Consider the following 55,979-nt stretch of genomic DNA (forward strand, 5'->3'; position numbering starts at 1 on the left):
GCTTTCCTTGAATCGACGCATTTCCCTGTGGGAGCGAGCTTGCTCGCGATGACGGCAGCACATTCAACATGTATGTGACTGATAGACCGCTATCGCGAGCAAGCTCGCTCCCACAGGGGGACTCTGTTGTTCTTCAGACCGTGGCAGCCTCCTTCTGGATCGTGGTGCTCCTGGTGTCCTGTTCAAGCATCATCTGCGCCGCCTTCTCGGCAATCATCAGCGTCGGCGAGCAGGTGTTGCCCGAGGTGATGCGCGGCATGATCGAGGCGTCAACGACGCGCAGGCCGTTGATGCCGTGAACCCGCAGTTGCGCATCCACCACCGCGTCGCGGTCCTGGCCCATGCGGCAGGTGCCCACCGGGTGGAAAATCGTCGTGCCTATACGGGCGGCGGCCTGGTGCAGTTCTTCCTCGGTTTGCAGGCTTGGTCCCGGCAGGTATTCCACCGGCTTGAAGGCGCTCAACGCCGGGGCGGCGACGATGCGTCGGGTCAGGCGGATGGCGTCGGCGGCGACCCGCAAGTCTTCGGGATGGCTCAGGTAGTTGGGCTGGATCAGCGGCGCCTCGTGTGGGTCGGCCGAGCGAATGTCCACCCGGCCACGGCTTTGCGGACGCAGGTCACAGACCGACGCAGTGAACGCCGGGAAACTGTGCAGTGGTTCGCCAAAGCGTTCCAGCGACAAGGGCTGCACGTGGTATTCGAGGTTGGCCGAGGTCTGTTCCGGCCCCGAGCGGGCGAACGCGCCGAGTTGGCTGGGGGCCATGGACAGCGGGCCGCTGCGATCATAGAGGTAGCGCAGCCCCATGCCCATCTTGCCCCATAAAGTGCCGGCGATCTGGTTCAGGGTACGGGCGTTTTCCAACTGGTAGATCAGCCGCAGTTGCAGGTGGTCCTGCAAGTTGCCGCCCACGCCGGGCAGCTCATGAACCACGCCAATGCCCAGGCGTTGCAACAGGTTGCGCGGACCGATTCCCGAGCGCTGCAAAATACCCGGCGAGCCGACGGCGCCGGCGCACAGCACGATTTCCTTGCGCGCCTTGAACGTCATGCCTTTGCCTTGCCAACGGGCGCTGACGGCGTGGGCCCGGTTGTCACGCAACAGCACGCGGTCGACTTCGACATCGGTCATTACCGTGAGGTTGGGGCGCTGGCGAACCGGTTTGAGGAAGGCCTTGGCCGCGTTCCAGCGCACCCCGGCTTTCTGGTTGACCTGGAAATAGCCGCAGCCTTCGTTGTCGCCGCCGTTGAAGTCGTCCACGCTGGGGATACCGCTCTGCTCGGCGGCGGTGCGAAACGCATCGAGAATCGGCCATGACAGGCGCTGGCGTTCGACCCGCCATTCCCCGGCGGCGCCATGGAGCTCGGAGTCTCCGGCAAAGTGGTTTTCGCTCTGTCTGAACAACGGCAGCACGTCTTTCCAGGCCCAGCCAGGGTTGCCCTCGGCGGCCCAGCTGTCGTAATCCGCGGCCTGGCCGCGCATGTAGATCATGCCGTTGATGGAGGAGCAGCCACCCAGCACCTTGCCCCGTGGGTAACTCAGTGCGCGCCCTTGCAAACCCGCTTGCGCCTCGGTCTTGAAGCACCAGTCGGTGCGCGGGTTGCCGATGCAGAACAGGTAGCCGACCGGGATGTGAATCCACGGATAGTTGTCGCGCCCGCCCGCTTCAAGCAACAACACCCGGTGCTGCGCGTTGGCGCTAAGCCGGTTGGCCAGCAGGCATCCGGCAGGGCCGGCGCCCACGATCACGTAATCGTATTCATCGACGACAGGTTGCATTCGCGACCTCATTTTTGTTCTTGTGGGATGCATCCTAGTTGTTAGGTTTCGTCAAAAGAATGTTAGTTTTTGCGCAACCGCTGTGCGTTTTTAAACAGTCCTGCCTTCAGGCGTGTTCAAGGATGGCCCATGTTCGACTGGAATGACCTGCGCTACTTTCTGGAACTGCAACGCAGCGGCCGTTTGCTCACCGCCGCACGACGCCTGAACACCACCCATGCCACCGTGGCCCGGCACATCGAAGCCATCGAGAAAAGCCTGGGTACTGCGTTGTTTGTCCAGCATGCCCAGGGTTATGAACTGACCCCTGCGGGCGAATCGTTGCTCAAGCACGCCGAAGCCATGGAAAACGTGGCGCTACTGGCTCAGGAGGACATCACCCAGTCCAGCGCGCCCTTGGGCAAGATCCGCGTGGGGGTGACGGAAGGGCTGGGCATCATGTTTTTAGCCAGCCGCATGGAGGGTCTGTTCCAGCGCTATCCGGGGCTGGAGGTGGAGTTGGTGGCGGTGCCGCGTTTTGTCAGCATCCTCAACCGCGAAGTGGAAATCAGCATTCACCTCGAACGCCCGGTGGCCGACCTGCTGGTGACCCGCAAGCTCACCGACTACAGTCTGGCGCTCTACGCCAGCCAGGCCTACCTGGACCGCTCGCCACCGTTGCGCAGTCGCGAAGACCTGGCCCGCCATGCCTGGATCGGGTATGTCGACGACCTGCTGTTCAGCCAGGAACTGATGTTTCTCAACAGCTTTTGCCGCAACCCTCGGGTGGTGTTCCACAGTACCAGCGTCATCGCCCAGCAACAGGCTGCACGCTCGGGATTGGGGATTGCCGTACTGCCTTGCTACATGGCCAGCAGCGACCCGGCCCTGGTCCCTTTACTGCCCGATGAAACCATCCGCCGCAGCTACTGGATCAGCACCCGCCGCGAACTGCACAAATCCGTGCGCCTGCGGGTGCTCTGGGATTATGTGGTGCAGTTGTGCGAGCGCGAGCAGGGGCTGCTGCTGCCCTGATCGCCAATGTCCCTGGCCATCGATCATCCAGCGCTGGCCGCGCAAGTCCCCTTTTATGGCCCCCAATGACCTCAAGCCAACGCGCGGGCGTGCCTTAGTGTGAGTCTGTCTGACCCAACACAATAAAGGCGTGCTCATTGCGCCACCAAGAGGGGCCCCATGTCGGTACCAACGTCTTCAGCCTGGACTCACGCCGCGGCGATTCTTTCGCTTGGCGTATTGCTCGCCGGTTGCGGCGAAGAGGCCAAAACGAGCCCGCCCAGGGCCTTAACGAGTGTGCCCGCCGACGGAGCGCTGGCACAAATCTACGACAGCAGTTGCAAGCTCTGCCACGCCAACCCCGGCGCCGGAGCGCCCCTGACCGGCGACGCCAACGCCTGGGCGCCGCGAGTGGCCCAGGGCAGCGACACCCTGCTTGATCACACGATCAACGGCTACAACGGCATGCCGCCGATGGGTCTGTGTATGCACTGTTCCGAAGAGCAGTTCCTGGCCCTGATCGGCTTCATGTCCGGCCAGCCATTGCAATGACCAACAGGGGAACGACGGCATGACGATGGACTATTCACGGCGCCAGTGGCTGCAACGGGCCGCCGCTGTCGCGGCCTTCACGGCGCTGGGCAGCCAGGGCGCCCTGGCCGAGTTGATGCGCGCCCCGCGACTGATTCCGTGGCGCAATTGGTCCGGTGCGCAAAGTTGCCTGCCGGCAGCGCGTCTGGCTCCCAAGAATCTGGATGAACTGGTGCAAATCGTGGCCCGCGCCGAAGGGCGGATTCGTCCGGTGGGTTCAGGCCATTCCTTCAGCGCCCTGGTGCCCACGGACGGGACTTTGCTGTCGCTGAGTTTTTTCAGCGGTCTGCTGGATCACGATGTCGCCAGCCTGCAGGCTGAGTTCGGTGGCGGCACGCCCATGTCGCGCATGGGGCCGGCACTCAAGGCCATCGGTCAGGCGCTACCGAACATGGCCGACGTGGATTACCAGACCCTGGCCGGGGCCATCGCCACCTCGACCCACGGCACCGGCAAGGCATTCGGTTCGTATTCGGCGCAGGTGGTCGGGCTGCAACTGGTGACGGCCGGCGGCGAGGTGCTTGATTGCGATGCCAACCGCCATCCCGAAGTGTTCAAGGCCGGGCGGGTGTCACTGGGTGCGCTGGGGCTGGTGACCCGTGTGCGTTTGCAGAACCGTCCTGCTTATCGGCTGCGCGAGCGCCAGTGGGTGGCGAAAACCGAAGAGTTGCTCGAGGACCTGGACACCAACACTCGGGACAACCAGCATTGGGAAATGCAGGTGGTCACCCATTCTGACTATGCGTTGTCGATTGCCTTGAACGAAACCAGCGATCCGGCCACTGCACCGGTGAGCCCCGAGGAGGAGGGTGGCAACGAATTCGTCACCCTGATCGAAAAGCTCGACAAGTATGGCAGCGACTTTCCGACGATCCGGCGCACGTTGCTCAACAGCCTGCGACTGGTGGCCGACTTCGAGGATCGGGTTGGCGATTCCCACGACATCTACGCCAATGCGCGCACCGTGCGCTTCAACGAGATGGAGTATTCAGTGCCGGCTGAACACGGTCCGGCGTGCCTGCGGGAAATCCTCAAGCTGATCCGCGAAAAAGACCTGCGCACCTGGTTTCCCATTGAGTACCGCTACGTGAAGGCCGATGACATCGCCCTGAGCATGTTCGAAGGCCGCGACAGTTGTTCGATCTCCGTGCACCAGCATTACCAAATGGACCATCACAATTTCTTCGCCGCCATCGAGCCGGTCTTCTGGAAATACCAGGGGCGCCCGCATTGGGGAAAACTGCATTCCTTGAACGCCAGGACGCTCCAGGCGCTCTACCCACGCTGGAATGAGTTTGCCCAGGTGCGCCAGGCCCTGGACCCTGGCGGAAAATTCCTCAACGGGCATCTTTCAACGATTCTGGGAGCGAGCTGATGGGTTTCAATCGTCGAGGGTTCCTGGCTGGGACGGTGGGCGCTGGACTGTTGCTGGCCGGCGTCGGTGCCTGGCTGCGACCGCGGGACCAGGGCGGGCCGTACAGCGATTATTTCCGCCAGTTGAACCGGGAACTCAAGGCCCACGGTCCCATGCGACCGGTGATGCTGATTGACCTGGACCGACTAGATCACAACATCGGCGTGGTAGTGGCCTCGGTCCGGCGCGCCGGCAAACAGCTGCGGTTAGTGGAGAAGTCCCTGCCATCGCCGGGGCTGTTGAACTACATTGGCCAGCGAGCCGAGACTCGACGGTTGATGTCGTTCCACCAACCGTTTCTCAACCACGATGCGTTGCAGTTTCCCACGGCTGATATTTTGCTGGGCAAACCTCTGCCGGTGCGTTCCGCCGCGTTGTTCTATGAGCTTCACAAAGGACCCTTCGATCCGTCACGCCAGTTGCAGTGGCTGCTGGACACGCCTGAACGGCTTGAGCAATACCGGGCCCTGGCCCAGGGGCTTGGTACTCGCTTGCGGATCAATATCGAACTGGATGTAGGCCTGCACCGGGGTGGGGTAGCCGACGATGCCACGCTGGAGGCGATGCTCAAGCTGATTCGGGCGAACCCGACGCACTTGGAATTCACCGGGTTCATGGGCTACGACCCGTTCGTGGGCATGGGCGTGCCCGAGCTGCTGGCAACCCCTCAGGAGCTGCTGGCGCGGGTCATGGCGATCTACACCGCACGGGTGGATTTCGTGCGTCTGCGCTACCCCGACCTCTGGCATCCTGGCCTGACCCTCAACACCGCCGGCAGCCCCAGCTATCGCTTGCACGAACGGGAGAAACTGAGCAGTGAAGTCTCGGTGGGCACGGCCATGCTCAAACCCAGCCACTACGACCTGCCATCGTTGAACGAGCACGTACCGGCCGCTTACATCGCCACGCCGGTCTTGAAGCGCACCGGCCCGGTCAACATCCCGGCACTGGACGACAAGTCGCGGATTTTTTCCTGGTGGGACGTGAACCAGCGCGGGACTTTTTTCATCTACGGCGGTAACTGGATGGCCGATCTCGAATCACCCTCAGGCTTGAAGCACAACGACCTCTACGGTCGCAGCTCCAATCAGGAAATGGTCAACGGTTCTGAAACAGTGGGGCTGGCGGTGGAGGACCAGGTGTTCCTGCGACCGACCCAGAGCGAGTCGGTGCTGTTGCAGTTCGGTGATCTGCTGGCCGTGCGTGGAGGGCGGATAGTCGAGATGTGGCCGGTCTATAGCTGACCACGGATCCTGTGGGAGCGAGCCTGCTCGCGATGACGGCGGTACATTCAGCATCAATGTAGACCGATCCACCGCTATCGCGAGCAGGCTCGTTCCCACAAGGGATTGCTGGTGAGCCTGCCGGAACCGAATAGAGCGTTCACAACGCAAACGGAATACTGATCTTGGCCCAGAGCATTTCGCCTTCGGGGCGGTTCTCTACGTTGAATTCCTTTGCCCAGCGGATCTCGGCGCTGGCGTATTTGAGAAAGGTCAGGTGCAGCGCCGGACCGATGGCGAACACCTGGCCGCGCACGCCGTCATCCACGTCCTGACCGGCGAACTGCACGGTGCGGTCGTATTGTTTGTCGTCGGTGGTCTGCTTGAGGTAGTAACCGTTGAGCCCCAGCATCACGTTGTCCGTCAGCCGGTAACTGACGGAATAGTCGAAGTGGAAAATCTGCCCTGAGCGGTAGTCGGTGTCCTTGTTCTCGCGATTGAAACTGTAAGTGCTTTTCATCGACACCTCGGTGTTTTCCGTGGGCAACCAGGTGAAGGAAAACAGCGGCTTGTAGGTGTAGAAATTGGTGCTGGTGTTGGCCAGGCGGTCGGTGCTGTATTCGCCGGTCGGCACGGTGATTTCCAGTGCGGCGGCCAGGGTCAGGTTTTTGCCCATGTCCCACAGCACAATGGGCGAAATGGTGGTATCGCCCATGCCTTCGCGAGTGTCCTGCAGGCCGAACACCGAGATTTCCTGTTTGATCCAGGGCTGGCCAACGTAGATACCCAGGCGTCCACCGGCCACCCGCAAAGGGCTCAGGTAATCGATCCGGGGGACCACCGCCGTGGATTCGATTTCGACATCCGGGACTTCGCCGCCCAACGAACTGATGTTGAATTTCCTGGCCTTGTAATGGTTGTAGTAGAGGTTGAACGCAAACATGTGGTCAGGAAGGTTGTCGACGTCCAGCGGCAATACGAAGAAACCGTCGGTGCCGGTGCCGATGTTATCGACTCCGGTTTCGGTGGCCAGGGCCGGCAGGGCACAGGCCAGGCCGAGGGTCAGTTGCAAGGCGAATGTCGTGCGGGTCGGGTTCATGCGGGGGCTCATTATTATTGTTGGAGATGCACCAAAGGTCCGAGCCATACAAATAAGCCGTTCGCCGCCGACAGGGCAGGGTATTGGCGGCCACACAGGGGACATGGGCGGCCAGATTTTTGTGCCCCTCTATACGCTGGGTCATGCTAACGTTTATGAAACAACCGGTTACAAAAACGCCACCTAACGTGCCCCGGAACCCGCCCATGCAGATGAAAGTCATCGACCCGACCTATGAACTGGCGCTGGTATCGCCGTTTCTTTTGCAAACCTTGGCCGATGTGGTGGCAGACCAGGGTTTCGATGCCGCCAGCCTGTGTCGTGGCCTTGGTTTCGGGCTCGACGATCTGCAGGATCCGGCCCAGCGGATTTCCTATCGCCAGGCCGTGGTCATGATCCAGCGGGCGCTCAAGCTGTTGCCTGATCGGGGCCTGGGCTTGTGGGTGGGCGATCGCAATGTATTGGGTACCCTGGGCCTGCTGGGCCACGTGTTGTCGCTGTGCGAAACCCTGCGCGATGCCTTTGCCCTGGGGATTCGGTATCAACACACCACCGGCGGCATCGCAGTATCGAGTGTTGAAGAGGCCAGTGACCGGATCATGGTGGAGGCGACTTGCCGCCTGCCTTTTGCCGAGGTCCAGGTTTTTGCGGTCGAAGAGTTTTTCGCCAGCCTGATGGTGTACGGCAGGGCGTTGGCAGGTCCTGACTTCAGGCCCCAGGCCGTGGAGTTCATGCACGCTGCGCCGTCTTATGCCCAGGAATACCATCGGGTCCTGGGGCCGGATGTGCGTTTCGGTTGTCGTCACAATCGCATGCTGATCGATGCCTGTTGGCTCGGCGTACGCCTGCCCAACCATCATCCGCTGGCCTTGCGTCAGGCCCTGGCCTTGCTGGAACAGGAGGCCACTGAGGTCCATCGCAAGATCGATCTGATCCAGGCGGTGGAGCGGGCGATTGCCCGGGACCTGACCCGTGGCAGCCACATCGAGAAAATCGCCAGCGACCTCAACATGAGCAGCCGCACCCTGCGCCGACGCTTGACCGAGCACAACCTGACCTTCGAAGCCTTGCTGGAACAGGTGCGTCGTGGCCGGACCCTGAACCTGCTGGCCAACCCCGACTGGTCCATCGAGCGCATCACCGAAGAGGTCGGCTACAGCGATGTGCGCAGTTTCCGCCGGGCGTTCCGGCGCTGGACCGGGATGAGCCCGAGCGCGTTTCGGACCGAGGGGTCGACACCGGCTTAGCCGGGACGGTCAATGGTCGGCTCCCTGTGGTTGACTGACTGGCGGTGCTTGTCAGAAAAAACCGACAAGAGTACAAATGTACTCCATGACGACTCTCACCCCCCGCCGTACCGCCATCCTGACCTTCATCCGCGAACGCATCGCCGAGCAGGGCCAGCCCCCCAGCCTCGCTGAAATCAGCGAGGCGTTCGGTTTCGCCTCCCGCAGCGTGGCGCGCAAGCATGTGCTGGCGTTGACCGAAGCCGGTTTCATCGAAGTCAATCCGCACCAGGCCCGGGGTATTCGCTTGCTGAACCAGCCGCCGCGTCCCGAGCTGCTGGACGTACCGGTGCTGGGGCGGGTGGCCGCCGGCCTGCCGATCGGTGCGGATGCCGAGGTCCACAGTCGCCTGATGCTCGACCCGGCGATGTTCACCAAGGCGCCGGATTACCTGCTACGGGTCCAGGGGGACTCGATGATCGAGGATGGCATTCTCGACGGCGACCTGGTGGGCGTGCAGCGTACGCCCCAGGCCTCCAACGGCCAGATCGTCGTGGCGCGCCTGGACGGTGAAGTCACCATCAAGCGCTTCGAGCGAATCGGTGAGCGGATACGTTTGCTGCCGCGCAACCCGGCCTACCAGCCGATCATTGTCGAAGCCGACCAGGACCTGGCCATCGAAGGCGTGTTCTGTGGCTTGCTGAGGCAAGGCTGATGGGCGCTGTCGTTGCGCTGGACACGCTGTTCAACGGTGGCCAGGTCTGGAAGGGCCGGTCCGCGCCCCCGGCTGCCAGCCCGCAGCCCACCGGTCATGCGGCCCTGGACGCGGCGTTGCCCAGCGGTGGCTGGCCGGAAGCGGCGCTGACGGAACTGCTGGTCGCCGCGCCGGGCGTGGGCGAGTTGCAACTGGTCTGGCCAACCTTGGCGCGACTGACGGCGGCGGGGGAGCGGATCGTGCTGGTGGCGCCGCCATTCGTGCCCTATCCGCAGGCCTGGCAGAACGCTGGGGTGGACCTGCGCCAGTTGTCAGTGATCCGGGCCGATGAGCGCGATGCCTTGTGGGCCGCCGAACAATGCCTGCGTTCGGGCAGTTGCGGCGCGGTGCTGTGCTGGCCCCGCCAGGCTGATGATCGCGCCCTGCGCCGCTTGCAAGTGGCGGCGGAAACCGGCCAGACCCTGGCGTTCGCCTGGCGCTCGATTCAGGAAGCCATAAACCCCTCGCCGGCGGCCCTGCGCATCGCCATCGATGGCAGGCCAGGGCAATTGCGGGTGCTCAAGTGCCGGGGCGGGCTGGCCCGTTCGACGCCCATTGCCTTCGCCACGCTCAGCACACCGACCGAGCATTGAGGTTGCGATGCGCTGGGTCTGCATACTCTTCCCGCAACTGGCGCTGGACGCCGCGCTGCGTCAGCGTCCCGATCCCGACGAGCCCTTGGCGCTGTTGACCGGTCCGGCCCAGCGCCGGGTCCTGCAAGCGGTCAATGACCCGGCACGGGCCCTGGGTTTGCGCCCCGGCCAGACCATGACGGCCGCCCAGGCCCTGAGCAAAGGCTTTGCCACGGCCGAATACGATGCGGCGCAGATCGAACACTGGCAACAGTTCCTGGCGGCCTGGGCCTACCGTTTCAGCTCCCAGGTCAGCGTGCATTACCCGCGCACGGTGGTGTTCGAGATCGAGTCGAGCCTGGGCCTGTTCGGCCCCTGGCCGGTGTTCGAGAAGCGCCTGCGGGCCGAGCTGACGCAACTGGGATTCCGGCATCGCATTGTCGCCGCCCCCAACCCGGTGGCGGCGCGGGTGTTGGCCAATGCCTACGACGCCCTGGTGGTGCCCGATATTGAAACCCTGCAAGCCTGCCTGGGGCAGATGCCGGTGGAGCGTATCGGCCTGGAACCCGACGTCGCCACGGCACTGTCACGCATGGGGCTGCGCCAGTTGAGCCAGGTCCAGGCCTTGCCCCGACACACCCTGGCGCGGCGTTTTGAGGCCCAGGTGCTCAAGCATCTTGACGCGCTGACGGGCAGCCGCACCCTGGCGCTGTCGTTTTACCTGCCGCCGGACCGTTTCGATGTGCGCATCGAGCTCAATTACGACGTGCAATCCCACCAGGCGTTGTTGTTTCCGTTGCGCCGGTTGACCGGTGATCTCTCGGCTTTCCTGTGCGGTCGCGACAGCGGCGTGCAACGCTTTGACCTGCACCTGGAACACGCCGGGTTGCCGGACACGCTGATCAAGGTCGGCTTGCTCAGCGCCGAGCGGGATCCTGCGATGCTTTTCGAACTGGCTCGTGGTCGGCTGGAACAGGTGCAGGTCGAGGCACCGGTACGTGGCTTTCGCTTGTGTGCTGAAGACCTGCCCAGTTTCGTGCCCCAACGCCTGGAGCTGTTCGACGAGCGCCCCCAGCAGTCCTTGCCTTGGGAGCAATTGCGCGAGCGGCTGCGGGCCCGGCTGGGGGACGACGCAGTGCAGGGCCTGGGGTTTCGCGATGACCATCGGCCTGAATGTGCCTGGCAGATGACCTCTCAACGCCAGGCCCTGGCATGTCCGGTGCGCGAGGGCGTCCGGCGTCCCGGCTGGCTGCTGGACGAACCCCAGGCCTTGCAGGAGAGCCAGGCGCGAATCCTCATGGGCCCGGAGCGCATCGAGTCCGGCTGGTGGGACGGCGCCGACGTGCGCCGGGATTACTATCTGATCGAAACCCGCGCTGGCCAACGGGGCTGGGCCTATCGACCGGTGGGCGAGGGTGGCCCGCTGTGGCTGCAGGGCTGGTTCGCATGAACATCGAATATGCCGAGCTGCATTGCCTGTCGAACTTCAGTTTCCAGCGCGGTGCCTCCAGCGCCCTGGAGCTGTGCCGTCGTGCGCAACAACAAGGTTACAAGGCCCTGGCAATCACCGATGAGTGCACCCTGGCCGGGATTGTCCGGGCCTGGCAGGCTGCCCGGGAGCTGGACCTGCACTTGATCGTCGGCAGTGAGATCCAGATCGAGAACGGTCCGAAACTGGTGCTGCTGGTGGAAAATCTGCAAGGCTATCAAGCCTTGTGCCGGCTGATCACCCGCGCCCGCCGCCGCAGCGAGAAAGGTCGCTATCGCATCGTGCGAGAAGACTTCGACGAGCCCTTGCTGGGGTTGCTGGCGTTGTGGGTGCCCGGTGACAACGATTCCGAAGAGCAGGGGCGCTGGTTGCGGAAGATATTCGCCGAGCGCTTGTGGCTGTCGGTCCAGTTGCATTGCGGGCAGGACGACCGGCGTCGGCTGGCGGACTTGCTGGCGCTGGCCGAGCGTTTGGACCTTCCGGCCGTGGCCACGGGAGACGTGCACATGCATGTGCGCGGCCGGCGCGCCCTGCAGGACACCATGACCGCCATTCGACACCACGTCACGGTGGCCGAGGCCGGCCAGCGCCTGCACCCCAACGGCGAGCGCCACCTGCGCAGTCTCCCGGCCCTGGCCGAAATCTACCCGCGCGCCTTGCTCGACGAAACGTTGAACATCGCCCGGCGCTGTACGTTCGACCTTGGCCAACTGCGTTATCAATACCCCCGTGAACTGGTGCCTGAGGGGCATGATCCAGCGTCCTGGCTGCGGGAATTGACCGAACGCGGTATGCGCGAGCGATGGGCCAAGGGTGTGGAAGACAAAGTACGGGTACAAATCGATAAAGAACTGACTCTGATCGCCGATCTGGGCTACGACAGCTATTTCCTCACCGTACAGGACATCGTCAGCTTCGCCCGCAGCCGCAATATTCTTTGTCAGGGGCGTGGCTCGGCGGCCAACTCGGCGGTGTGCTACGCCTTGGGGATCACCGAAATCGACCCGAGCCAGACCAGCATGCTGTTCGAGCGATTCCTGTCCCGGGAGCGCAACGAGCCGCCGGACATCGACGTCGATTTTGAACACGAGCGTCGCGAAGAAGTGCTGCAGTACGTGTTCCAGCGCTATGGCCGCCATCGTGCGGCATTGACGGCGGTGGTCAGCAGCTACCACGGTGCCGGCGCGGTGCGGGACGTCGCCAAGGCCTTGGGCTTGCCGCCGGATCAGGTCAACGCGCTGGCCGACTGTTGTGGGCGCTGGAGTGACGAGGCACCGCCAGTGGATCGCCTGCGCGAAGGTGGCTTCGACCCGGACAGCCCGGTGTTGCGCCGGGTCCTGAGCCTGACCCAACAACTGATCGGTTTTCCCCGGCATCTGTCCCAGCACCCTGGCGGCTTCGTGATCTCCGAACAGCCTCTGGACACTCTGGTGCCGGTGGAGAACGCCGCTATGGCCGAGCGCACCATCATCCAGTGGGACAAGGACGACCTGGACGCGGTCGGGTTGCTCAAGGTGGATATCCTGGCCTTGGGCATGCTCAGCGCAATTCGTCGCTGTTTTGATCTGATCGCGCAGTACCGCGGCCAGCACTACACCTTGGCGACGTTGCCCAAGGACGACGCGGCCACTTACGAGATGATCACCCGCGCCGACACCATTGGCGTGTTCCAGATCGAGTCGCGCGCACAGATGGCGATGTTGCCTCGGCTCAAACCCGAGTCCTTTTATGACCTGGTTATTGAAGTGGCCATCGTGCGACCGGGGCCGATCCAAGGCGGGATGGTGCACCCGTATCTGCGGCGTAAAAACAAGGAAGAAGCGGTGACTTACCCCTCCAAAGCGTTGGAAGAAGTGCTCAAGCGCACCTTGGGCGTGCCCCTGTTTCAGGAGCAGGTCATGCAGATCGCCATCGTTGCGGCGGATTACAGCCCCGGCGAAGCTGACCAGCTGCGTCGTTCCATGGCTGCCTGGAAACGTCACGGCGGCCTGGAACCGCATCGGGAACGCCTGGCGGCGGGGATGGCGAAAAACGGCTACACCGCCGAATTCGCCGCGCAGATCTTTGAACAGATCAAGGGGTTCGGCAATTACGGTTTTCCCGAGTCCCATGCCGCCAGCTTCGCCTTGCTGACCTACGCCAGCAGTTGGCTCAAATGCCATGAACCGGCGGCGTTCGCCTGTGCCCTGATCAACAGCTGGCCCATGGGGTTCTACAGCCCGGACCAGATTCTGCAGGATGCCCGCCGGCATCAGTTGCAGATCCGCCCGGTGGACGTGCGCGCCAGTGACTGGGATTGCAGCCTCGAACCCATGGAAGGCCGACAACCGGCGCTTCGCCTGGGTTTGCGCATGATCAAGGGCTTTCGCCAAGAGGATGCCCATCGTATCGAAGCGGCCCGCCGGCATCGGCCCTTCAGTGACGTGGCCGACCTTGGCGAGCGCGCGCAACTCGATGCCCGGGCCCAGGCGCAACTGGCCGACGCCGGTGCCTTGCGGGGCTTGGCCGGTGATCGTCATCGCGCTCGCTGGGAGGTGGCCGGGGTACAGAAACAACTGGGCTTGTTCGCCGGTTTGCCCAGCCAGGAAGAACCGCCCGTGGACCTGCCAAAACCTACGGTGGGGGAGAATCTGTTCGCCGATTACGCCAGCGTCGGTACGACACTGGGCCCCCATCCACTGGCTTTGCTGCGCCCCGAACTGCGCGCCCGGCGCTGTCGCAGCTCGCGGGAACTGCAGGATGTGGAGCATGGCCGCAACGTCAGCGTCGCCGGGCTGGTCACCGGCCGCCAACGGCCAGGCACGGCCAGCGGCGTGACTTTTGTCACCCTGGAGGATGAGTTTGGCAACCTCAACGTGGTGGTCTGGCGCGATCTGGCCGAGCGCCAACGCAAAGCGTTGGTGGGTTCGCAATTGCTCAGGGTCGACGGGCGTTGGGAAAGTGTCGGTGAGGTTCGTCACCTGATCGCCGGCCGCCTGAGCGACCTGACCGAGTTGCTGGCGGGTATCCAGGTGCATAGCCGCGATTTCCGCTGAACCCGGCTGCCACACAGCAAGCATGTCGCCAGCCCGGACAGGTTTGCATCATGACCTGCCCATGAAACCAAACGCCAGCGCAGCGCTCGAAGCTCTGAGCACAAGGGACTTGTGGTATGCCGATTCCCTGCTGGCATTTTCGAGGTTCAGAATCGACTCATGCAGTTCTTATCCCAGAATCATGGATGCCCCGGTTGGGGCGGTGAAATGGCCGGGCGTATCCGGTCGTTCGATTGGAGCCAGACCGAACTGGGCGCCATCGAGCACTGGTCCGCCAGTCTGCGTAGCGCAGTCCAGGTGCTGCTGGCGTCGCCTTTGCCGATGGTCATGTTGTGGGGCCGTCAGGGCTTCATGATCTACAACGATGCTTATGCCGAGTTCGCCGGCGGGCGCCATCCGTACCTGCTGGGCTGCGCGGTAGAGTTGGGCTGGCCGGAGGTGGCCGAATTCAATCGGCACGTACTGGATGTCTGCCTGGCTGGTGGCACCTTGTCCTATCGCAGCAAAGAGCTGGTACTGCTACGCAATGGCAAGCCCGAAGATGTCTGGATGGACCTTTATTACAGCCCGGTGCCCGACGATGATCAGTCTCCGGGCGGCGTTTTGGCGATCGTCGTGGAAACCACCGAGCTTGTGCTGACCGAGCGTGCCCGCCAGGAGGCCGAACGCAGCTACCGCGCCGTCAACGAGCGCATTCAGTTGGCCCTCTCGGCCGGGCCACTGCTGGGGTCGTTTGTCTGGGACATCCAGAACGACACACTTTCCGGCGATGAGCGTTTTTCCCGCACGTTCAATTACCCGCCAGACACGCCGCTGGATGCACTGCCTGTCGAGATTGCCCGCCAGAACATCCACCCCGATGACCTGGAGGAGGTGAACCGGCGGGTCGAACTGACCTTGCGCACCGGAACACCCTACAACGCTGAGTATCGGGTGCGTCGACTCGGCGGTGATTACCTGTGGGTGCTGGCCAGCGGCCGATGTGAATTCGATACGTTGGGCCGGCCGTTGCGTTTCCCCGGTGTGCTGATTGATATCAATGAACGCAAGGCGGCTGAAGCATCGCTGCTCAAGTTCACCCGTGATCTGGAGCAGCGTGTCGCCGAGGAAGTGCATGCGCGGTTGACGGCCGAAGAGCAGTTGCGCCAGTCGCAGAAACTCGAAGCCATTGGCGGACTCACCGGCGGTGTGGCTCATGACTTCAACAACTTGCTGCAGGTGATCGCCGGCAACCTGCACCTGTTGGCTCGCCACGAACCGCACAACGCCAATGTGCAGCGGCGGGTCAGTGCCTCCATCGAAGCGGTGGAGCGGGGCGCCAAACTGTCCTCGCAATTGCTGGCGTTTGCCCGCCGCCAACCGTTGTCACCGGCGGTCTACAACCCACGACGAATCTTCGACGGTCTGGGCGAATTGTTGCAGCGGGCCTTGGGCGAAACCATCCAGATCGAAGTGACCTTGCCCGCCGAGCCCTGGTGCATCCACGTCGATCGCAATCAGCTTGAAAACGCTTTGCTGAACCTGGCGATCAATGCCCGCGATGCCATGTGTGGTGAGGGCACCATCGGCCTGATCGGCGAAAACATCGTACTCGACGAATCGTCCTGCGCCGGTAAAGACATTCCGGCCGGTGACTATGTGCGCCTGTCGGTGATCGACCGCGGCGCGGGCATGCCTCCCGATGTCCTGGACCATGTGTTCGAGCCGTTTTTTACCACCAAGACTGACGGCCAGGGCACCGGGCTTGGGTTGAGCATGGTGTTCGGGTTCGTCAAGCAAAGTGGCGGGCATATCGAGATTACCAGTGACGTGGGAGAAGGCACGCGAGCGCAGATGTATTTCCCCCGCAGTCGGCAACCTGAAACAGGTGAAGAGGCCCCACACAGCCCGCTTCTGACCGGTGGGCAAGAGACGATTCTGGTGGTGGAGGATAACGAAGAGGTGCGCAGCGCGTCGGTGGAGCTGCTGGAACAGTCCGGTTATCGGACCCTCACGGCCGCCAACGCTGATGCGGCCATGGCGCTTTTGCTCGAAGGTGCCTCGGTGGATCTGATTTTTACCGATGTGGTCATGCCTGGCCTGATCAAGAGCTCTGACCTGGCGGCCTGGGCCAGGGTACAGACTCCGCCTATGCCCATACTGTTCACCTCGGGCCACACTCGGGACATCATTTCCCGCAACCACCAATTGAGCCCCGATACCCATCTGCTGAGCAAACCTTACGGCCCGGATGCCTTGATCACCATGGTGAGGACTGTGTTGGGCAGTTGATCGCGGCGCGCTAAACAAATGGAACCGAAGCCGCCATGCCACCTTCAAATGACCATGACCGGTCATCAATCCGGCCTGTCATGAATGAGGTGCCTATGAACCAAGATCCTGCAAACACCCAGCAACAAGGCCAGACGCAGGCCCCGTCACCGCGCAATGATCCGGCGATCGATCCTCAGGTTTCCCCTGAGCCCGCTGGCACCCAGCCAGTCAGCCCGGCTGGGGCAGGCAAGGCCCAAAGCGCCGACAGCGAAGTCGATCAAAAAAATCACCACCAGGACAACGACAACACCTTCAGCCCTGGCTTCAAGCCTGACCCGGACCGCCCGGAATCCGGTGAGAGCACTGACGCCGATATCGATACGGATGGCGGTTAGCCAATGAGCCCTGCTTCTTTTCTTGAAGCTGGGCTTTCGGATTTCACGACGCCGTTGGGTGGCTGGCGCATCTATTGAGTGGATGAGTGAGGCGACAGGTCCATCCGATACCCAGCCCCCGGCTTGCCTTCATGTAATGCCGACTGGATTTTTTCATACAATGCATTGGCCTCGGCAGTCGTGATTGACCGCGAGCAATCCCGCAATACGACGCGCAACAGAGCATTTTCCTGGCCGGGTAACAGCCCGAGTCGCTCGATGGCTTGTGGTGGTAATTCAGACGAAGTCCAACGACCTTTGACTTGCATCTCCTCAACCCAACCAGAGCAGTCGCCAGCCGCCTGGAGCATTTTCTCAGTCAGTACTTCCTCACTCAAACCCGGAGTCACGGCCACTGAAATGTCCCGAGTAATTGAAGGCAAACGCGAAACCGTACTCCAAGGACGTAAATCTTGCATCTGGGCCTGAACTCGCTCATTAGGGTCACGCAGCAGGCGAATATCCGGGATTCCCTTTCGTAGCATAGTCAACCGGTCCAGCCCCATCCCCAACGCCAGACCGCCATGACGCTGCGCATCGATTCCCAGCCGTTGCAATAACGAAGTGGCAATAAGCCCACACTCCAGCACTTCGACAGCAGAACCATCGTTTATCACATTCACCTCAATGCCACCTTCGGTGTAATGATGCGGACTGTCGCTGTAAACCCAAGGTTTATCGGGGACGGCGACCCCAAGGATATCGCCGACCAAGCGCAAAAGGTGTCCGCGCGCCGAGAGCTCGGGTTCACCCAGCACCCATATGTCCATCTGATGTGGCTCGGCGCAGTGCCAACGATCACGACTGTCGCGGCGGAACGTGATGCCCGGAGCGGCCAGCAAAATGACCTCTCCAGGCTTGCGTTCCTGAGCCGAACGTTGCAGCACAATTGGAATCTGGCTAGTGGTTTGTGTACGCAACAGTGAATGTTCGTCTATCCACCGGGTGTGTTCGCTGCCTAGAGTGATTTCTGCCGGGCCATAACCGAGCAGTCCGTAGTTCTCTTCGGCGGATACGATTCGTGGGCCGGTCTGTATTAGAGCCTGCGGCCACCCAGCACTGACCAGCCCTTCAATTATTTCGTTCATGATCAGGCGGACTGCATGTGCGGGCGAGTGCGCCTCAGTCAGATCTGTAATGGATAACGCCTGCTGAAGCGCGACGTCAGTCAGGTATTTCTTGGTAACACCCATTATTGGCCCCTTTGAATCAGTGTTTGCTACGGCTTGAACAGTCGGAGGAAAAACCTATCAACACTAGACCAAACAAACAACTTAATAAGGCGGATTTTGGTGTTTTCAGAACTCAGCTACAGATGCTTCCTACATAAATAATCTATTTTTATTGTCTGCTATTCTCAGTAGAAGTATTGGTTCTAAAAAGCGATCAAAAAAATCATTTAAAAATCAGCATGAATTTGAGCTAATACGACCACCCCCTTGAGCCGCAAGGGGGGAAATAAGGTAAAGGTGAAATCATGAAGAAGCAGAAAGTAATTCAGGAGAAACTTAATCGTATTACCTCAGGTCCAGAAAATTTTGGGTGGGCTCCATTGGCTTGGGCCTATATGGGTGATTGATATCGTTTGATTCAGAAGGGTGGCATGGATCAGCCACCCTTTTTCATAAGGAGCTACTTTATGTCGTCCATGACAAATATCCATACACTTTTTGGCGCTGAGGAATTCTAGGTTGTCGCCGATTCAGAGCAATTTCTTAACAAGTGTTCTAATCAAGGGCTAAAAACTGCGCATATCACCAAGGTCGAAGCTCTGCCTCGCAATAGCATAATTTTCTCCTTCAGCAACAGTGCCGCCAAACTCACATTAGAGATTGCGCAAGCCACACCCAGAAAGAGAAGTGTTTTTTGTGCTGCACAAGTTTTCGAGCCCTCCCTGAGTTGTGCAAGTTATAGTCTGAATTTATTGCTAAATAGCGATTTCAAGAAGGCGCTGAAAAAACAGCGCGCCGTATTAAATATGCTTAATTCTTATGTTGTTTTCAGTTACAGGCAACGGTTCTTGCGGGCGCGTTACTCTATTGCCCAAGGCAGAGCCTTATGCGCTGATTGCCGAGGATGTCTCTGGCGATTTCATACATTCCGTCGCCGAATTTTTCGAAGTTCATTATGCTCACATGAAGCCTCAAGAACCCTGCCCATTTTTTTTAGTGGGGAGCTAAATATTTCTGGAATTCTGACTGTCCTGAGAAAGCCTAATCCGATGTTGCCCGAAGATATGAAAATGAAACTTCAGCAGCTATCTGATACCCTTTCTGAGAACGGAGGATTGCTGACTGTCGTGGAGAATAAGGTAACGTCTCTACGAACTGGTAATGGTGAATATATAGAGGTCTTGAAAATGGCCGCAGGAACTCGAGGTCTCGAATTAACCGAATTCGCCATCGGTGTCAACGATGAAATAGCGCCTCTTATAGATTACAAGATGAACTCGCAATTGAATGAGGGTGTCGGCGGTGTTCACTTGGCTATCGGAGATGGCTCTAGTGGTTATCACATTGATTTTCTTAGCCCAGCGGCCAATGTCAGCCCCATAACTCAATAACCTTAATAACGGCGTATGGCAAAGAGAGCAACTCCTCACTGGGGCAGGACTAATGCTCTCTTTTTGGTGAAGTAAAATATCAAGGGGGCGCTTCTCGAAGTTGCTCAGAGGCATTTCGGTATGCTGAGAGGTCCTCACGTTTGAAACCAAGAATGCCCTGCCAGATTAAACCAGCAGGGCTTCTCGGTCAGGCCGATGATCTCGTTAAACCTTACGTTATGATCGGGCTTTTTTTACATTCTCTGCTATTTACTTGGATGAGCGGCCTGGAGTTTCTTGGCCATTTCCAGATGTTTTTCCAAGTCTGGAAGCATTTTTTGCGCGAACGCCTTCAGTTCGGTGTTGCCGGGCTTCTTGTCGTCAGTGACGGTCTCGGCTTCTTTCTTGAACAGGGCAATGGTTTCTTCGTGGGCCATCACCTGGTTGTTGGCGTAGGCCGCATCAAACGATTCCTCGCGCATATCGAGAATCTTGGCCTTGGCCTTTTTCACCAGCGTGGTTTCGTCCGGCACTTCGATATCGTGTTTTTTCGCCAGCGAGATCAACTCCTCGTTGGCTTTGGTGTGGTCGGAAATCATCATGTTGGCGAATTCCTTGACGTCCGCCGAACTGCTTTTTTCCAGGGCCAGTTTGCTGGTTTCGATTTCCGCGATACCACCGGCCGCCGCGTTGTCGACGAAGTCGCTGGAAGTCGCGGCCCAAGCCATTCCCATACTGGTGCTCAAGGCAACTGCCAGGCCGAGTTGACGCAGGTTGAATCCGTCCATAGGTAAGTCTCCACACAGGTTGTACAAGGGACTTGTGTCGTCCTGTTCAATGGAGAGCGGCGGGCGGACAAAGGTTTGATTGCAAAGCGGTGCGGTACGACGAACGGTCACCGCTGGTCGGATTGACGGTCGACAGAACCCCGTCGGCGAGGCCATTCTGATAGTCGACGAGCGCCGTAGAAGGCGTTAGCCATCGTTCTACCAAAGGAGGTGTTCCATGCCGGTGATCCACGATTTGTGCCAGGATCTCAACTGCACAAAAGACGACATCCAGCAAAAGCGCAGCGAGAATCCCAGGCTCGACTCGTTACTTCTCAAGTATTCCCAAATAGATGCCGAAGTGGTCGACGCCGAGAAACCGTCCTCCGCGGCACTGTCCGATGTTGCCCTGAAGACGCTCAAGGAGAAACGTTTGCAGGTCAAGGACGAGATCGCGCAGTACTTGCAGGGATAGTCCTAGGGCCGGGCTATCGGTGAGGAGCCCTCTGCTTGCAGGAGGGCTTTTTTCGGCAGACTCGTCAGGTCAGCGGGTCCCAGCGCTGGGACCAGTCGCTGCCGGTCGTGACGATCTGGCGCAGCACTTCGAACGCTTGCTGCAACGCCGCCGAATCCCGATCCCTGGAGTACACGAGGTAAGTCGGGTAGTTGAATTCCGGCGCCTTGGGCACCCGCTCCAGGATGCCGCTGTCCAGATAGCTCTGCACCACTCGGGTCCGGAAGTAGCCGCTGCCGCCGTTCTCCAGGATGTACTGCAGGGCCAGGGGGCCGAGGTTGAACGTCACGGCCGCCTTGGCCTTGTCCGGCAGCGCAGTGTCGTGCTGACGACGGAAGTCGGCACTCCAGTCGATGTACACGTAGGGCTCTGGACGGGTCGCCAGGCGCACCAGGATCAGTTTCTCTTCCAGCAACTGTTCCACTTGCAGCCTCGGCCAGTATTCGGGCTGATACACCACGGCGGCATCCAGCAGGCCCAGTTCCAGTTGTTGCAGCAGTTTTTCGCCATCGCGGATGTCCATGCGCAGGGCATGGCCGGGGATTTTATGGCGCAGTTCCTCGGCCCAGGCGAGCATCAAGGGGTTGCATAGGCTGACCTCGCCACCGAGGTGCAAAACGTTGCGAAAGCCTTCGGGCAAGGGCAGGTCCCGGCGGGCCGCTTCCCAGGTCTGCACCAGTTGATTGGCATACACCACGAACGTTTCACCGTCGGCAGTCAGGCGCGCGCCGGCACGGTTGCGCACAAACAGCACGCAGCCAAGCTGGCTTTCAAGCTTCTGGACTCGCGCCGTGATAGCCGTCTGGGTGACGTGCAGCTTGTCGGCCGCGGCGGCGAGGCTGCCGTGGCGGACGATTTCCAGAAAGGTGCGGGCGAGGTCGATGTCCATGGTCAGGCCGATACGGGGAAAGCGGGGATTGTACGACACCTGCGAACTACCGCAGGGTCCTTTGCTGAATGTACCGGCGCTATCGCGAGCAGGCTCGCTCCCACAATTGCTCCGGGTGATGAGGATTGAGCGTCGCTCCAGATCCCCTGTGGGAGCGAGCCTGCTCGCGATAGCGATGGACCGGCCAGTGGAAATGCTCAAGTAAAAACACAAATCCCGCCACAGAGGCGGGATTCGTTTGCAGCCAGGGCGCCCGTAGAAAGGGCAAGCAGACTCAGGCCGGGAACAATTCGGACAGCTTCATCGACAGCATCATGTCGCCTTCGACGCGCAGCTTGCCGCCCATGAACGCTTGCATGCCGTCGGTATCGCCGCTGACGATGCCCTTGAGGGTTTCGCTGTCCATGATCAGCGTGCAGTTGGCTTTTTCATTTTCGCCTTCTTGCAGCTCACAGGTGCCATCCTTGACGATCAGGGCGTAGTGCTTGTCTTCGTCAGTGATGTTGAAACCAAATATCAAGTCCAGGCCGGTAGCGGCGTCTGGGTTGAACTTGGCTTTCATGGCTTGTACGGCGTCGGCTACGGAGGTCATGGTTTCGATCCTTATTTGGGTTATACAGCAAGGGTCTACAGTGATCCGGACTCAGCGAAAGGTGATGAGGTCCGGGGCCTTCAGCAGTTGCAGGTGGGCATGACTGTTGAAGGAAGCCAGGGCCACCTCGCGGCCCCTGAATTTCAGGTGGTTGAGCGAGGTGTTGACGATTTGCCAGTTCAGTTCGAAGGCCTGCCGCGCAGGCATCTGGGTGATCAGGTGGAGCAGGGCGGTGATGGTCCCGCCGGAAGTGAACACGGCGATTTTCTGGGAATTGTCGGCCTGCTCCAGAATGCGCTGCAGGCCGGCCTGCACGCGTTCGACGAAACCCAACCAGCTTTCCAGTTCGGGCGGGTCGTACTGGCCGCTGAGCCAGCGCTCGATGATCAACGCGAAGATGCGCTGGAACTCGGCGCGGTTCTGTGCGGCATTGCGCAGAATGTACAGGGCTTCGGGTTCCTGGGGCAGCATATCCGGCAACAGGGCGCGGATCACCGCGTCGGCGTCGAACTCATTGAACGCCGAATCGATCTCCAGCCCGGGAACCGGCAGCCCGGCGGCGGACATCTGGCCCAGCGCACCTGTGGCGGTATCCAGCTGGCGACGCAGGTCGCCCGAGAGGCAGCGATCGAACACGACACCCAGTTCGGCCAGGTGGCTGCCCAGCACTTGGGCCTGGCGTACACCGTTTGGCGAAAGGACATCGTAGTCGTCCGCACCAAAGGAGGCCTGGCCATGTCGAATCAGATAGATACTGCCCACGTCCGCGTCATCCCGGTACGTTGAAGGTTTGGCGAGGTTATGAGGATGGCGGTGAGCTGTCAATGAAAAAACATACGCTTGTTTGAAATGCCCGTTACAGCCTTGTCCAGCTGCGCTCCCGTTAAGGTAACCACAGGTTTCACGGCTGGTCGCGGCGCAGGCGCATGGGTATGCTGAACGTGTTGAGTGCCCGCCCTTGAGCGGCGTTTTGAATTTATTAGGAGCCATCGTGGAGTTTTTCATCGAATACGCCAGTTTCCTGGCCAAGACCGTGACGCTGGTGATCGCCATCCTGGTGGTGCTGGCCAGTTTTGCTGCCCTGCGCAGCAAGGGCCGGCGCAAGTCTGCCGGCCAGTTGCAGGTGAGCAAACTCAACGACTTCTACAAGGGACTGCGTGAGCGCCTGGAGCAGACGCTGCTGGATAAAGACCAGCTCAAGGCCCTGCGCAAGACCGAAGGCAAGGCTGAAAAGGCCTCCAAGAAACACAAGGACAAGCCGGCGGCCAAGCCTCGGGTATTCGTGCTGGATTTTGACGGTGACATCAAAGCCTCGGCCACCGAGAGCCTTCGTCATGAAATCACCGCATTGCTGACCCTGGCGACCCCGAAGGATGAAGTGGTGTTGCGCCTGGAAAGCGGTGGCGGCATGGTCCACAGCTACGGTCTGGCCTCCTCGCAACTGGCCCGGATCCGTCAGGCCGGCGTGCCGCTGACGGTGTGCATCGACAAGGTCGCGGCCAGCGGCGGCTACATGATGGCGTGCATCGGCGAGAAGATCATCAGCGCGCCTTTTGCCATTCTTGGCTCCATCGGCGTCGTGGCCCAGTTGCCAAACGTCAACCGCCTCCTGAAGAAGCACGACATCGATTTTGAAGTGCTGACAGCCGGTGAATACAAGCGCACGTTGACGGTGTTTGGCGAAAACACCGAGAAGGGTCGGGAGAAGTTCCAGGAAGACCTGGACATCACCCATGAGTTGTTCAAGAACTTCGTGTCCAACTACCGTCCGCAACTGGCCATTGATGAAGTGGCGACTGGCGAAGTCTGGCTGGGCGTCGCAGCATTGGACAAGCGCTTGGTGGACGAGCTGAAAACCAGCGATGAATACCTGGCTGAACGGGCCAAGAGCGCCGAGCTGTACCACTTGCACTACGCCGAGCGCAAAAGTTTGCAGGAGCGTATTGGCATGGCGGCCAGCGGTTCGGTGGACCGGGTGCTGCTCAGTTGGTGGAGCCGCCTGACCCAGCAGCGGTTCTGGTAACGGCTAACCCTGTGGGAGCGAGCCTGCTCGCGATGACGGTGGTTCATCCAGCATCACCTGCTCAGGCGAGCCGCTATCGCGAGCAGGCTCGCTCCCACATTGGGTTCAGGGTGGGCTGAAGATCAGGTTCCGCACCAATCATCCATCCATAAAAAAGCCCTGAACCGGAACACCCGGGTCAGGGCTTTTTTTGTATCAGGTTTCAGCGACGACGAAACAACGGCAGTGGCTCGTCAGTGGCAGCCTGGTAGGTCACCGAGAAGTCCTTGAGGCTTTCGAGGGCTTCAAAGGGGTCCTTGTCGGCGCGCAAGGCAAAGGCGTCGAAACCGCAACGGCGCATGTAGAACAGTTGGTCGCGCAGCACATCGCCAATCGCCCGCAATTCGCCCTTGAAGCCATAACGCTCACGCAGCAGGCGAGCGTTGGAGTAGCTGCGACCGTCGGTGAAGGCCGGGAAGTTCAGGGCGATGACCTGGAACTGATTGGCGTCATCACCGATTTCCTCCGCCTCTTCGTCGGCGTCCAGCCACACACCCAGGCCGCCATCGCGGGCCTTGAGGGCGTGAGCATGATCGCGCCACAGGGCCAGGGGCACGATCAGGTCGTCGCAGTTGGAAATACCATCGAGGGTCGCGTCCTTGGGCAGCAGGTGCCAGGTTTCGTCGATAACCTCGTCGTTCTTAATTATTCGCTGCATAGACGCGTTCCTTGAAGAGGTCGATGCCGATACGTTGATAAGTGTCGATGAAACGCTCGTCTTCAGTACGTTGTTCGATGTAAACGTCGATCAGCTTCTCGATCACGTCAGGCATGTCGTCCTGGGCAAACGATGGGCCGAGGATCTTGCCCAGGCTGGCGTCGCGGCTACCGCTGCCGCCCAGGGAGACCTGGTAGAACTCCTCGCCTTTCTTGTCCACGCCCAGGATGCCGATGTGGCCGACGTGGTGGTGACCACAGGCGTTCATGCAACCGGAAATGTTCAGGTCCAGCTCGCCGATGTCGAACAGGTAGTCCAGGTCGTCGAAACGACGCTGGATCGACTCGGCGATAGGGATCGACTTGGCGTTGGCCAGGGAGCAGAAATCGCCGCCCGGGCAGCAGATTATGTCGGTCAGCAGGCCGATGTTCGGCGTGGCGAACCCTTGCTCGCGTAACTCGCCCCACAGGGTGAACAACTGGCTCTGTTCAACGTCCGCCAGGATGATGTTCTGTTCGTGGGAGGTGCGCAGTTGACCGAAGCTGTAGCGCTCAGCCAGGTCGGCCACGGCGTCCAGCTGCTTGTCGGTGATGTCGCCCGGCGCGACGCCGGTCGGCTTCAGGGACAGGGTCACCGCGACGTAGCCCGGTTTCTTGTGGGCCAGGGTGTTGCGAGTGCGCCAACGGGCGAAGCCCGGATGTTCTTTGTCGAGCGCGGCCAGCTCGGCGTCCTGGTTGCTCAGGGCCTTGTAGTCCGGGTCGACGAAATGCTTGGCTACGCGATGGACTTCGGCTTCGGTCAGGGTGGTCTGGCCGCCGCGCAGGTGAGCCATTTCGGCCTCGACCTTTTCGGCGAACACTTCTGGCGTAAGAGCCTTGACCAGGATCTTGATCCGCGCCTTGTACTTGTTGTCACGACGGCCGTAGCGGTTGTACACCCGCAGGATGGCGTCGAGGTAGCTCAGCAGGTCCTGCCATGGCAAGAACTCGTTGATGAACGCGCCGACCACCGGCGTACGGCCCAGGCCGCCGCCCACCAGCACACGGAAGCCCAGCTCGCCCGCGGCGTTGTAGACCGTCTCCAGGCCGATGTCGTGGACTTCAATGGCCGCACGGTCCGAGGTCGAGCCATTGATGGCGATCTTGAACTTGCGCGGCAGGTAGGCGAATTCCGGGTGGAAGGTGGTCCACTGGCGAACGATCTCGCACCAGGGGCGCGGGTCGATCAACTCATCGGCCGCGACACCGGCGAACTGGTCGGTGGTGACGTTGCGCAGGCAGTTGCCGCTGGTCTGGATCGCGTGCATCTGCACGGTGGCCAGTTCAGCCAGGATCTGGGGCACATCTTCCAGGGCGGGCCAGTTGTACTGGACGTTCTGGCGGGTACTGATGTGGGCATAGCCTTTGTCGTAGTCGCGGGCAATCTTGGCCAGCATGCGCACCTGACGCGAGGTCAGTTGGCCATAGGGCACCGCTACGCGCAGCATCGGGGCGAAGCGCTGGATATACAGGCCATTCTGCAAACGCAGAGGGCGGAATTCTTCTTCGCTCAGCTCGCCTGCCAGATAGCGTCGGGTCTGATCACGGAACTGCTTGACGCGGTCCTCGATGATCCGCTGATCGTACTCGTCATATACGTACATATAAGTCTCGTTCTCAGGCTTGGGCCGATCAGAAACAGCTGCGTGTTGGCTCGCTGGAATCGGATTCTGCCTCGGCAATTCTGCGCGCACGGCCGCGCACTCCTACAGGAGCCGGTGCAAGATACCTGTTTTGAGTTATGCGCAAAAGTGATGTTTGAGTATATGTAAAGAACCAAATCGACTAATGGGATTGATTATTGCCTAACCCACATTTGTCGTGCGGGCAATCATCGTCTTAACTGTGGTCGAGTCCCTATGCAATCACCTACAAAACCGACAAGAGGCGATGCAATGAGCAATCCGACCAAAGCAAGGAAAAGCGACAGTACTGTTGATGCCTGGGCCATTTTGTTCCTGATTATCCTGGTGGTGGGCACCGCGGTGTTCTGGGTCAGTCACCAATAGAGCGGTGGTGAAAAAACTGTGGGAGCGAGCCTGCTCGCGATAGCGGTGGTTCAGTCAGCCATGAGGTGACTGACAAACCGCTATCGCGAGCAGGCTCGCTCCCACAGGGGGGTTATGTGTGTCGTAGACAGATTTACAACCCCGCCAGATGCACCACCAGCTTGACGATGCCAAACAGTGTCAGGGCGAAGATCACCGTGAAGGCGATGCCCAATACCACGAAGTGACTCGGCTTGCCGTGGGTGAAGTCACGGGCGCGATTCTTGCCGCTCTGCACGCCGAAGGCGGCAGCCAGCACACTGTGCACCATCTGCCACAGGGTCGGCGGCTTGTTGTCGATCGGATCGTCCATAAATCCCTCGTCTGCCATGGGTTTGGAACAAGCATAGACAAAAGATCGCAACCTGCGGCAGCCCCTACAGCAATACACAAAACCCTGTAGGAGCCTGCGATCCTTTAAGGCTCTTAGTTGTCGTAACCCAAATTCGGCGCCAACCAGCGCTCAGTCACGCTCAAGTCCTGGCCTTTGCGCGCGGTATAGCTCTGGACCTGATCCTTGTCGATCTTGCCCACGGCGAAGTATTGCGCCTGGGGATGGGCGAAATACCAGCCGCTGACGGCTGCCGCCGGGAACATGGCGTAATGCTCGGTGAGGAATACGCCGCTGCGTCCAGCCTTCAGTTCGCTGGCCTCGGGGTCGAGCAGGCGGAACAAGGTGGCCTTTTCGGTGTGATCCGGGCAGGCCGGGTAACCGGGGGCAGGGCGGATGCCGGTGTATTGCTCCTTGATCAGGGCGTCGTTGTCCAGGCTTTCGTCCTTGGCGTAACCCCAATGTTCCTTGCGCACCTGCTGGTGCAGCCATTCGGCGCAGGCCTCGGCCAAGCGGTCGGCCAGGGCCTTGACCATGATCGAGTTGTAGTCGTCGCCGGCTTCCTGGTAGGCCTTGGCGACTTCTTCGGCGCCGATGCCGGCGGTGGTGATGAAACCGCCCACGTAGTCGGTCACACCGCTGTCCTTGGGCGCGACGAAGTCGGCCAGGGAGAAGTTCGGCTTGCCGTCGGTCTTGATGATCTGCTGGCGCAGGTGATGCAGGCGGGCCAGTGGCTTGCCATCCTCGCCATAGACTTCCAGATCGTCGTCATGCACCTGGTTGGCCGGCCAGAAGCCGAACACGGCGCGGGCGCTGATGAGTTTCTCGTCGATGAGCTTGCGCAGCATCGCCCGGGCATCGGCGTACAGGGCAGTAGCCGCTTCTCCGACCACTTCGTCGGTGAGGATGCGCGGGTACTTGCCGGCCAGGTCCCAGGAAATGAAGAACGGTGTCCAGTCGATGTATTCGGCCAGGACGTTGAGGTCAATGTTGTCCAGCACCTTGGCGCCGGTAAAGGTCGGCTTGACCGGCTGGTAGCTGCTCCAGTCGAACTGCGGTTTTTTCGCCACGGCGGCCGGGTAGCTCAGGCGTTCGGTACGGGCGCTGCGGTTGGCGGTGCGCTCGCGAACGTCGATGTACTCCAGGCGGGTTTTCTCGACGAATGCCGGCTTGAGTTCCTTGGACAGCAACTGGGTGGCCACGCCCACGGCGCGCGAGGCGTCGGTGACGTAGATCACCGCGTCGTTGCTGTACTTGGGTTCGATTTTCACTGCCGTGTGGGCCTTGGAGGTCGTGGCGCCACCGATCATCAGGGGCAGGTGGAAATCCTGGCGCTGCATCTCGCGGGCCACATGCACCATCTCGTCCAGGGACGGAGTGATCAGGCCGGACAGCCCGATGATGTCGCACTTCTGCTCCTTGGCCACCTGCAGGATCTTCTCTGCCGGCACCATCACGCCCAGGTCGACCACGTCATAGCCGTTGCAACCGAGCACCACGCCGACGATATTCTTGCCGATGTCGTGGACGTCGCCCTTGACCGTGGCCATGAGGATCTTGCCCTTGGCTTCTGGCTTGTCGCCTTTTTCCGCCTCGATGAATGGAATCAGGTGGGCCACGGCCTGCTTCATCACCCGGGCGGACTTCACCACTTGGGGCAGGAACATTTTGCCGGCGCCGAACAGGTCGCCGACGATATTCATGCCGGCCATCAACGGGCCTTCGATGACTTCGATCGGGCGGGCGAACGACAGCCGCGATTCCTCGGTGTCTTCGACGATGTGCGTGGTGATGCCCTTGACCAGCGCGTGTTCCAGGCGCTTGTTCACTTCCCAGCCACGCCACTCTTCGGTTTCCGCTTCCTTGACGCTGCCGTCGCCCTTGTACTTGTCGGCGATGGCGAGCAGGGCGTCGGTGCCTTCAGGCGTGCGGTTGAGGATCACGTCTTCCACCGCGTCGCGCAGTTCCACCGGGATCTGGTCGTAGATCTCCAGTTGGCCGGCGTTGACGATGCCCATGGTCAGGCCCGAGCGGATTGCATAGAGCAGGAACACCGAATGAATCGCCTCGCGCACCGGGTTGTTGCCCCGGAACGAGAAGGACACGTTGGATACGCCACCCGAGGTCAGCGCATAAGGCAATTCATCGCGGATGTAGGCGCAGGCGTTGATGAAATCCACGGCATAGTTGTTGTGCTCTTCGATACCGGTGGCGACGGCGAAGATGTTCGGGTCAAAGATGATGTCTTCCGGCGGGAAGCCGACTTCATTGACCAGGATGTCGTAGGAGCGCTTGCAGATTTCCTTCTTGCGCGCTTCGGTATCGGCCTGGCCGGCTTCGTCGAAGGCCATCACCACCACGGCGGCGCCGTAGCGTTTGCACAACTTGGCGTGATGGATGAACTGCTCGACGCCTTCCTTCATGCTGATGGAGTTGACGATGCCCTTGCCCTGGATGCACTTGAGGCCGGCCTCGATCACTTCCCATTTCGAGGAGTCGATCATGATCGGCACCCGGGAAATGTCCGGTTCGCCGGCAATCAGATTGAGGAAGGTCACCATGGCCTTCTTCGAATCGAGCATGCCCTCGTCCATGTTGATGTCGATCACCTGCGCGCCGGCCTCGACCTGCTGCAGGGCCACTTCCAGGGCTTCGGTGTAGTTGTCTTCGCGGATAAGGCGGGCGAACTTGGCCGAACCGGTGATGTTGGTCCGCTCGCCGACGTTGACGAACAAGGAGCTGCGGTCGATGGTGAACGGTTCCAGGCCCGACAGGCGGCAAGCCCGCGGGATCTCCGGAATCTGGCGCGGTGCGTAGCCGGCCACGGCCTTGGCGATGGCTTCGATGTGCGCCGGGGTGGTGCCACAGCAGCCGCCGACGATGTTCAGGAAGCCGCTTTGGGCAAACTCTTCGATGACTTTGGCGGTGTCCACCGGCAGTTCGTCGTATTCACCGAATTCATTGGGCAGACCGGCGTTCGGGTGCGCCGATACGTGGGTGCTGGCCTTGTTCGACAGTTCTTCGAGGTACGGGCGCAGTTCGCTGGCACCGAGGGCGCAGTTCAACCCAACGGAAATCGGCTTGGCGTGGGCGACGGAGTTCCAGAAGGCTTCCGTGGTCTGGCCGGACAGGGTGCGGCCGGACGCGTCGGTGATGGTGCCGGAGATCATGATCGGCAGTTCGACGCCTAATTCCTCATACACCCCTTGCACGGCGAAAATCGCTGCCTTGGCATTGAGCGTGTCGAAAATGGTTTCGATGAGGATCAGGTCGGCGCCGCCTTCGATCAGGCCCTTGGTGGCCTCGGTGTAATTCTCCACCAGTTCGTCGAAGGTCACGTTGCGGTAGCCGGGGTTGTTCACGTCTGGCGACAGCGAGCAGGTACGGCTGGTCGGGCCCAGCACGCCGGCTACGAAGCGCGGCTTGTCCGGTGTTTCCAGGGTCTTGGCGTCGGCGACCTTGCGGGCCAGGCGCGCGCCTTCCAGGTTCAGCTCGTAGGCCAGGCCCTGCATGCCGTAGTCGGCCTGGGACACCTGGGTGGCGTTGAAGGTGTTGGTTTCCAGAATGTCGGCACCGGCATCCAGGTAGGCCTTCTCGATGGCGCCGATCACATCCGGACGGCTCAGGACCAACAAATCATTGTTGCCCTTGACGTCGCTCGGCCAGTCGGCGAAACGCTTGCCACGATAGTCCTGTTCCTCAAGCTTGTAGCTCTGGATCATCGTACCCATGCCGCCGTCGAGGATCAGAATGCGTTCCTTGAGGGCCTGCTGGAGAAGATAAAGGCGAGCGCTGCGATCGGACATAGGACTACCTGGAAAAAGACCATTACGAAGGCGGGGATGATAGCAAAGCTGTACAGGATTTGATCATGGGTGGCTTTTGCATGAATCCTGCTCATGTTTGCATCGCGATGGCGGCCCGGTAGAATCGCCGGATTATCTCTTAGGACCCGAGACATGCCGTACCGCGTCTTATTCGGCAGTCTGTTGCTGCTGTTGTCTTTTCACTCAGTGGCAAAGGATCCCGCCCCGGCGATTTCCTACACTCGCGATATCCAGCCGATCTTCACGGAAAAATGCGTCGCCTGCCACGCCTGCTATGACTCTGCGTGCCAATTGAACCTGGGCAGTGGCGAAGGCGTGTCCCGGGGCGCGAGCAAGCTGCCGGTCTATGACGGTGAACGACGCCAGGCTGCCGAACCCACCCGTTTGTTCTATGACGCCTCCGGCCAGCGGGCCTGGCAGCGCAAAGGCTTCTATTCCGTGCTGGACGCTCAAGGCAGTCAGGCCGCGCTGATGGCGCAGATGCTCGAACTGGGCCACAACACACCGTTGCAGCCCAACGCCAAGCTGCCCCAGGACATCGTGCTTGGGCTTGAGCGTGACAACAGCTGCCCGATGCCGGGGCAATTCGACGAGTACGCCGCCGCGCATCCCAAGGAAGGCATGCCTCTGGCGGTCACTGGCCTGACCGACCAGCAATATCAGACCTTGCAGCGCTGGCTGGCCGCGGGTGCACCCATCGATCAGCAAGCGCTGGCGCCGAGCGCCGCCGAAGCCTTGCAGGTGGTGCAGTGGGAAAACCTGCTCAACGCCCCTGGCGCCCGGGAAAGCCTGGTGGGCCGGTGGTTGTTCGAGCACTGGTTTCTGGCGCACATCTATTTCAAGGATGGCGAGCCGGGGCATTTCTTCCAGTGGGTACGTTCGCGCACGCCTACCGGCCAGCCAATCGATCTGATCAACACCCGCCGCCCGAACGATGACCCTGGCACCCGTGTGTATTACCGGCTCTGGCCGGTACAAGGGGTGATCGTGCACAAGACCCACATTACCTACGGGTTGAGCGCGGCAAAAATGGCGCGGATCAAGAGCCTGTTCTACAGCGGCAGATGGCAGGTCACTGCGTTGCCAGGGTACGGCCCGGAGCGCCGGGCCAACCCGTTTTCCACCTTCGAGGCGATCCCGGCCCAGGCCCGCTATCAGTTCATGCTCGATAACGCCGAGTATTTCGTGCGCACATTTATCCGCGGCCCGGTTTGCCGGGGCCAGATCGCCACGGACGTGATTCGCGACAACTTCTGGGCGTTGTTCCAGGCCCCGGAACATGATCTGTACATCACCGACCCCAATTACCGCGGCCAGGCCACGCCGTTGCTGGCGATGCCGGGGCAGAATGACGACGTGGGCAGCGTCCTGAGCCTGTGGCTGGACTACCGGGACAAGCGCAACGAGTACGAAGCCTTGCGTCGCGACAACTACGCCGACCTGCCTGCGCCCAGTTGGTCGACGCTGTGGGCCGGCAACGACAATGCCTTGCTGAGCATTTTCCGGCATTTCGACAGTGCTTCGGTCACCAAGGGCCTGATTGGCGAGGTGCCGCAGACGATGTGGCTGTTCGACTTTCCATTGCTGGAGCGCACTTATTATCAGTTGGCGGTGAACTTCGACGTGTTCGGCAACGTGTCCCACCAGGCCCAGACGCGACTGTATTTCGACCTGATTCGCAACGGTGCGGAGCAGAACTTCCTGCGCCTGATGCCAGCCGATTCCCGCGAGGACTACCTCAACGATTGGTATCAGTCGGGCGGAAAATTCAAGATGTGGCTCGATTACGAGGCCATCGACGACGACAAACCCACCGCTCTCAAGCTTGACGAAGATGATCCCAAGCGCGATTTCGTCCAGCAATTGCTGGTTCGTTATGGTGATTTGAACGCGCGGCCCGATCCGATCAACCGGTGTAATGGCGCCTATTGCTCGCGTCCGAACATTGATCCGGCCTTACAGAACGCCGAACAGGCCCTCAGTCGCCTGTCTTCCCGACCGGCGGCGGGCCTGAGCGTCATCAACCAGTTGCCGGAAGCGACCATGTTGCGCGTCGAAACCGTCAGCGGTCGCCGTGAGGTCTACAGTCTGCTACGCAACCGCGCTCACAGTAACGTGGCATTTTTGCTCGGCGAGGCGCTGCGATACCAGCCGGGGCTGGACACCTTGACGGTCTTTCCGGGTGTGCTGAGCAGCTATCCGAACTTCATCTTCAACATCCCCGCCGAGCAAGTGCCGGCCTTTGTCGACGCCATGGAGGGCGCCCGGGACGGGCAGGCGTTCGAGCGGATTGTCGAGCGCTGGGGCATTCGGCGCAGTCACCCGCAGTTCTGGCAGTACTTCCATGACCTGAGCCACTACCTGCAGGAGACGCAGCCGCTGGAAAGTGGGGTGCTGGACATGAATCGCTACCAGAACCTCTGACCAGGATATCCGGGCGCTTTCCTGACAAAAATACTAGGACTTTGTCCGGCGCGATGATTGGCGTAAACTGCCGACAAGCCTGCGAGGAGTTTCCATGACCGCCATTACCATTACCGATGCCGCCCACGATTACCTGGCCGACCTGCTGTCCAAGCAGAACACCCCAGGTATCGGGATCCGCATCTTCATCACCCAGCCCGGCACCCAGTACGCTGAAACCTGCATTGCCTACTGCAAGCCGGGGGAAGAGAAACCTGAAGACACCGCGCTGGGGCTCAAGAGCTTCACCGCGTACATCGACTCGTTCAGCGAAGCGTTCCTGGACGACGCGGTGGTCGACTATGCCACCGACCGCATGGGCGGCCAGTTGACCATCAAGGCGCCGAACGCCAAGGTGCCGATGGTCAATGCCGACAGCCCGGTCAACGAGCGCATCAATTATTACCTGCAAACCGAAATCAACCCGGGGCTGGCCAGCCACGGCGGCCAGGTATCGCTGATCGACGTGGTGGAAGACGGCATCGCCGTGCTCCAGTTCGGCGGCGGTTGCCAGGGCTGCGGCCAGGCCGACGTGACCTTGAAGGAAGGCATCGAGCGCACCTTGCTCGAGCGTATCCCGGAGCTCAAGGGCGTGCGCGACGTGACCGACCACACGCAGAAAGAAAACGCCTACTACTGATAGGTGTTCGCTGCGGATAGAAAAAACGGCGCCCGTGAGCGCCGTTTTTTTATGGGTGGATCCGACATCCGCGCAAGCTGATCCACCGCTATCGCGAGCAGGCTCGCTCCCACATTGGGGCCGCGGTGACGTTCGATTTTTTTAATCGCCGCAAATCCCTGTGGGAGCAAGCTCGCTCTTAAAGTTGTATTTTCAGGGCCTGTAGAGATGCGCGTGCCCGGCGCGGTAGAGCGACGACTCACTGAACACATCATTACCCAGCACGCGTCCCACCAGAATCAGCGCCGTGCGTCGAAAGCCCTTGGCCTGGACCTTTTCGGCAATGTCAGCCAGCGTACCCACCACCCAATCCTGATCCGGCCATGTCGCCCGGTGAATCACTGCGATCGGACAATCCGCGCCGTAGTGGGGCAGCAGTTCGCTGACGATTTTTTCCAGATGATTGACGCCCAAATGAATCGCCATGCTCGCCCCGTGCTGCGCCAGGCTGCCCAGTTCTTCGCCGGCGGGCATCACGGTTTTGTCTGCGTAGCGGGTGAGGATCAGGCTTTGGGACACGTCCGGCAAGGTCAGTTCGGCGCCCAGCAGGGCGGCGCAGGCGGAGGTCGCGGTCACGCCGGGGATGATCTCGAACGGGATGTCCAGTTCCCGCAGGCACCGAATCTGCTCGCCAATGGCGCCATACAGGCTCGGGTCGCCGGAGTGCACCCTGGCCACGTCCTGGCCCTTGAAGTGAGCGGCCTTGATCAACTCGATAATCTGCTCCAGGTGCAGCTCGGCGCTGTTGACCACCTGTTCGGCGCTGTGGCCTTCCAGCACGGCTGTGGGCACCAGGGAGCCGGCGTAAATGATCAGCGCGCAGCTGCGGATCAGTCGCTGACCTTTGACAGTGATCAGTTCCGGGTCGCCAGGGCCGGCGCCAATGAAATAAACGGTCATGACCGGTTCCTAAAGGTGAGTAGGCGACCCTTTGAATGAAGATCGCTCATGATCCAGGGCGCGAATTATCGGGTTTTACGACGTCACCGCCAATGCCAGCGTGGCGCTTGGGGTCTTTTGGCGAGGAATCAACAGCGTCGCAGGTGTCGCGCCCAACCGGTCGGCCAGGGCCAGGGCAGCGCTTTCGGCGATGCCATAGCAACCGGTGCGTTCAAAAGCGATCTCGGAGCGGTGACTGAGCCGCTGCTGGTAGCTGGACAATTGCTCTGCGTTGAAACAGGTCAGCGGCAACTCCAGTTGCTCGGCCAGCTCCAGCAGGCCCGGCTCGTCACGCTTGAGGTCGATACTGGCCAAGGCGCGAACCTCAGAGAGCTCGATGCCGTGTGCCCGCAAAGTCTGATCAAGCAGTTCTCGCAGCGTGCTGGCCGGGCAGCCGCGTTGACAGCCCAGGCCGACCACCAGGATCGGCCCGGTGCTCATGCGTCGTGCTGAGCCTGGTCGCCGCGCCGGAACAACCATGCGCTGACCAGGCCCAAGGCCAGCCAGAACGCGACGTTGGTCACTTGCGAGGCGAGCTTGAACTGGCTTTCAAGTGCTTCGGGCGCCAGCATCGAGTGGACCTCAGGCTGCGGCGCACCGATGACATGGGGCACCAGCAAGGTCGTCACGCCCAACAGTTTGAGCAACCAATGCCTGCCGAAGACAATCAGGGCGATACCTACCGCAGTGGAGGCCGCCGTGCCGATCCACCACATCTGCCGTTGGGCCAGATCGGCCGCCGCCGTACCAGGCAGCTCCGGTGGCAGGCCGAGGGTGGGGGCCAGGACAAACGTGGCATAACCGGCCAAACCCCAAAGCAATCCCTGGGACGTGCGAGTCGGCGCCCGCAGCGTGTACAAGCCCGCCAACATCAGGGCGAAACCCACTGCGACTACCAGATTGCCGCCGGTGGTGGAGAGCAGTCGTTGCCAACCGTCTTCCGGCTCCCACGCTTGGGCATCATGGGAGTGAACGGCCCCAGCGGCGTGCTCATGGTGCTCGGTAGCCGGTGCGCTTTCGTAGGTTTCGGCCTGCAGAATCAGCGGCGATACCCAGAAACTCTGGAGGAGGGTCAGCAGCAGGGCGGCCAGCAACCCGCTGAAACCGGCGGTTTGCGCGATACGCTTGATCATGTCGTCAGGTCTCAATGGCACGGGAATGCGGCGCTGTGGCGGGTGTCGTGGGCCGCGTTGTGCACCGCTTCGATGTGGGAGAAACCGGCGAAATAGACCAGGCCTGCACCGAGGATCGAGGCGAAAATCGCCGCGCTCAGGCGCTGGCTCAGGGTCGTGGAGCTGCTGGCGGTACGGGCGGTGCTGCTGATGGTCGACATGGCGCTTCCCTATGGTCTCTTGTCATCGGGTGAAGCGAGCGCAATGAAACCCCGGGCGCAGGCCCGCCAAGGTTCGAACAGCGCCCGCCCACCGCGGGTTTGTTGATGCATGTGTCATGGGCCGGTCTCCGGGCTCGCGAGGGGCAGGGCTTGTGCCTGGCCGACAAGCGTCACCTTCCCATGCCGTGAGGCACAGTGGATCTGACGCTTCTCTCGCTTACCGTTGCGGGGGCAGCACCGGACTGACGTGGCCTTGAAGTAAAGCACACGATTCACCGGTTTCCCGTTTCACCCTGTGAAGGGCACCCGTAACTAGGCGCACAGGAGAGCATGGGCGGGGGCGGGGCGTCAATTGGCTGATACCCGTTGCGCCCATCGCGAGCAGGCTCGCTCCCACAGTTGAGCTTTGTTGAACATGAATTTTGTGATCGGCGAGATTTACTGTGGGAGCGAGCCTGCTCGCGATAGGGCCCGCAAGACACCACAGAACTCACCTGCGAACATTGACCCGCCCCCACACCCTGCGTAGCCTTGCGCCTTCGAGGTTCTTCGGCATTGGCCGAAGCTAAGAAGGGAACGCGGTCCAAGCCGCGGCTGCCCCCGCAACTGTGAACGGTGATGTTTCTGCAAGGCCACTGTGCATGCTCTTGACCAAGGGTGCACGGGAAGGCGCAGTAACTGCCAGTCGAATGACTGGCCCGCCGTCAGCCAGGAGACCTGCCTCGACACAGATTCTCACTACAACCGGGCGGGGTGATCCGGTGGCGAAATCTTCCGCGTGCGCCCATGCGTGCGGGTTGTCGTCCCGTTTGCCCGCCACCTTGCCAAAGGGCATCCGATGAAAACACTGGCCAAACTCCCTGTCACCATCGTCACCGGCTTCCTCGGCTCGGGTAAAACCACCTTGCTGCGGCACATGCTCGACAACGCCCAGGGCCGCCGCATCGCCGTGATCGTCAATGAGTTCGGCGAGCTGGGCATCGACGGCGAGATCCTCAAGCAGTGCTCGATCGGCTGCACCGAAGAAGAAGCCAACGGTCGCGTCTATGAACTGGCCAACGGTTGCCTGTGCTGCACCGTGCAGGAAGAGTTTTTCCCGGTGATGCGCGAGTTGGTGGCGCGGCGCGGTGACCTCGATCACATCCTTATCGAAACCTCGGGCCTGGCCCTGCCCAAACCGCTGGTCCAGGCTTTCCAGTGGCCGGAAATCCGCAGCGCCTGCACCGTCGATGCGGTCATCACCGTGGTCGACAGCCCGGCCGTGGCCGCCGGCACGTTCGCCGCGTTTCCGGACCAGGTCGATGCCCAGCGCAAACTTGACCCCAACCTGGACCACGAATCACCGCTGCACGAGCTGTTCGCCGATCAACTGGCGAGCGCCGACCTGGTGATCCTCAACAAAGCCGACCTGATCAGCCCTGAAGACCTGGCCAAGGTGCGCCTGGAAGTGGCCGAAGAACTGCCGCCGGCGGTCAAGGTCATCGAAGCCAGCAGCGGCCGCTTGCCTTTGGAAGTGTTGATCGGCCTGGGCGCCGGCTCCGAGGAGCACATCGATAGCCGCCACAGCCATCACGATCATCACCATGACGGCGACGATGATGATCATGATCATGACGCGTTCGACTCCATTTCCATCGAACTGCCCCAGGCCGACGAAAGCCTGCTGCTGGACGCGCTGACCCAGCTGGTGGTCCAGCACGGCGTGCTACGGGTCAAGGGGTTCGCGGCCATTCCTGGCAAGCCGATGCGCTTGCTGATCCAGGGCGTGGGCACGCGCTTCGACAAACATTTCGACCGGCAGTGGGGCGCCGATGAAGCGCGGGTGACCCGTCTGGTGTTGATCGGCCAGGCGCTGGATGCCGGGCTGCTCGAAGCGCAATTGCGCGCCGCCCTCAGCGTCTAAGCCATGCACCTGCTCAGGACCCAGCCCGGCGGTTTCGTGTCGGACGACAACATTGCCGATCTCGGACAAACCCCCGCCGAGCTGGTGATCCTGTGCAGCGGCGACTCCAGCCTGGCGCTGCTGGCCGAAGCGGCGCGGCAGTTGCCGGACGACTATCCGCAGTTTCGCCTCGCCAACCCGATGCAGGTGCAAAACCACGCCTCGGTGGATCTGTATTTCGACGACGTGTTGCGTCACGCCAAGGTCATCCTGCTTTCCCTGCATGGCGGTATCGGTTATTGGCGCTACGGCATTGAACGTCTTATGGAACTGGCCGGGCGCGGGGTGAAGCTGATCCTGGTGCCGGGGGACGATCGACCCGACCCGGAACTCAGCGACCTGAGCAACGTGCCCAATGAGGATCGGGACCGGCTCTGGCAGTTCCTGCGCCAAGGCGGTTTGGGCAATGCCCTGGACCTGTTCCATAACCTGGCCAGCCAATGGTTCGGTCGCGACTATCCTTGGGGCGAACCGCAAACCCTGCCGCGCACGGCGATCTACCATCCGGAACGAACCAACGCCAGCCTGAGTGATTGGCAAAGCGACTGGCGGGCCGGGCAGCCGGTGGCGGCGGTGCTGTTTTATCGCTCCCACCTGCAAGCAGCGAACACGGCGTTCATCGACGTGTTTTGCCAGCGTCTGCAAGCGGCGGGGCTCAATCCCTTGCCCATTGCCGTGGCGAGCCTCAAGGAGCCCGCTTGCCTGGCCTTGGTTGAAGACTGGCTGGATGAGGTGGCGGCGGGGGTGATCCTCAACACCACCGGTTTCGCCCAATCGAGCCCTGAAGCGCCGCACTTGCGACCATTTCGCCGCAACATCCCGGTGATTCAGGCGATCTGCGCCCAGGACAACGAGCCTGGCTGGCGCGCCAGTGAGCAGGGTCTGGGCCCGCGGGACCTGGCGATGCACATTGCCCTGCCGGAACTGGACGGGCGGATCATCAGTCGCCCCATCAGTTTCAAGGACCTGGCCTGGCGCAGCGAGCGCAGCCAGAGCGATGTGGTCTGCTACCGGGCCGTGCCCGAGCGCATGGATTTTGTCGCTGAGCTGGCGTGGCGCTGGACTACCCTGGCGTGCCTGCCCAACTCGCAAAAGCGTGTGGCGCTGATCCTCGCCAATTACCCGACCCGGGATGGGCGCATCGGTAACGGCGTCGGCCTGGACACCCCGGCGGCGGCAGTGAATATCCTGCGGGCCTTGCAGGCCGAGGGCTATCCGCTGCCGGCTGAACTGCCTGCGAGCGGCACCGCGCTGATCCAGCAGTTGCTCGGCGGGGTAAGCAACGACCTGGACAGTCTTGACCAACGGCCCTGTCACCAGAGCCTGGCGCTGGATGCTTACCGGGCCATGTTCGACGCATTGCCCGAGGCCAATCGCCAGGCGGTGCTGGAGCGCTGGGGCGCGCCCGAACAGGACCCGATGTTCCGCGATGGCCGGCTGATGATTGCTGGCGTGCGCCTGGGCCTGACGTTCGTCGGCATCCAGCCGGCTCGAGGCTATCAGGTCGATCCGAGCGCCGTGTACCACGACCCGGACCTGGTGCCGCCCCACGGCTACCTGGCGTTTTATTTCTGGCTGCGCAACACCTACGGGATCCACGCCCTGATTCATGTCGGCAAGCACGGCAATCTCGAATGGCTGCCGGGCAAGGGCGTCGGGCTGTCGGAAAACTGCTGGCCGGATGCGCTGCTGGGACCGTTGCCGAACATTTATCCGTTCATCGTCAATGACCCGGGCGAGGGCGCCCAGGCCAAGCGTCGCACCCAGGCCGTGATTATCGATCACTTGATGCCGCCGCTGACCCGGGCCGAAACCTATGGGCCGCTGCGTAACCTCGAGCTGTTGGCTGACGAATACTACGAAGCGCAACTGCTCGACCCACGCCGCGCCCGGGAACTGCAGCGAGACATTCTGAATCTGGTGCGCGAGACCCACATCGACCGCGAGTTGCAACTGGACGGCGACGCTGACGTGGCAATCTGGCTGCCGCGCCTGGACACTTACCTGTGCGATCTGAAGGAGTCGCAGATCCGCGACGGCCTGCACATTTTTGGCGAGTCGCCCACACAACGGTTGCGCATCGACACCTTGCTGGCGTTGCTGCGCATTCCCCGGGGGGATGGCAAGGGCGCGCAGTCGAGTTTGCTGCGGGCGCTGGCCAAGGCCTTTGCACTGGGTTTCGATCCGCTGGATTGTGCGCTGGCCGAACCCTGGACCGGCGCGTGTCCCGAAGCCTTGGATCGGCTCAGCGACGAACCTTGGCGGACCGCTGGCGATACTCGTGAACGTTTGGAATTGTTCGCCGGGCAATTGATCGAGCAGGCCCTGGAGGGCGTGGTCGCGCAACTTGAGGCGCCGGGTTGGGAAACGGTGAACAGCATTATTGAAAACCTGCGCGGCGTCGTGGCTCCGCGTCTGGACGCTTGCGGCCCGGCGGAAATGCGCGGTTTGCTCGATGCCTTGAGCGGGCGTTTCGTGCCGGCCGGCCCCAGCGGTGCGCCCAGTCGCGGCCGCCTGGATGTGCTGCCCACCGGGCGCAACTTCTTCTCGGTGGACGTGCGCAACCTGCCCACCACCACCGCGTGGCGCATCGGTTTTCAGTCGGCGTCCCTGATCCTTGAGCGGCACTTGCAGGACCACGGCGATCACCTGCGTCAATTGGGGCTTTCGGTGTGGGGCACCGCCACCATGCGCACTGGCGGTGACGACATTGCCCAGGCCATGGCGTTGATGGGCGTGCGTCCGGTGTGGGCCACGGGCAGCCAACGAGTCGACGATTTCGAGATCCTGCCATTGAGTCTGCTGGACCGGCCTCGGGTCGATGTCACGCTGCGGGTCTCCGGGTTCTTCCGGGACGCCTTTGCCAATCTGATCCGCCTGTTCGATGCAGCGGTGCAGGCCGTCGCCGCCCTCGACGAACCGGACGACATGAACCCCTTGGCGGCGAAGGTGCGCAGCGAGCGCCAGGCCCTGTTGGAATCGGGCCTTGAACCCGAGGTCGCGGCCCGTCAGGCCGGGTGGCGGATCTTCGGCGCCAAGCCTGGCGCCTACGGCGCGGGTGTGCAGGGCGCCATCGACGGCCGCCTGTGGCAGAGCCGCGAAGACCTGGCGCAGGTCTACCTGAATTGGGGTGGCTACGCCTACGGCGCCGGCGATGAAGGCACTGCCGCCCGGGAGCAGTTCTCCCGGCGCCTTAGCCAGGTGCAGGCGGTGTTGCAGAACCAGGACAACCGCGAACACGACCTGCTCGATTCCAACGATTACTACCAATTCCAGGGCGGCATGCTGGCGGCGGTGGAGACGCTTGGCGGCGCAACGGCGGCCAGTTACCACGGCGACCACAGCCAGCCGGACTTGCCCAAGATCCGCACGTTGAAAGAAGAGCTCAACCGCGTCATTCGTTCCCGGGCGGCCAATCCGAAGTGGATCGACGGGATCAAGCGCCACGGCTATAAAGGTGCGTTTGAACTGGCGGCGACGGTGGACAACCTGTTCGCCTTCGACGCCACCACGCAGTTGATCGACGATCACCAGTACGCCTTGCTGGCCGAGGCTTATCTGCTCGACCCCGATACCCGCGATTTCGTTCGCCAGCACAACCCCGATGCCTTGCGCGACATGACCGAGCGCATGCTCGAAGCGCAGCAGCGCGGAATGTGGCAGGAGCCCGGGGAGTATCGAGAGGCGCTGGAGAACTTGTTGTTGGACATAGAAGAAGACAGCTGAAATGAGGACGCCAGACGCGCCCTCGCCACAGGTCCATGTTTGGACCTTCGAACATGCATGAGACATTCAACATGACCGACACCCCTCATTTCCCGCTCTGCGCCGTGGTCGGGGCCGATGACCTGAAACTGGCCCTGTGCCTGGCTGCGATCGATCCGAAAATCGGCGGTGTGCTCATCGAAGGCCCACGGGGCATGGCGAAGTCTACGCTGGCCCGGGGGCTGGCGGACCTGTTGGCCAGCGGTCAGTTCGTCACCTTGCCTTTGGGCGCCACTGAAGAGCGGCTGGTGGGCACCCTGGATCTGGACGCGGCCCTGGGGGAGGGGCGCGCGCAGTTCTCTCCCGGCGTTTTGGCCAAGGCCGACGCCGGGGTGTTGTATGTCGATGAAGTGAACCTGCTGCCCGACCACCTGGTGGACCTGTTGCTGGACGTGGCTGCCAGCGGCACCAACCTGATCGAGCGTGACGGCATCTCACACCGGCATCCGGCACGTTTTGTATTGATCGGTACCATGAACCCGGAAGAGGGTGAATTGCGTCCGCAGTTGCTCGACCGTTTCGGCCTGAACGTGGCCCTGGACGGCCACACCGCACCGCTTGAGCGCGGGCAGATTATTCGTCGGCGGCTGGATTTCGACAGCGATCCGGCGGCGTTCTGCGCAGAGTGGGAACCGACCCAGCAGCAGTTGCGCGAACGCTGCCAACAGGCTCGCGACCGGTTGATGCAGATTCCTCTGGATGACCAGGCGCTGGCGCAGATCACCGAGCGTTGTTTTGCCGCTGGGGTCGATGGCTTGCGCGCGGACCTGGTCTGGCTGCGGGCCGCCCGCGCCCATGCTGCGTGGCGCGGGGCGGATGCCATTGCCGTTGAGGACATTGATGCGGTCGCCGAGTTTGCATTGCGTCATCGCAGGCGCGAGCCTTCGGCCCCTGCGCCGTCCCAGGCGCCGCCAGCCACCGCCGATCAAACCGCCAGGCCTGACGAAGGCCAGGGCCAGTGGGGTGACCTGCCGGCCCGGGCATTGCCCACCGGCACTCGGCGTGACGTGCCGAGCTGGCCAAAAAAGCCCTAGGCATTCGCCCCCGTTCGCCCGCGGGGGTGAATGCCAGACCCCGTGCGGGACGGTTGGACCAAGGGCGCCAGGGCCGCAGCAAAGCGGCGGCCAGCGGGGCGGTGAACTGGCCAGGCACGTTGCTCGCTGGCCGTCCACGCCTGCGTGAAGACCTGCGTTTTCAGCAACGCCATCGTTCGCCCCATGAACTGTGGCTGGTCATCATCGACGCCTCGGCCTCGACTCGTCGTCATCAAGCCTTGAGCGATGGCAAAGGCCTGCTGGCGCAACTGTTCGATGACGCCTACCGCCAACGCGCCCGGCTGGCCTTGCTGACGGCCAGCGGCAGCGCACCAGCCTGGCAGGTGCAAGGGCTCAAGGCCTCGGCCGGGCTACGGGACTGGCTCGACGGCCTGGGCGCCGGCGGCGGCACGCCGTTGCTGGCGGCGCTGACCGAGGCCGGACGCTGGTTGACGGCCCGGCGCAAGCGCTACCCGACCGAGCAACAGCGGGTGTTGCTGATGACCGACGGGCGAGTCAAACAGCAGCTGACACTGCCGCCCCTTGATTGCCCAAGCCTGTTGATCGACATCGAACGCGGACCGATTCGCCTGGGCCGGGCCCGGCAATTGGCGGGGCAGTTGGGGGCGCAGTATCGGCATATTGATGAAGGGCTACCGGGCTCGGATGTTCGCTGACTGACAGGGCCTCATCGCGAGCAGGCTCGCTCCCACATTTAACACTCGATCGATGAATCCCCTGTGGGAGCGAGCCTGCTCGCGATAGCATCGCCCCGGTGTCAGATCCGCACGCTCAATAAGCATCGCTGTTCTATGCTCAGCCAGACCTCACAGGAGTGAACCATGCGCGTACTCGTCACCAACGCCCAGGACGATTTTCGGGTCAAGGCCTACGCTGGCACCAACGGTGTATTGCTCGCCATGGACCTGGCCGAACCCCGGCGCAAGGGCTTGCTCGGCTTTGCCATCGAGAAGCAGCACGGCGCCAAGCCCTGGCTGTTCCTGTTCAACAGCCTGACCTTCCCCGACAAGGTGCACACGTTCCCGCAATTTCGCGCTACGCCGAGCGATAAAGCACCGTTGCAGAAATTTCGCTGGGCCGACTACGCCATCAACCCAGGCGTGGCAATTCACTACCGCGTGCACCTGGCCTATGGCAGCCCTGACGCGCCGCAACTGGGGGAATCACTTGAGGTGTCAGTGACCAGTGACGATGGTCAGCCAAGCAACCAGGGGGTCATCTTCAATCGTGCCGTGGCCGCGAGCCAGGCCTTCCAGCGCAAATTTCCCGAGCTGGATGCGCTGATCGACGCCAACAAAAACCTGTCCATCGATGCTTGGCCCGACGCGCCGCGCCGCTGGCTGGAAAACGGTTTGCTGGGGCGCTTGACCGGTTTTATCGACCGGGCCCTGAACGCCAGTTGGGCCCTGGACGTCGCCATCTATGAATATGAACTGCCGGTGATCGTCGAGGCTGTGAACGCCGCTTTCGCACGGGGGGCGCGGGTAGGGGTGCTGTACCACGCTGAGCCGGGAGACGACGGCACATTGCGCAACGAAGCCAGTCTGGTAGCGCTGCCGGCGGCCAACAAGCGCGGGCGCGTCACGCACAATATTTTCCACGACAAGTTCATCGTGCTGAGCAAGGTCGACGACACCGGTTCATTTCACCCCGAGGCCGTGCTGTGCGGCAGCACCAATTTCACTGCCAACGGCGTCTACCGCCAGGCCAACGTTATTCATGTGCTGGACGACGCGCGGGTCAGCGACAGCTATCGGCAGGTGTTCGAGCAGATCTGGGCCGCACCCGAGGACGTCGGGGCCACGCGGCAGTGGATCAACCGGAACAACCCCATGGTACCCGAGGAGCCATTGTTCACCGGGTTCTCGCCGCGTACGGGAGAGGGCGACCTGGATCGTTTCGTCGATATCATCAATGGCGCTCGCAAGGACCTGCTGTTCGTCACGGCCTTCGCCTTGCCCGACCGGATCCTCGATGCCTTGCTCGGTCAACCCAACGACGACGTGCTGCGTTACGGCCTGCAGAACACCACCAGCCGCATCACTGGCTTTCATGCCGACCGCACCGCCGAATTCGCCGCCACCGCGCTGCTCAATACCGGCCTGGAGGGCTGGCTCAGGGAAAACATGAAAGGCCAGAAAGGCAATCTGCTGGTGCACACCAAAGCCGTCGTCACCGACTTCACCAGCGACACGCCGACCATCATCAGCGGCAGCCACAACCTGAGCGCCGCGGCCAGCAGCGGCAACGACGAGAACTACCTGATCATTCAGGGCGACACCGACCTGGCCGACCGCTACGGGCTTGACCTGCTGCGCTTCTACGAGCATTACCGCTTTCGCTATTTCGCGAAAAAACTGGCGCTCAAGCAGGTCAAGCCACTGGCGGTGGATGACAGCTGGACGGACGATTATTACCGCGACGGGGATTTGCGGATGTTGTCCAGAGTGAGGTTTTGCGGACGCTGAACTGTGATAAGAGGTGTTTTAGAGTGCTATTTTTAGCGCCATTAAGAGTGCTCAAGGACTCACCTCATGACACATATTGTACTTTCTCAAGTTGTAGCCAGCATTTCCGAACTCAAGAAAAATCCGATGGGCACTGTTGCTGCCGGTGGAGGATTATCCGTAGCAATCCTCAACCGCAATGAGCCGGCATTTTATTGCGTCCCCGCTCGAGAATATGAAGCCATGATGGATCGGCTTGAAGATCTGGAGCTGGTTGCTCTTTGCCGCGAGCGTGAAAATGATCCAACGATAAAGGTTTCTCTTGATGACCTATGAGTTGGAATTTTCTGATAAAGCCTGGAAGGAATGGCAAAACTGGGTGCAACACTCAAAGAGCAATTCAAGAAAAAGCTCGAGGAGCGACTGGTGAATCCGCATGTCCAGGCAGACCGTCTGCATGGGCTGGGCAACGCCTATAAAATCAAGTTACGTAGCGCCGGCTATCGATTGGTTTACCGAGTGGTAGATGATTTGCTAGTTGTTACAGTGATTGCGGTTGGTAAGCGCGAGCGCGGTCAGGTTTATGACGAGGCGGCCAAGCGGTAGGCGCCCGGCTTTCCTCGCCGCAACCTTTGGAGTCCCCGTGCCCGAGAGACCAGGCACAAGGTTCGCAGTTGCTCGTGCAACCAGTGCAAGTCACGGCGAGGCGAACGACGCGGCCGTCTGGGTTTGGTTCGGCCGATGTGTTCGGCAAAGTTCTGGGTCAGCGAGGCCTGATCACCGACGCCCTTGAGCTTGCGGCGTAACTTCCCATCCTTATAAAACAGCACCGTGGGTGTCCCGGTAACGTCCGGGTGTCGGGGCGATTCGCTGGTACTCAATTTGTAGATCACCGCCCGATCCTTGAATGTCTCGGCAACGCTGCAAAACAGCGGCTCGGCCCAGCTACAGGCGTAGCAGTAGGGGTGGCCGAAATAGAAGACTACCGGGCGCCAGGTCTTGAGAGCCGTGCGGTAGTCCTTTGATGAGGCGATGTGGGTGATGAACGAACTCATGGCGGGTTTCCCTTCATCGATAGGGTGTTTGCAACCATAAGCAACACGGCCGGGCATCGCTACTGTCAGAGTTGACAGTTGAACGGCTCCCTTTTGGTGCGCAAAAGCCTCACTTGCTCCCTGTCTGGGGCCTTGCTACCCGAAGCTGTAGCCAACAGTAGCAGTCCCTGCGCAGATGCCCGCGTTCCTATTGAAACGTCTGGGCGTGCCATCCTTTTGATTTCATTGGTTTTCCATTTTCCTTATCCATACACCGCATGCCTGTGGCACACTTTCTGCTGTCTATTCCGTTGTTACATACTAAGTTCCGGTATAGCGGAATAAACTGACTCAGGAGTGCTTGCCATGCATCGCCGACCTTCCTTGTTCAAAGCGTGTGTTTTTATCTTCGCGGCCACGACGGCTGCCATGGGTGTCGCTCAGGCGGCGGACAGCAAGCTCGATAGCGTGCTGCAGCGCGGGAAATTGATCGTGGGCACGGGCAGCACCAATGCGCCGTGGCACTTCCAGGGAGCGGATGGCAAGTTGCAGGGTTTTGATATCGACATCGCACGAATGGTGGCCAAGGGTCTGTTCAATGACCCGGAGAAAGTCGAGTTTGTGGTGCAGTCGTCCGATGCACGCATTCCGAACCTGTTGACCGACAAGGTCGACATGAGCTGCCAGTTCATCACCGTCACCGCCAGTCGTGCCCAGCAAGTGGCGTTCACCCTGCCGTATTACCGCGAAGGCGTGGGCCTGCTGCTGCCGGCCAACAGCAAGTACAAGGAAATCGAAGACCTCAAGGCCGCCGGCGATGACGTCACCGTGGCTGTGCTGCAGAACGTCTACGCCGAGGAATTGGTGCACCAGGCGCTGCCCAAGGCCAAGGTCGACCAGTACGACAGTGTTGATCTGATGTATCAGGCGGTGAACTCCGGCCGTGCCGATGCCGCTGCCACCGACCAGTCTTCGGTCAAGTACCTGATGGTGCAGAACCCTGGTCGCTACCGCAGCCCGGCCTACGCCTGGAGCCCGCAAACTTATGCCTGCGCGGTCAAGCGCGGCGACCAGGACTGGCTGAACTTCGTCAACACCACCCTGCATGAAGCCATGACCGGCGTGGAATTCCCCACCTATGCGGCATCGTTCAAGCAATGGTTCGGCGTCGAGTTGCCGTCGCCGGCCATCGGTTTCCCCGTCGAATTCAAATGATCCCGTGAGCCCGGGGCGCCCTTGAGGGCGCCCCGTTGAAGGTACTGCCGACCATGAATTATCAGTTGAACTTTGCCGCCGTCTGGCGCGATTTCGACACCTTGCTGGCGGGGCTCGGCCTGGGGCTTTCCCTGGCGCTGGTGTCGATCGCCATCGGTTGCGTGATCGGCCTGCTGATGGCGTTCGCGCTGCTGAGCAAGCACCGCGTGTTGCGGGTGCTGGCCTCGGTGTATGTCACGGTGATCCGCAATACGCCGATCCTGGTGCTGATCCTGCTGATCTACTTCGCCTTGCCAAGCCTGGGTATTCGCCTGGACAAAATTCCCTCGTTCGTCATCACGCTCTCGCTGTACGCCGGGGCCTACCTGACCGAAGTGTTCCGCGGCGGGCTGCTGAGCATTCACAAGGGCCAGCGTGAAGCGGGGCTGGCCATCGGTTTGGGCGAGTGGCAAGTGAAGGCCTACGTCACCGTGCCGGTGATGCTGCGCAACGTGTTGCCGGCGTTGTCGAACAACTTCATTTCGCTGTTCAAGGACACCTCACTGGCGGCAGCGATCGCTGTGCCGGAGCTGACTTATTACGCCCGCAAGATCAACGTGGAGAGCTACCGGGTGATCGAAACCTGGCTGGTGACCACGGCCCTGTATGTCGCGGCCTGTTACCTCATTGCCATGCTGCTGCGTTATTTCGAGCAGCGTCTGGCGATCCGCCGTTAGGAGTGTTCCATGTACGAATCCCCCAGTTGGTTGCATGAGTTGTGGGTCGCCCGGGAGACGCTGTGGGCCGGGTTCCTGACCAGCGTGCAGTGCTCGGTACTGGCGATTTTGTTAGGCACGCTGATCGGCCTGTTCGCCGGGCTGGTGCTGACTTACGGTCGCTTCTGGATGCGCGCGCCGTTTCGTTTCTACGTCGACGTGATTCGCGGCACTCCGGTGTTTGTGTTGGTGCTGGCCTGTTTCTACATGGCCCCGGCCCTGGGCTGGCAAATCGGCGCATTCGAGGCTGGTGCCTTGGGCCTGACACTGTTTTGCGGCTCCCATGTGGCCGAGATCGTGCGCGGGGCCTTGCAGGCCTTGCCCCGTGGGCAGATGGAGGCAAGCCAGGCCATCGGCCTGACGTTTTTCCAGGCGCTGGGTTACGTGCTGTTGCCCCAGGCACTGCGGCAGATCTTGCCGACCTGGGTCAATTCCTCCACCGAAATCGTCAAGGCTTCGACCCTGTTGTCGGTGATCGGCGTTGCCGAACTGCTGCTCAGCACTCAGCAGATCATCGCCCGGACCTTCATGACCCTGGAGTTTTACCTGTTCGCCGGTTTTCTCTTTTTCATCATCAACTACGCCATCGAATTGCTCGGGCGGCACATTGAAAAGCGGGTGGCCTTGCCATGACTGATGTTTCGACCTCTACCAATGCTCAACCGCTGCTGGACATTCGCGGTCTGCGCAAACAATACGGCCCGGTGGAAGTGCTCAAGGGCGTGGACCTGAGCATGCAGCGCGGCAATGTCGTCACCCTGATCGGCTCCAGCGGCTCGGGCAAAACCACGTTGCTGCGTTGCGTGAACATGCTTGAGGAGTTCCAGGGCGGGCAGATCGTGCTCGATGGCGAGGCCATCGGCTATGACGAGGTGGGCGGCAAGCGCGTGCGCCACCCGGAAAAAGTCATCGCCCGGCACCGGGCCATGACCGGCATGGCCTTCCAGCAATTCAACCTGTTCCCGCATTTGACGGCGTTGCAGAACGTCACCCTGGGCCTGCTCAAGGTGAAAAAGCTACCCAAGGACGAAGCCGTGGCCCTGGCCGAGAAATGGCTGGAGCGGGTCGGCTTGCTGGAACGGCGCAATCATTTTCCCGGTCAGTTGTCCGGCGGTCAGCAGCAGCGTGTGGCGATCGCTCGGGCGATTGCCATGAACCCCAGCCTGATGCTGTTCGATGAAGTGACCTCGGCCCTGGACCCGGAATTGGTGGGTGAGGTGCTGAACGTGATCAAGGGACTGGCCGAAGACGGCATGACCATGCTGCTGGTGACCCACGAAATGCGTTTTGCCTTCGAGGTGTCCGACAAGATCGTGTTCATGAACCAGGGCCGCATCGAAGAACAGGGCCCACCGAAAGAACTGTTCGAACGGCCACAGTCGCCACGACTGGCTGAGTTTCTCAAGAACACCCGTTTTTAATTTTATTGAACCTCTGATTGATACAGGCAAGGAGAAACACCCATGAGCATTACGCGCTACGGCACCGGCAGCACCGCAGGCGGCGGTCAGCCACGGCCCTTCGCCCGAGCCGTTGAGGCCGACGGCTGGCTGCACGTGTCCGGTCAGGTGCCGGCGGTCAACGGCGAGATTATTGTCGGCGGGATCGTCGAGCAGACCCACCAGACGATGAAGAATCTGATCGCGATTCTTGAAGAAGCTGGATACGGCCTTGAAGATGTGGTGCGCTGCGGCGTATGGCTGGAAGATCCGCGGGATTTCTGGAGTTTCAACAAAGTATTTGGTGAATACTTCAGCCCCGAACATGCCCCTGCCAGGGCTTGTGTGCAAGCGAACATGATGGTTGATTGCAAGGTTGAGATTGATTGCATCGCCTACAAGAAAAAGGCTTGAGTCACTGAGGACTCATCGCGGGCACGCCTTGCTCCCACAAGGCAATGCAAACTCCTGTGGGAGCAAGGCTTGCCTGCGATAGCAATCTATCAGGCGGTGCAGCACTCTGGTTAAACTCCCGGCCAATTGAATGGGAACCCAAGACATGACCGAAGACACCATCAAACGCCGGGCCCGAGGGTTGGACCGGGCGTTCGATATCCTCGATTTCCTCAAGGAAATCGGCCAGCCGTTGCGCCCCAATGACATCGCCAGCGGCATCGGCAGCCCCAAGTCCACGGTCTACGAACTGGTGGCGTCGCTGCTGGAGCGACGCATCCTGGAGCCGGTGGGCAAGGACGGCCACGTCTACCTGGGCCGCCAGTTGTACTTTCTCGGGCAAGCGCACCTGCGGCATTTCGACCTGAGTCGCGAGGCCGATCACGCCTTGCAGGAAATCGTCAGCCAGACCCGGGAAACCGCCCAGATGTGCCTGCTCAACGGGCGCAAATACACGGTGGCACTGATGAAGGAGGGGGAGCGGCATTTTCGCATTTCCTCGGACATCGGCGAGAACGCGCCGATTCCCTGGACCGCATCCGGACGCCTGCTGCTGGCGCATCTGAGTGACCAGCAGATCGTCGACCTGATCGACCCCGACGACTTCATCCTGCCGGACGGCGAGCGCCTGCCCCTGGAGCGGTTTCTCGCGGAGATCCGCCAGGCCGGGCTCGATGGATTTTTCTCCTTCGACAGTGTGGCCGACACCTTCACCCACTGCTTCGCCGCGCCGGTCAAAGACGCCAATGGCGTGGCCATCGCGACCCTGTGCATCGTCGCCCCACGGGCCGACGCCAAGAACAACTACGCCGACTACCGCCGGGTGCTGATCGAAAGCGCCAACAACCTGGCCCGTCGCATCAATGAATAGACAGCCGCGGCTGTGTGAGGAGTGTGAACATGTCTTCTGCCATTCATAACGCTGCCGTGGAGAAGGGGGCCGCCCAAGCGGGCGATCACCTGCTGCGCGACATCAGCCTGCCGGCGCTGGTTTTGCATCGCCAAGCGTTGGAGCACAACATTGGCTGGATGCAAAAATTCGTCACGGACAGTGGTGCCGAACTGGCGCCCCACGGCAAGACCAGCATGACCCCGGCGCTGTTTCGCCGCCAACTCGAGGCCGGCGCCTGGGGACTGACCCTGGCCACGGCAGTGCAGACCCGTGCCGCTTACGCCCATGGCGTGCGCCGGGTGCTGATGGCCAACCAACTGGTGGGCACGCCAAACATGGCGCTGATCGCGGATCTGCTGGCAGATCCCGCGTTCGAATTCCATTGCATGGTCGACCATCCCGACAACGTTGCCGAGCTGGGCGCGTTCTTTGCCTCTCGCGGTGCGAAGTTGAACGTGATGATCGAATACGGTGTGGTGGGTGGCCGGTGTGGCTGCCGGACCGAGGCCGAGGTGCTGGCCCTGGCTGAGGCGATCGGGGCGCAACCGGCGCTGGCGCTGACCGGTATCGAAGGCTACGAAGGCGTGATCCATGGTGACCACGCCATCAGTGGCATCCGTGCGTTTGCCGCATCCCTGGTGGGGCTGGCGGTGCAACTGCAGGACAACGGTGCGTTCGCCATCGACAAGCCGATCATCACCGCCTCGGGTTCAGCCTGGTACGACCTGATTGCCGAGTCTTTCGAGGCGCGGAACGCCCACGGACGTTTCCTCAGTGTGCTGCGTCCTGGCAGTTACGTGGCCCATGACCATGGCATCTACAAAGAGGCCCAGTGCTGCGTGCTGGAACGGCGTAGCGACCTGCACGAAGGTCTGCGCCCGGCCCTGGAAGTCTGGGCCCACGTGCAATCGCTGCCTGAACCCGGCTTTGCGGTGATCGCCCTGGGTAAACGCGACGTGGCCTATGACGCCGGGCTGCCGGTGCCGCTCAAGCGTTACCAACCCGGCTCCGACTCCATAGCGGGGCAGGACCTGGCCGGCTGCAAGGTGACGGCGGTGATGGACCAGCATGCGTTCATGACGGTGGCGACCGGGGTGGAACTGCGGGTAGGCGACATCATCTCGTTCGGTACGTCGCATCCGTGCCTGACTTTCGACAAGTGGCGGGTGGCGTGCCTGGTGGATGAGCAGTTGCGGGTGGTCGAGAGCATGGAGACTTGTTTCTAGCCTTGAAACCGAGTCGCGGCTATCGCGAGCAGGCTCGCTCCCACAGTGGGGGCGGTTGTGAACAGAGGATTTATGTTCACCAATATCCCCTGTGGGAGCGAGCCTGCTCGCGATAGCGGCCTGGCAGACACTATCGAAATATCAGGATCGCCCATGAGCTACCCCAACCCAAAACCTCGCATCGCCCTGATCGGCGAGTGCATGATCGAACTGCAGCAGCGCGCCGATGGCAGTCTGCAACAAAGCTTCGGCGGCGACACCCTGAACACCGCTGTGTACCTGTCCCGCGCCCTGGGTGACAAGGGCGCGGTGGATTACGTTACCGCCTTGGGCGACGACAGTTTCAGCGATGCCATGTGCCAGAGCTGGGCCGCCGAAAATATCGGCCTGGATCGGGTCCAGCGCCTGCCCGGTCGTTTGCCGGGTTTGTATTGCATCCAGACCGACGCGGCGGGTGAGCGGCGGTTTTTGTACTGGCGCAATGAGGCGGCGGTGCGTGATTGCTTCACCACCCCGGCCGCCGCACCGATCCTGGCGGCGCTGCCGGATTACGACGTGCTGTACTTCAGCGGCATCACCCTGGCCGTGCTCGGTGAGCAAGGTCGTGGCAAGCTCATCGAAACCCTGATCCAGGCCCGCCGGCGCGGGGCCGAGGTGGTGTTCGACAATAACTACCGGCCAAGGCTCTGGGCATCAGTGGATGCAGCCCGTGCGGCCTATCGCAGTGTATTGCCTTACGTGGAGCTGGCGCTGCTGACGGTGGACGACGAGCAGGCGCTGTTCGGTTATGCCGACAGCGCTGAGGTGTTCGCCGCGTACGCGCAGTTGGGCACGTCGGAAGTGGTGCTCAAGCGCGGTGCCGAGCCCTGTCTGATCTGTTGTGATGGTGAGTCTTTCGAGATTCCGGCCCAGCGAGTGGAGCGGGTGGTGGACACGACGGCGGCGGGGGATTCATTCAGTGCTGCTTACCTGGCAAGCCGCCTGCTCGGTGGCAGCCCGGTGGAGGCCGCCGAGGCTGGACATCTGTTGGCGAGCCGGGTCATCCAGGTGCCGGGGGCGTTGATGCCCAAGGACTGAAGGGGCCGCGAAGCACCTGTGGGAGCGGGCTCGATCATTAGTCCCGGTAGAACACCTGCACCAGGTGATAGCCGAACTTGCTCTTGATCGGCCCATGCACCACCCGCAGGGGCTTTTTGAAGATTACCGCGTCGATCGCACCGACCATCTGCCCGGGCCGCACTTCACCCAGATCACCGCCGCGTTTGCCCGAGGGGCAGGTGGAGTATTTCTTGGCCAGTACATCGAAGGCTTCGCCTTTGGCGATGCGTTGCTTGAGCTGTTCGGCTTCTTCGGCGGTTTTCACCAGGATATGGCGGGCTTGGGCTTTCATTGCAGCAGTGACCTGAACGGTGCGACGGGGCGGCGATTATGCCTCAAGTCAGGCGTCATGGTTGATCATCGTCCGAATCTTGTTCGCCAGCAGATCGAGGCTGAAGGGCTTGGCAACCATATCCATGCCCTGCTCGAGAAAGCCCTGGCGCTCGGTGGCCTTCTGCGCATAACCGGTCATGAACAGCACCTTCAGATCGGGCCGATGCTGACGGGCGATTTCCGCCAGTTGCCGGCCATTCATGCCTGGCAGGCCGACATCGGTCACCAGCAAGTCGATGCGCTGGCTGGACTCCAGTAGCCCAAGGGCAGCCTTGGCGTCCTGGGCTTGAAGGGTGGTGTAACCCAGGGCGTCGAGCAGATCGAGCACCAGCATGCGCACGGCCGGTTCGTCTTCGACCAGCAACACGGTTTCACCGGCGACGGCGGCCGGTGCATCCAGCGCTACCGGCGCCGCAGTCTGCTGGACAGACGCGACGTACAGCCGCGGCAGGTACAACTGCACCCGCGTGCCCTGGTCCGGCACACTGTCCAGGCTCAGCAGGCCACCCGACTGTTGGGCAAACCCGTAGATCATCGACAAGCCCAAACCGGTGCCCTGGCCGATGGGTTTGGTGGTGAAGAACGGATCAAAGGCCTTGGCCAGCACGGATGGGGTCATGCCGCTGCCATTGTCGCTGACGGCAATCATCACGTAGTCACCGGCCTTGACCGGTTCCAGGGCACTGAGGTCATTCCCGTCGAGGTAGACGTTGGCGGTTTCGATGGTCAACTCGCCCCCCTCGGGCATGGCGTCCCGAGCGTTGATCACCAGATTGAGCAGGGCGTTTTCCAACTGGCTGGCATCGGTGCTGACCGGCCACAGTTCATCGGCCAACTGCAGGCGCAGCACGATGTGATCGCCGGTGGTTCGGCTCAGCAAGTCTTCAAGTGAACGCACCAGGTCATTGGGGTCCAGCGGTTTGCGGTCCAGCGACTGGCGTCGGGAAAACGCCAGCAGGCGGTGGGTCAGGGCCGCCGCACGGTTGGCCGAGGACACGGCCGCTTCGGTGAAACGACCGATCTCGGCGATGCGGCCGCTGGCGATGTAGCGTTGCATCAGGTCGAGGCTGCCGAGGATGCCGGTGAGCATGTTGTTGAAGTCATGGGCAATGCCGCCGGTGAGCTGACCCACGGCCTCCATCTTCTGGGCGTGGCGCAGCGCCTCCTCGGCACGTTCGCGTTCGAACATCTCGTTTTGCAGGCGGTGGTTGGCTTCGGCCAGTTGCTGGGTGCGGGCGATGACGCGTTCTTCGAGCGTCTCGTTGAGGTTGCGCAGGGCCTCTTCAGTTTTCTTGCGCTCGGTCTCGTCGATCACAAAGATGTAGAAACCGTTCACCGCACCATCGGCCCCACGGCGCGGCAGGTAGTTGATCAAGGCATGGCGGGGACGGCCGTCGCGGTGATCCGATTGCACGGTGAAGCTGCACGGCTTGCCTGCCAGGGCGTCGGCGATCTGCTCGGCGCGGGCGGCGTAGGCTGAATCGCCGAGCACTTCGCGAATTGTCTTGCCATATAGCTCTTGGGGCGTCAGGCCATACCAATCCAGATAGGCGCTGTTGTTGAGGCGAAAACGTTCTTCCCGGTCCACATAGCTGATAAGGATCGGCATGGCGTTGATGATCAGTTGCAGTTCGGTCTGGCTCTGGCGCAGGGCCTGCTCGGTACGCTTGCGCTCGGTCAGGTCCAGGGCCGCGCCGAGAAAGCGTTTGGGCCGGCCATGGCGATCCTTGTAGCAGCGACCGCGCACGAACACCCAGCGCAGTTCGCCGTCAGGCCGCAGGAG

Annotated in this window: 48 protein-coding genes, 1 pseudogene and 2 riboswitches (1 of these 51 only partly in view); of the genes and pseudogenes, 31 read left to right on the plus strand and 18 right to left on the minus strand. The window is 61.4% G+C overall.

The genetic code is table 11. From position 1 onward, the window contains the following. Window positions 1-133 precede the first annotated feature (133 nt). Window positions 134-1,777, minus strand: a complete 1,644-nt coding sequence (locus PSEUDOMOFG3G_RS08645; protein WP_139049642.1) for a GMC family oxidoreductase — start codon at window positions 1,775-1,777, stop codon at window positions 134-136. 129 nt (window positions 1,778-1,906) lie between these two features. Here PSEUDOMOFG3G_RS08645 and PSEUDOMOFG3G_RS08650 point away from each other — a divergent pair, with 129 nt between their 5' ends. The 4 genes from PSEUDOMOFG3G_RS08650 (at window position 1,907) to PSEUDOMOFG3G_RS08665 (ending at window position 6,019) form a co-directional block, all read left to right on the plus strand. Then, the gene (locus PSEUDOMOFG3G_RS08650) at window positions 1,907-2,791 is read left to right on the plus strand and encodes a LysR family transcriptional regulator (protein ID WP_107322642.1); all 885 of its coding nucleotides are present in this window, start codon (window positions 1,907-1,909) and stop codon (window positions 2,789-2,791) included. A gap of 159 nt (window positions 2,792-2,950) precedes the next feature. Then, entirely contained in the window at window positions 2,951-3,322 is a 372-nt protein-coding gene (locus tag PSEUDOMOFG3G_RS08655; RefSeq protein WP_047227803.1) for a cytochrome c5 family protein, read from the plus strand. 115 nt (window positions 3,323-3,437) lie between these two features. Next, window positions 3,438-4,736 carry a D-arabinono-1,4-lactone oxidase gene (locus tag PSEUDOMOFG3G_RS08660; RefSeq protein ID WP_171061346.1) on the plus strand — a complete coding sequence of 433 codons (1,299 nt, stop codon included), beginning with the start codon at window positions 3,438-3,440 and terminating at the stop codon, window positions 4,734-4,736. Between the two features lie 74 nt (window positions 4,737-4,810). Next, window positions 4,811-6,019, plus strand: a complete 1,209-nt coding sequence (locus tag PSEUDOMOFG3G_RS08665; protein ID WP_171061347.1) for a DSD1 family PLP-dependent enzyme — start codon at window positions 4,811-4,813, stop codon at window positions 6,017-6,019. Window positions 6,020-6,158: 139 nt separating this feature from the next. Here the strand turns inward: PSEUDOMOFG3G_RS08665 and PSEUDOMOFG3G_RS08670 are convergent, their stop codons facing one another. After that, window positions 6,159-7,097 carry a transporter gene (locus PSEUDOMOFG3G_RS08670; protein ID WP_139049645.1) on the minus strand — a complete coding sequence of 313 codons (939 nt, stop codon included), beginning with the start codon at window positions 7,095-7,097 and terminating at the stop codon, window positions 6,159-6,161. A gap of 206 nt (window positions 7,098-7,303) precedes the next feature. Here PSEUDOMOFG3G_RS08670 and PSEUDOMOFG3G_RS08675 point away from each other — a divergent pair, with 206 nt between their 5' ends. The 7 genes from PSEUDOMOFG3G_RS08675 to PSEUDOMOFG3G_RS08705 all read left to right on the plus strand — a co-directional run bounded on the left by PSEUDOMOFG3G_RS08675 (window position 7,304) and on the right by PSEUDOMOFG3G_RS08705 (window position 16,821). Further along, on the plus strand, window positions 7,304-8,344 hold the full coding sequence (locus PSEUDOMOFG3G_RS08675) for an AraC family transcriptional regulator (RefSeq protein WP_139049646.1): 1,041 nt from the start codon (window positions 7,304-7,306) through the stop codon (window positions 8,342-8,344). Window positions 8,345-8,420: 76 nt separating this feature from the next. Beyond that, window positions 8,421-9,038, plus strand: a complete 618-nt coding sequence (gene lexA, locus PSEUDOMOFG3G_RS08680; protein WP_047227808.1) for a transcriptional repressor LexA — start codon at window positions 8,421-8,423, stop codon at window positions 9,036-9,038. After that, the gene (imuA, locus tag PSEUDOMOFG3G_RS08685; protein WP_139049647.1) at window positions 9,038-9,670 is read left to right on the plus strand and encodes a translesion DNA synthesis-associated protein ImuA; all 633 of its coding nucleotides are present in this window, start codon (window positions 9,038-9,040) and stop codon (window positions 9,668-9,670) included. Before lexA ends, imuA begins: the two co-directional genes overlap by 1 nt. A 7-nt stretch (window positions 9,671-9,677) precedes the next feature. Further along, window positions 9,678-11,099 (plus strand): DNA polymerase Y family protein, encoded by a 1,422-nt coding sequence (locus PSEUDOMOFG3G_RS08690; RefSeq protein ID WP_139049648.1) that lies wholly within the window; start codon window positions 9,678-9,680, stop codon window positions 11,097-11,099. Further along, window positions 11,075-14,173 carry an error-prone DNA polymerase gene (locus PSEUDOMOFG3G_RS08695; protein WP_218277728.1) on the plus strand — a complete coding sequence of 1,033 codons (3,099 nt, stop codon included), beginning with the start codon at window positions 11,075-11,077 and terminating at the stop codon, window positions 14,171-14,173. Before PSEUDOMOFG3G_RS08690 ends, PSEUDOMOFG3G_RS08695 begins: the two co-directional genes overlap by 25 nt. Before the next feature lie 159 nt (window positions 14,174-14,332). Next, entirely contained in the window at window positions 14,333-16,444 is a 2,112-nt protein-coding gene (locus tag PSEUDOMOFG3G_RS08700; RefSeq protein ID WP_107322648.1) for a PAS domain-containing sensor histidine kinase, read from the plus strand. A 95-nt stretch (window positions 16,445-16,539) separates the two neighbouring features. After that, window positions 16,540-16,821, plus strand: coding sequence for a hypothetical protein (locus PSEUDOMOFG3G_RS08705; RefSeq protein ID WP_047227813.1), 282 nt, complete (start codon window positions 16,540-16,542; stop codon window positions 16,819-16,821). A 71-nt stretch (window positions 16,822-16,892) separates the two neighbouring features. Here PSEUDOMOFG3G_RS08705 and PSEUDOMOFG3G_RS08710 read toward each other — a convergent pair whose 3' ends face one another. Next, complete coding sequence (locus PSEUDOMOFG3G_RS08710) at window positions 16,893-18,053, minus strand: hypothetical protein (protein WP_139049649.1); 1,161 nt, start codon at window positions 18,051-18,053, stop codon at window positions 16,893-16,895. A gap of 1,049 nt (window positions 18,054-19,102) precedes the next feature. On the opposite strand from PSEUDOMOFG3G_RS08710, the gene PSEUDOMOFG3G_RS27990 reads away from it, so the two are divergent. Then, complete coding sequence (locus PSEUDOMOFG3G_RS27990; RefSeq protein WP_257220682.1) at window positions 19,103-19,423, plus strand: hypothetical protein; 321 nt, start codon at window positions 19,103-19,105, stop codon at window positions 19,421-19,423. Between the two features lie 245 nt (window positions 19,424-19,668). Here the strand turns inward: PSEUDOMOFG3G_RS27990 and PSEUDOMOFG3G_RS08720 are convergent, their stop codons facing one another. After that, window positions 19,669-20,190, minus strand: a complete 522-nt coding sequence (locus tag PSEUDOMOFG3G_RS08720) for a DUF4142 domain-containing protein (protein ID WP_047227815.1) — start codon at window positions 20,188-20,190, stop codon at window positions 19,669-19,671. Window positions 20,191-20,407: 217 nt separating this feature from the next. Here PSEUDOMOFG3G_RS08720 and PSEUDOMOFG3G_RS08725 point away from each other — a divergent pair, with 217 nt between their 5' ends. Beyond that, window positions 20,408-20,644 carry a YdcH family protein gene (locus PSEUDOMOFG3G_RS08725; RefSeq protein ID WP_047227816.1) on the plus strand — a complete coding sequence of 79 codons (237 nt, stop codon included), beginning with the start codon at window positions 20,408-20,410 and terminating at the stop codon, window positions 20,642-20,644. 64 nt (window positions 20,645-20,708) lie between these two features. Here PSEUDOMOFG3G_RS08725 and PSEUDOMOFG3G_RS08730 read toward each other — a convergent pair whose 3' ends face one another. The 3 genes from PSEUDOMOFG3G_RS08730 to PSEUDOMOFG3G_RS08740 all read right to left on the minus strand — a co-directional run bounded on the left by PSEUDOMOFG3G_RS08730 (window position 20,709) and on the right by PSEUDOMOFG3G_RS08740 (window position 22,926). Continuing rightward, the gene (locus PSEUDOMOFG3G_RS08730; protein WP_047227886.1) at window positions 20,709-21,572 is read right to left on the minus strand and encodes a LysR family transcriptional regulator; all 864 of its coding nucleotides are present in this window, start codon (window positions 21,570-21,572) and stop codon (window positions 20,709-20,711) included. Window positions 21,573-21,846: 274 nt separating this feature from the next. After that, on the minus strand, window positions 21,847-22,164 hold the full coding sequence (locus PSEUDOMOFG3G_RS08735; RefSeq protein ID WP_047227817.1) for an SCP2 sterol-binding domain-containing protein: 318 nt from the start codon (window positions 22,162-22,164) through the stop codon (window positions 21,847-21,849). A gap of 51 nt (window positions 22,165-22,215) precedes the next feature. After that, window positions 22,216-22,926 (minus strand): histidine phosphatase family protein, encoded by a 711-nt coding sequence (locus tag PSEUDOMOFG3G_RS08740; protein WP_139049650.1) that lies wholly within the window; start codon window positions 22,924-22,926, stop codon window positions 22,216-22,218. Window positions 22,927-23,155: 229 nt separating this feature from the next. Here PSEUDOMOFG3G_RS08740 and sohB point away from each other — a divergent pair, with 229 nt between their 5' ends. Beyond that, window positions 23,156-24,187: a protease SohB gene (gene sohB / locus PSEUDOMOFG3G_RS08745; RefSeq protein ID WP_139049651.1), complete on the plus strand. Its 1,032-nt coding sequence runs from the start codon at window positions 23,156-23,158 to the stop codon at window positions 24,185-24,187. A gap of 202 nt (window positions 24,188-24,389) precedes the next feature. Here sohB and PSEUDOMOFG3G_RS08750 read toward each other — a convergent pair whose 3' ends face one another. The 4 genes from PSEUDOMOFG3G_RS08750 to metH all read right to left on the minus strand — a co-directional run bounded on the left by PSEUDOMOFG3G_RS08750 (window position 24,390) and on the right by metH (window position 31,107). Continuing rightward, entirely contained in the window at window positions 24,390-24,884 is a 495-nt protein-coding gene (locus PSEUDOMOFG3G_RS08750) for a DUF934 domain-containing protein (RefSeq protein ID WP_047227820.1), read from the minus strand. Next, complete coding sequence (locus PSEUDOMOFG3G_RS08755) at window positions 24,868-26,526, minus strand: nitrite/sulfite reductase (protein WP_047227821.1); 1,659 nt, start codon at window positions 26,524-26,526, stop codon at window positions 24,868-24,870. The genes PSEUDOMOFG3G_RS08750 and PSEUDOMOFG3G_RS08755 overlap by 17 nt, the downstream gene beginning before the upstream one ends. A 538-nt stretch (window positions 26,527-27,064) precedes the next feature. Then, window positions 27,065-27,283, minus strand: a complete 219-nt coding sequence (locus PSEUDOMOFG3G_RS08760) for a DUF2970 domain-containing protein (RefSeq protein ID WP_047227822.1) — start codon at window positions 27,281-27,283, stop codon at window positions 27,065-27,067. A gap of 113 nt (window positions 27,284-27,396) precedes the next feature. Further along, entirely contained in the window at window positions 27,397-31,107 is a 3,711-nt protein-coding gene (gene metH / locus PSEUDOMOFG3G_RS08765) for a methionine synthase (protein WP_047227823.1), read from the minus strand. Window positions 31,108-31,260: 153 nt separating this feature from the next. Here metH and PSEUDOMOFG3G_RS08770 point away from each other — a divergent pair, with 153 nt between their 5' ends. Beyond that, window positions 31,261-33,552 carry a fatty acid cis/trans isomerase gene (locus tag PSEUDOMOFG3G_RS08770; RefSeq protein ID WP_139049652.1) on the plus strand — a complete coding sequence of 764 codons (2,292 nt, stop codon included), beginning with the start codon at window positions 31,261-31,263 and terminating at the stop codon, window positions 33,550-33,552. 94 nt (window positions 33,553-33,646) lie between these two features. Next, window positions 33,647-34,231, plus strand: a complete 585-nt coding sequence (nfuA, locus tag PSEUDOMOFG3G_RS08775; protein ID WP_003182850.1) for a Fe-S biogenesis protein NfuA — start codon at window positions 33,647-33,649, stop codon at window positions 34,229-34,231. 192 nt (window positions 34,232-34,423) lie between these two features. On the opposite strand, the gene cobM is transcribed toward nfuA, so the two are convergent. From cobM to PSEUDOMOFG3G_RS08795, 4 genes are all read right to left on the minus strand, one after another. Then, complete coding sequence (gene cobM, locus PSEUDOMOFG3G_RS08780; protein ID WP_047227825.1) at window positions 34,424-35,170, minus strand: precorrin-4 C(11)-methyltransferase; 747 nt, start codon at window positions 35,168-35,170, stop codon at window positions 34,424-34,426. 75 nt (window positions 35,171-35,245) lie between these two features. Next, a complete protein-coding gene (locus PSEUDOMOFG3G_RS08785) occupies window positions 35,246-35,650 on the minus strand; it encodes a cobalamin biosynthesis protein (RefSeq protein ID WP_076384038.1) in 405 nt (134 codons plus the stop codon). Then, on the minus strand, window positions 35,647-36,342 hold the full coding sequence (locus tag PSEUDOMOFG3G_RS08790; protein ID WP_139049653.1) for a CbtA family protein: 696 nt from the start codon (window positions 36,340-36,342) through the stop codon (window positions 35,647-35,649). The genes PSEUDOMOFG3G_RS08785 and PSEUDOMOFG3G_RS08790 overlap by 4 nt, the downstream gene beginning before the upstream one ends. Window positions 36,343-36,353: 11 nt before the next feature. After that, on the minus strand, window positions 36,354-36,542 hold the full coding sequence (locus PSEUDOMOFG3G_RS08795) for a CbtB-domain containing protein (protein ID WP_047227828.1): 189 nt from the start codon (window positions 36,540-36,542) through the stop codon (window positions 36,354-36,356). Between the two features lie 101 nt (window positions 36,543-36,643). Beyond that, window positions 36,644-36,867, minus strand: a riboswitch (cobalamin riboswitch). Between the two features lie 200 nt (window positions 36,868-37,067). Next, window positions 37,068-37,282: riboswitch (cobalamin riboswitch) on the plus strand. A gap of 98 nt (window positions 37,283-37,380) precedes the next feature. On the opposite strand from PSEUDOMOFG3G_RS08795, the gene cobW reads away from it, so the two are divergent. From cobW to PSEUDOMOFG3G_RS08830, 7 genes and pseudogenes are all read left to right on the plus strand, one after another. Further along, the gene (gene cobW, locus PSEUDOMOFG3G_RS08800) at window positions 37,381-38,445 is read left to right on the plus strand and encodes a cobalamin biosynthesis protein CobW (protein WP_047227829.1); all 1,065 of its coding nucleotides are present in this window, start codon (window positions 37,381-37,383) and stop codon (window positions 38,443-38,445) included. Between the two features lie 3 nt (window positions 38,446-38,448). Next, on the plus strand, window positions 38,449-42,210 hold the full coding sequence (gene cobN, locus PSEUDOMOFG3G_RS08805) for a cobaltochelatase subunit CobN (protein WP_139049654.1): 3,762 nt from the start codon (window positions 38,449-38,451) through the stop codon (window positions 42,208-42,210). Window positions 42,211-42,281: 71 nt separating this feature from the next. After that, window positions 42,282-43,283 carry an ATP-binding protein gene (locus tag PSEUDOMOFG3G_RS08810; protein WP_047227831.1) on the plus strand — a complete coding sequence of 334 codons (1,002 nt, stop codon included), beginning with the start codon at window positions 42,282-42,284 and terminating at the stop codon, window positions 43,281-43,283. A gap of 53 nt (window positions 43,284-43,336) precedes the next feature. Then, a complete protein-coding gene (locus PSEUDOMOFG3G_RS08815; protein ID WP_373685068.1) occupies window positions 43,337-43,960 on the plus strand; it encodes a VWA domain-containing protein in 624 nt (207 codons plus the stop codon). Between the two features lie 165 nt (window positions 43,961-44,125). Then, window positions 44,126-45,772, plus strand: a complete 1,647-nt coding sequence (locus tag PSEUDOMOFG3G_RS08820; RefSeq protein ID WP_139049655.1) for a phospholipase D-like domain-containing protein — start codon at window positions 44,126-44,128, stop codon at window positions 45,770-45,772. A gap of 66 nt (window positions 45,773-45,838) precedes the next feature. Then, window positions 45,839-46,087: a type II toxin-antitoxin system Phd/YefM family antitoxin gene (locus tag PSEUDOMOFG3G_RS08825; RefSeq protein ID WP_107322657.1), complete on the plus strand. Its 249-nt coding sequence runs from the start codon at window positions 45,839-45,841 to the stop codon at window positions 46,085-46,087. Then, a pseudogene (locus PSEUDOMOFG3G_RS08830) lies at window positions 46,077-46,357 on the plus strand (type II toxin-antitoxin system RelE/ParE family toxin). The gene PSEUDOMOFG3G_RS08825 and the pseudogene PSEUDOMOFG3G_RS08830 overlap by 11 nt, the downstream one beginning before the upstream one ends. On the opposite strand, the gene PSEUDOMOFG3G_RS08835 reads toward PSEUDOMOFG3G_RS08830, so the two are convergent. Further along, the gene (locus tag PSEUDOMOFG3G_RS08835; protein WP_139049656.1) at window positions 46,333-46,806 is read right to left on the minus strand and encodes a thioredoxin family protein; all 474 of its coding nucleotides are present in this window, start codon (window positions 46,804-46,806) and stop codon (window positions 46,333-46,335) included. The pseudogene PSEUDOMOFG3G_RS08830 and the gene PSEUDOMOFG3G_RS08835 overlap by 25 nt on opposite strands. A gap of 345 nt (window positions 46,807-47,151) precedes the next feature. On the opposite strand from PSEUDOMOFG3G_RS08835, the gene PSEUDOMOFG3G_RS08840 reads away from it, so the two are divergent. The 8 genes from PSEUDOMOFG3G_RS08840 to PSEUDOMOFG3G_RS08875 all read left to right on the plus strand — a co-directional run bounded on the left by PSEUDOMOFG3G_RS08840 (window position 47,152) and on the right by PSEUDOMOFG3G_RS08875 (window position 53,842). Beyond that, the gene (locus PSEUDOMOFG3G_RS08840; RefSeq protein WP_047227834.1) at window positions 47,152-48,000 is read left to right on the plus strand and encodes a transporter substrate-binding domain-containing protein; all 849 of its coding nucleotides are present in this window, start codon (window positions 47,152-47,154) and stop codon (window positions 47,998-48,000) included. 53 nt (window positions 48,001-48,053) lie between these two features. Then, window positions 48,054-48,716: an amino acid ABC transporter permease gene (locus PSEUDOMOFG3G_RS08845; protein WP_047227888.1), complete on the plus strand. Its 663-nt coding sequence runs from the start codon at window positions 48,054-48,056 to the stop codon at window positions 48,714-48,716. Window positions 48,717-48,725: 9 nt separating this feature from the next. Further along, complete coding sequence (locus PSEUDOMOFG3G_RS08850) at window positions 48,726-49,388, plus strand: amino acid ABC transporter permease (RefSeq protein WP_047227835.1); 663 nt, start codon at window positions 48,726-48,728, stop codon at window positions 49,386-49,388. Continuing rightward, entirely contained in the window at window positions 49,385-50,176 is a 792-nt protein-coding gene (locus PSEUDOMOFG3G_RS08855) for an amino acid ABC transporter ATP-binding protein (protein ID WP_047227836.1), read from the plus strand. The genes PSEUDOMOFG3G_RS08850 and PSEUDOMOFG3G_RS08855 overlap by 4 nt, the downstream gene beginning before the upstream one ends. Before the next feature lie 42 nt (window positions 50,177-50,218). After that, window positions 50,219-50,608 carry a RidA family protein gene (locus PSEUDOMOFG3G_RS08860; RefSeq protein ID WP_047227837.1) on the plus strand — a complete coding sequence of 130 codons (390 nt, stop codon included), beginning with the start codon at window positions 50,219-50,221 and terminating at the stop codon, window positions 50,606-50,608. Window positions 50,609-50,753: 145 nt separating this feature from the next. Continuing rightward, window positions 50,754-51,518 (plus strand): IclR family transcriptional regulator, encoded by a 765-nt coding sequence (locus PSEUDOMOFG3G_RS08865; protein ID WP_047227838.1) that lies wholly within the window; start codon window positions 50,754-50,756, stop codon window positions 51,516-51,518. A gap of 29 nt (window positions 51,519-51,547) precedes the next feature. Continuing rightward, window positions 51,548-52,765 (plus strand): amino acid deaminase, encoded by a 1,218-nt coding sequence (locus PSEUDOMOFG3G_RS08870; RefSeq protein WP_139049657.1) that lies wholly within the window; start codon window positions 51,548-51,550, stop codon window positions 52,763-52,765. 153 nt (window positions 52,766-52,918) lie between these two features. Beyond that, window positions 52,919-53,842, plus strand: a complete 924-nt coding sequence (locus tag PSEUDOMOFG3G_RS08875; RefSeq protein ID WP_047227840.1) for a sugar kinase — start codon at window positions 52,919-52,921, stop codon at window positions 53,840-53,842. 37 nt (window positions 53,843-53,879) lie between these two features. On the opposite strand, the gene PSEUDOMOFG3G_RS08880 is transcribed toward PSEUDOMOFG3G_RS08875, so the two are convergent. Both PSEUDOMOFG3G_RS08880 and PSEUDOMOFG3G_RS08885 read right to left on the minus strand, forming a co-directional pair. Then, window positions 53,880-54,155: a peptidylprolyl isomerase gene (locus tag PSEUDOMOFG3G_RS08880; RefSeq protein WP_019690952.1), complete on the minus strand. Its 276-nt coding sequence runs from the start codon at window positions 54,153-54,155 to the stop codon at window positions 53,880-53,882. Window positions 54,156-54,203: 48 nt separating this feature from the next. Continuing rightward, window positions 54,204-55,979, minus strand: partial view of a PAS domain-containing protein gene (locus PSEUDOMOFG3G_RS08885; RefSeq protein ID WP_139049658.1) — the 3' portion only. The gene runs 762 nt beyond the window's last position; only the last 1,776 of its 2,538 coding nucleotides appear in the window; its start codon lies off the right edge, out of view — the gene reads right to left on this strand; its stop codon occupies window positions 54,204-54,206.

It is taken from the genome of Pseudomonas sp. FG-3G (assembly GCF_901007645.1).
In the GTDB taxonomy this organism is placed as follows: domain Bacteria; phylum Pseudomonadota; class Gammaproteobacteria; order Pseudomonadales; family Pseudomonadaceae; genus Aquipseudomonas; species Aquipseudomonas rhizophila.

What these genes read in the sequence shown, in the direction of transcription:
- PSEUDOMOFG3G_RS08845 (WP_047227888.1), top strand. Translation starts at nt 48,054, where the DNA reads ATGAATTATCAGTTGAACTTTGCCGCCGTCTGGCGCGATTTCGACACC.
- cobM (WP_047227825.1), bottom strand. Translation starts at nt 35,170, where the DNA reads ATGACCGTTTATTTCATTGGCGCCGGCCCTGGCGACCCGGAACTGATC.
- PSEUDOMOFG3G_RS08650 (WP_107322642.1), top strand. Translation starts at nt 1,907, where the DNA reads ATGTTCGACTGGAATGACCTGCGCTACTTTCTGGAACTGCAACGCAGC.
- cobN (WP_139049654.1), top strand. Translation starts at nt 38,449, where the DNA reads ATGCACCTGCTCAGGACCCAGCCCGGCGGTTTCGTGTCGGACGACAAC.
- PSEUDOMOFG3G_RS08655 (WP_047227803.1), top strand. Translation starts at nt 2,951, where the DNA reads ATGTCGGTACCAACGTCTTCAGCCTGGACTCACGCCGCGGCGATTCTT.
- PSEUDOMOFG3G_RS08785 (WP_076384038.1), bottom strand. Translation starts at nt 35,650, where the DNA reads ATGAGCACCGGGCCGATCCTGGTGGTCGGCCTGGGCTGTCAACGCGGC.
- PSEUDOMOFG3G_RS08865 (WP_047227838.1), top strand. Translation starts at nt 50,754, where the DNA reads ATGACCGAAGACACCATCAAACGCCGGGCCCGAGGGTTGGACCGGGCG.
- PSEUDOMOFG3G_RS08690 (WP_139049648.1), top strand. Translation starts at nt 9,678, where the DNA reads ATGCGCTGGGTCTGCATACTCTTCCCGCAACTGGCGCTGGACGCCGCG.
- PSEUDOMOFG3G_RS08660 (WP_171061346.1), top strand. Translation starts at nt 3,438, where the DNA reads ATGCGCGCCCCGCGACTGATTCCGTGGCGCAATTGGTCCGGTGCGCAA.
- PSEUDOMOFG3G_RS08820 (WP_139049655.1), top strand. Translation starts at nt 44,126, where the DNA reads ATGCGCGTACTCGTCACCAACGCCCAGGACGATTTTCGGGTCAAGGCC.
- PSEUDOMOFG3G_RS08810 (WP_047227831.1), top strand. Translation starts at nt 42,282, where the DNA reads ATGACCGACACCCCTCATTTCCCGCTCTGCGCCGTGGTCGGGGCCGAT.
- PSEUDOMOFG3G_RS08825 (WP_107322657.1), top strand. Translation starts at nt 45,839, where the DNA reads ATGACACATATTGTACTTTCTCAAGTTGTAGCCAGCATTTCCGAACTC.
- lexA (WP_047227808.1), top strand. Translation starts at nt 8,421, where the DNA reads ATGTACTCCATGACGACTCTCACCCCCCGCCGTACCGCCATCCTGACC.
- PSEUDOMOFG3G_RS08795 (WP_047227828.1), bottom strand. Translation starts at nt 36,542, where the DNA reads ATGTCGACCATCAGCAGCACCGCCCGTACCGCCAGCAGCTCCACGACC.
- PSEUDOMOFG3G_RS08675 (WP_139049646.1), top strand. Translation starts at nt 7,304, where the DNA reads ATGCAGATGAAAGTCATCGACCCGACCTATGAACTGGCGCTGGTATCG.
- PSEUDOMOFG3G_RS08735 (WP_047227817.1), bottom strand. Translation starts at nt 22,164, where the DNA reads ATGACCTCCGTAGCCGACGCCGTACAAGCCATGAAAGCCAAGTTCAAC.
- PSEUDOMOFG3G_RS08850 (WP_047227835.1), top strand. Translation starts at nt 48,726, where the DNA reads ATGTACGAATCCCCCAGTTGGTTGCATGAGTTGTGGGTCGCCCGGGAG.
- PSEUDOMOFG3G_RS08645 (WP_139049642.1), bottom strand. Translation starts at nt 1,777, where the DNA reads ATGCAACCTGTCGTCGATGAATACGATTACGTGATCGTGGGCGCCGGC.
- metH (WP_047227823.1), bottom strand. Translation starts at nt 31,107, where the DNA reads ATGTCCGATCGCAGCGCTCGCCTTTATCTTCTCCAGCAGGCCCTCAAG.
- PSEUDOMOFG3G_RS08880 (WP_019690952.1), bottom strand. Translation starts at nt 54,155, where the DNA reads ATGAAAGCCCAAGCCCGCCATATCCTGGTGAAAACCGCCGAAGAAGCC.
- PSEUDOMOFG3G_RS08725 (WP_047227816.1), top strand. Translation starts at nt 20,408, where the DNA reads ATGCCGGTGATCCACGATTTGTGCCAGGATCTCAACTGCACAAAAGAC.
- cobW (WP_047227829.1), top strand. Translation starts at nt 37,381, where the DNA reads ATGAAAACACTGGCCAAACTCCCTGTCACCATCGTCACCGGCTTCCTC.
- PSEUDOMOFG3G_RS08670 (WP_139049645.1), bottom strand. Translation starts at nt 7,097, where the DNA reads ATGAACCCGACCCGCACGACATTCGCCTTGCAACTGACCCTCGGCCTG.
- PSEUDOMOFG3G_RS08760 (WP_047227822.1), bottom strand. Translation starts at nt 27,283, where the DNA reads ATGGACGATCCGATCGACAACAAGCCGCCGACCCTGTGGCAGATGGTG.
- PSEUDOMOFG3G_RS08710 (WP_139049649.1), bottom strand. Translation starts at nt 18,053, where the DNA reads ATGGGTGTTACCAAGAAATACCTGACTGACGTCGCGCTTCAGCAGGCG.
- PSEUDOMOFG3G_RS08835 (WP_139049656.1), bottom strand. Translation starts at nt 46,806, where the DNA reads ATGAGTTCGTTCATCACCCACATCGCCTCATCAAAGGACTACCGCACG.
- PSEUDOMOFG3G_RS08720 (WP_047227815.1), bottom strand. Translation starts at nt 20,190, where the DNA reads ATGGACGGATTCAACCTGCGTCAACTCGGCCTGGCAGTTGCCTTGAGC.
- PSEUDOMOFG3G_RS08790 (WP_139049653.1), bottom strand. Translation starts at nt 36,342, where the DNA reads ATGATCAAGCGTATCGCGCAAACCGCCGGTTTCAGCGGGTTGCTGGCC.
- imuA (WP_139049647.1), top strand. Translation starts at nt 9,038, where the DNA reads ATGGGCGCTGTCGTTGCGCTGGACACGCTGTTCAACGGTGGCCAGGTC.
- PSEUDOMOFG3G_RS08700 (WP_107322648.1), top strand. Translation starts at nt 14,333, where the DNA reads ATGCAGTTCTTATCCCAGAATCATGGATGCCCCGGTTGGGGCGGTGAA.
- PSEUDOMOFG3G_RS27990 (WP_257220682.1), top strand. Translation starts at nt 19,103, where the DNA reads ATGAAACTTCAGCAGCTATCTGATACCCTTTCTGAGAACGGAGGATTG.
- PSEUDOMOFG3G_RS08755 (WP_047227821.1), bottom strand. Translation starts at nt 26,526, where the DNA reads ATGTACGTATATGACGAGTACGATCAGCGGATCATCGAGGACCGCGTC.
- PSEUDOMOFG3G_RS08855 (WP_047227836.1), top strand. Translation starts at nt 49,385, where the DNA reads ATGACTGATGTTTCGACCTCTACCAATGCTCAACCGCTGCTGGACATT.
- PSEUDOMOFG3G_RS08705 (WP_047227813.1), top strand. Translation starts at nt 16,540, where the DNA reads ATGAACCAAGATCCTGCAAACACCCAGCAACAAGGCCAGACGCAGGCC.
- PSEUDOMOFG3G_RS08730 (WP_047227886.1), bottom strand. Translation starts at nt 21,572, where the DNA reads ATGGACATCGACCTCGCCCGCACCTTTCTGGAAATCGTCCGCCACGGC.
- PSEUDOMOFG3G_RS08750 (WP_047227820.1), bottom strand. Translation starts at nt 24,884, where the DNA reads ATGCAGCGAATAATTAAGAACGACGAGGTTATCGACGAAACCTGGCAC.
- PSEUDOMOFG3G_RS08875 (WP_047227840.1), top strand. Translation starts at nt 52,919, where the DNA reads ATGAGCTACCCCAACCCAAAACCTCGCATCGCCCTGATCGGCGAGTGC.
- PSEUDOMOFG3G_RS08840 (WP_047227834.1), top strand. Translation starts at nt 47,152, where the DNA reads ATGCATCGCCGACCTTCCTTGTTCAAAGCGTGTGTTTTTATCTTCGCG.
- nfuA (WP_003182850.1), top strand. Translation starts at nt 33,647, where the DNA reads ATGACCGCCATTACCATTACCGATGCCGCCCACGATTACCTGGCCGAC.
- PSEUDOMOFG3G_RS08770 (WP_139049652.1), top strand. Translation starts at nt 31,261, where the DNA reads ATGCCGTACCGCGTCTTATTCGGCAGTCTGTTGCTGCTGTTGTCTTTT.
- PSEUDOMOFG3G_RS08870 (WP_139049657.1), top strand. Translation starts at nt 51,548, where the DNA reads ATGTCTTCTGCCATTCATAACGCTGCCGTGGAGAAGGGGGCCGCCCAA.
- PSEUDOMOFG3G_RS08860 (WP_047227837.1), top strand. Translation starts at nt 50,219, where the DNA reads ATGAGCATTACGCGCTACGGCACCGGCAGCACCGCAGGCGGCGGTCAG.